Genomic DNA, 57,671 nt, shown 5'->3' on the forward strand with positions numbered 1-57,671 from the left:
GCCTGCGTGGACATCTTCGCGCCTGGCTCGGACATCACCTCGGCGTGGGCCACGGGCGACAACGCCTCGCGCAGCGCGAACGGGACGTCGATGGCCAGCCCGCACGTCGCGGGCGCCGTGGCGCTCTACCTGTCCGCCAACACCGCGGCGACGCCGGAGCAGGTGGCCGGGGCGCTCGGCACGAACGCGACTCCCGGCGTGGTGACGAACCCGGGCACGGGCTCCCCGGACAAGCTCCTCTACGTCGGCGCCTGACCACAGGCCGTACCGGAGCAGGGTGTCCCACCGCGCGCGGCGGTGGGACACCCCACTCGGTCACACGGTCAGGACTTACCGTCGCCCTCCACAGAGCGGCGCGTCAGCAGGGGCTGGACGAACCAGGCCCAGGCGCACAGCACCCCGACCACGATCGCGGTGGCGAGGGCCGGCTCGACCCCGCCCAGCGTCTTGACGATCAAGGTGGTGGAGGCGGCGATGGAGAACGCGAGCGCCAGCGCGCCGAGGATCCCGAACCGGTTGGCCCGCCTGATCAGCAGCGGTTTCTGGTTCTGCTGGAACAGGATGCGGTGCTGGATGGTCGGGGCGATGAAGCAGATGGACGCCAGCGCCGCCCCGAAGAGGGCCACGTAGAACAACGCCCGTCCGGAGTCGTTCACCCGGCTGAACCCGGGGGCGAACGGAACGGTCAGCAGGAACGCGAACAGCACCTGCACGCCCGTGACCGCGACCCGGAATCCTTGAAGCATTTCCATGAGCTGACGGTCGAGCCGCTCGTGCTCGGTCTCGTTGCGGGGATTCGTGGCGGCGGACGGCGATGCGGTTCCCATGGGGAGCAGATACCCCTCAAACGGCCGATTTCACGTAGGCCCCAGTTACCTGGGCCTCAGTTACCCAGGCCTCAGTTGAGCGGGGCCGGGAGCCTGCGCAGGGCGAGCATCGACACGTCGTCCCGCAGGTCCCCGTCACAGAAGTCGATCAATCGGCGTTCGACCGCGTTGAGCATGTCCTGGAGGGGCGCGGAGGCGTGGGCCGCCAGCACCTCCAGCAGCCGCTCCTGCCCGAACTGCCGCCGCGCCAGGTCGCACGCGTCCAGGACGCCGTCGGAATGGAGGAACAGGGTGTCGCCCACGGCGAGCTCGATCACCTCGGTGCTGACCTCGAAGTCGTCGAACAGACCGAGCGGCACGCCCCCGCTGGAGGCGTACCGGACCATCCCGTCCGGGCCGATCACGATCGCCGGGGGATGGCCCGCCGAGGCGAGGGTCGCCGTCACGCTCTCCTCGTCGATGGCGAGCCCGGCCATCACCGCGGTCACGAAGCGCTCCTCGTCCAGCAGGCCCTGGTTGACCATGGCCAGCACCTCGGCCGGATCGGGCTTCCAGCGAGACAGGGTCCGCACCCCGTGCCGGGCCGCGGCGGTCACCGCGGCCGCCTCCTGGCCCTTGCCGCAGACGTCGCCGAGGACCATGCCCCAGCCGTCCCCCGCCATCGGGAAGACGTCGTAGAAGTCACCGCCGACCTCGATGCCGTGCGTGGCGGCGCGGTAGAGCCCCGCCACCTCGACGCCCGCGATCTGGGGCAGGCGCTGCGGCAGCAGGCTCGCCTGCAGGGACACCGCGACCTCGTCCCGGCGCTGATAGAGCCGGGCGGCACGGATGACCAGCGCGAGGTAGCGTCCGAGCCGCTGCGCCACGCCGAGGTCGAGCAGGTCGAGCGGGCCGTGCTCGCCGCTGCTCGCGAGCGTGATAGTCCCGATGCAACGGTCGCCGTCCTCGACCGGCACGCACAGGACCGAGGTCGCGCCCATCTTGACGCAGGCCGGCTGGCCGTCGGCGCAGACGCCGAGGAGGTCGAGATCCTCCACATGCGGCCGCAGCGCGCTCTGCCGGGTGGTGAAGACCGTGTACGGCAGGGTGCCGGGCGCGGGGGCGAGCTGCTCCAGGCTGTGGACGGTGTCCTCGCCTGGCTCGTCGGCCTGCCCCATGACCACCACGCGCCGCAGATCACCGTTCGTCTCACCGCCGGACCCGGCGAGCACGCCCGGCCCGCTCGCCGGACCGGGCCGGGGCGGCATGAGGTCGATGACGACCCACTCGGTCATCTCGGCGGTCAGCAGCCGCGCGCAGCGGCGGACCGCCACGTTCTCGTTGAACACGGGCTCGTCGAGGAGCAGCTCGGACGCGGTCGCGAGCACGTCCATCCGGTGCACCAGCGCGCCCATGACCTCGTCGTCGCGGTCGCCGGCCGTGACCGCGGCGTCGCGAGCCGCGCCGGTGGCGTTCCCCCCGGCGGGCACGGCGGCCGGGGTGGGTCTGCCGGGCGCCGGGGCGCGGCCGGGCGCCGGGACCGGGCCGGCCGCCGGGGCCTGGCCGGCGGCGGGCGCCGGGCCGTCGGCCGGGGTGGTGGTGGCCCCCGCCGCGACGATGATCATCGGATCGGGCTCTCCCCGGATCCACACCCTGGCCATGGTGACGACCGCGTCGACCGGGTGTTCCCGGCCCAGGAAGCGGACCTCGGTGCGGCGCCGCCGGCCGGTCCGCACGACGGCGGCCAGCTGCGACCGGAGCGCCGCGCGGGTGGGGAGGTCGCAGAACGCGATGAACTGCTTGCCGGAGACGTAGCCGGGGGAGGTGCCCAGCAGCGCCGCGGCCTGCTTGTTGACCCGGCGCACGCCCGCGTCGCGGTCGAGCAGGAACAGGGGCACCGGGGCGTCCTGGAAGACGGTGCGCAGCACGCGGCGCTCGGACTCGGCGGTCGCCGAACGACCCGCCGCGTTCGCCTGGTCGGCCCCCACGGTCCGCAGCGCCGTCAGCGCGAGCTCAAGCTCGATCAGCGCGGCGTCGAGAGTGGCCCGCAGGTCGGGCGCGGGCATGTTGGCAGCCTGCCGCAGCTCTTCGATCCGGCCTTCGAGATCGCTGATCTCGCGCAGGATCGTCTCTGGTTCGAGCTGTTCGGCCATATAGGGTGCTCCAGGTGTCGGTCGGCGAGGCAGGCGGGGTCAGGGCCGTACTCGGATCAAACGTCCCCCGCGGCCTGTGTCGCCGTGCGCAGCCTATTCCTGTTGCGCGCGCCCGGCCTAGTGGCGGTAGATCCTGCTTGCGATAGGGCTCACATTGGCGCGAGCGCGGGATGGTACGCAGCCTATGCGGTGCTGTGGACGATGGCCCACGGTTCGGCTCAGACCTCGATCACCGCAGGTCAGAGCCCGGTTACCTTAAGTCAGGCCCTGGTCTCCGACGATGCGCTGGGCCAGCGCGGTCAGCTTGACGCGCCGCGACTGTGAGATCCGGCGCAACTCCGAGAACGCCTCGTCGGCGTCGCAGCCGAGGGCGTGCATGAGGATGCCCTTCGCCTGGTCCACGACGGCGCGTGACTCGACCGCCTCCTGCAGCTGGATCGCGGTGCGGTGGACCTGGTCGTACTGCAGCGTGTTGGACACGGCCGCGCTGCCCTGCGCCGCCAGCAGGGCCGCGAGGGACTGCTGGTCCGGATTCAGGGAACGCGGGGTCACCCCGTACAGCGACAGGGTCACCAGCACGGGCGCGTTGTAGTGCGGGGTGGTGCTGAAACAGCGCACCCCGCGGCGCAGCATGTCCGAGGTGGAGGCGGGCCACCGGGTCTCGGCCAGGACGTCGTCGGAGGTCATCGCCCGCCGGGTGCGCACGACGTCGAAGATGGGGCCGTTGCCGCGCCTGAGCTGGAGGTCGGTCACCTCGGCCAGGTCGGGATGGCTGGCGGCCGACGCCAGCGGCTCGGGACGTTCCGTCTCGTCGGACGGGAGCGCCCAGCGAACGCTCGCGGCGCCCGCGCAGCCCGGTACGGCCCGGGACGCCAGCTCGGTGACACGGTGCAGGGTCCCCAGGTCGGACGACTCGCCGACGATGCCCAGGCGGGCGATCTCCACGGCGAGCTGGTCGGTGAGGACGGTATCGGCTGACGGCACATCAGCGACGTTATCCCGGGAACGGCTCGTTCCGTACTCCCGGCTCGGTTTCAGGCCGCTGCAACGGTCTATCGTTCGCCCCGACATGTCCGCCTCACAGTCGTCCAGCACGTGCGGAACCCCTACACGTGCGGTGGTGCCTTGCTGATCGCGGCGAGGACCGAAGGAACGCCGCTGTCGGCCAGCGCCAGATCACCGATGGACACGATGCCCACCGGGCGCTGCTCCGCGTCCACCACCGGCAGCCGCCGCACGGCCTGCTCGCGCATCAGCCGCGCCGCCGTCTCGGTGTCGTCGTCCGGGCCGATGGTGGTGAGCTCGGCCGTGCACACGTCACTGAGCGGGGTCAGGGAGGGATCACGGCTCTCGGCGACCCCGCGGACGACGATGTCGCGGTCGGTGACCATGCCGCACAGCCGCCCGGCGAGCGTCACGAGGACGTCGCCGATCCCCTGGTCGCGCATGATGCGGGCGGCCTCGTAGAGGGTCGCCTCCAGGGGCAGGGTCTGCGGGGTGGCGGTCATGAGGTCACTGACCCTCCGAGACATGACGCCCGCACTCCTTCCGCCCGACCCAGGTGCGTGTGGCTTGCTGTTCCCGCGCCGTACCCGCAATGCAACGGCCTATGCGAGAACCGTGGACCTGAAGGCGAAGAGTTTGGGAGGTGCCCCGGAGGGCCCGTGAGACCGCTCCCGGGCGGGGTCAGAACGCGAAGACCTGCCCGGTGTGGGCACGCATCACGCAGTCGTTGGGGTACTCCTGCTCGAACCGCACCGGCCGGCCCTGCCAGTGGCCCTCGGCCGCCGCGACGACCGGCGCGTAGATCAGGACGCACGCGGTGTCGGCCGGGTCGCGCTCGATCTCGCCGCCGCGCGCGGCGAGCTCGCGGCAGGCCTTGGCGGCTTCGGGGTGGCTCCCGACGTCGGGGCCGCACAGGAGGGTGGCCGTGCGGGTACCCGACGCGTTCGCCTCGGGCGAGGTCAGGGTGAGCCGCAGGTGGCCGGTCGGCCAGGTCGCGGGAGCGGCCGCCGCGTGGGCGGACGGAGCGGCCATGGCGGGCAGCAGGGCGAGGGCGGCGCCGGTGAGGGCGGTGGCGATGAGGTGCGGCAAGGGGGCCTCCCGAGTTCGTTACCGGATCATCGCTAAATGTATCTGTACGACTACAGAAAGTGTTGCGTTTTGGTTCGCGTGATCTGGGTGGCCCGGAAGGAAGACAGTGAGAAATGGGTGATCCCGCGGTCACGGGGGAACCGCGGGATCACGTCCAGGGGGCCTGGGAGCCTGGGAGTCGGGGGGCGGAGCGGGGGAGCAGAGCGGGGGGAGCCGAGCCGAACGGGCGTCAGGCGGCGAGAGTGTGGTGCTCGCTCAGCGCGTCGCGCAGTTGCTTGCGGCCGCGGTGGAGGCGCGACATCACCGTGCCGATGGGGGTGCCCATCATCTCGGCGATCTCCTTGTAGGGGTAACCCTCGACGTCGGCGAGGTAGACCGCGTCCCGGAAGTCCTTGGGCAGGCGGCGCAGCGCGGTCACGACCTCGGAGTCGGGCATGCGGTCGAGCGCCTCGGACTCCGCCGACCGGAAGCCGGCCGAATTCGCCTCGGCGTGCGCGATCTGCCACTCCTCCAGCTCCTCGGAACCGGCGCGCATCGGCTCGCGCTGACGCTTGCGGTAGGTGTTGATGAAGTTGTTGGTGAGGATGCGGTGCAGCCAGGCCTTGAGGTTCGTGCCTTCCTGGAACTGGTGGAAGTTGACGTAGGCCTTGGCGAGGGTCTCCTGAAGAAGGTCCTCGGCGTCGGCGCTGTTGCGCGTCATGCGGACGGCACTGGCGTACAGCGGGGCGACGTAAGGAAGGACGTCGCGCTCGTAGCGCTCGGGGTCCGTGCAGGTCTGGGTGGTCGAGCGGGCGTTTCGGACAGGCATGGTGACTGCGGTCATCATCGCTTCCCGTAGGTCATGACCCGGCGGGCCGGTTGACTCCGCGCGCGGTGGCGCGCGGCCGGGCGGATCAGGCCGCCCCCCGTTGTGAGATACGTTCCACCGCTCCCGACGAGTTCGAAACCGGCTTATGGCGCGGGTGCCGCGCAGCCGGCGCGGGGGTCGGGGGCCCGGCCGTTCGTGGAGGGTTCGGCCGAGGGGAGTGCGGACCGCCGGAGCCAGGGCGACCCCGGTGTCCGGGACGTCGCGGGCATGACATGGTCGGGCGCATCCCACTCATCGGTGGTGTTCCCTAGGAGTTAAGACGCTTGGGACGGCCCGAAAGGTTGCGTGGCGTCGGTCACATTAAGCCCGTGCGCCGACAGACCGGCGGTTACCCGCTGGTATAGCGCATGGTCGGCCGGTCCTATTCCGCTCGGACGGCCGAAAGCCCCGACCGGTGGAGGCGGTCGGGGCCTTCGGGGTCCGGGGAGGATCACGTACGCGGGCGGCGTGATCCTCTGCCCAGGAGAATCGGCTGTCAATGTGCCGGTCGCACTCTTTGCCGCATCTGGTCAATGCCCGGCCTTTCGTGCGCCGGTGCGCTAGGGGGCCGCCGCCCGCCGGGGGACCGGCCAGTTCGTCAGAGTGCCAGCGCTGGGCTCTCACGCGAGGTAACGTTTTCTTTACCACGGGTTGTCGGGACATGAGACCGAAGACCGCCCAGAGAGAGGTCCGTGAGCCGCGCGCCTGCGGGACAAACCTGCGGGACAAAGCCGTGCGCCACCGTGCGGGCCGCGCCCAGACCCGACCCTGCGGGGCAAGCTCGACCGCGCTCAATCACCACGAACTGGAGACGATGGCTGTGCGGGAGCGGTTCATGTTTCTCGGCGAGGCCGGTCAGCGGATCGGCCGTTCACTCGATCATCTGCAGGCCTCACGGGCGCTCGCGGAGGTTCTGGTACCCCGGCTGGCCGACTTCGCGGCCGTGGAACTGCTGGAACGGGTCGCGACCGCCGACTGCGGGCCGGCGCCGCACGTGGTCGACGACACCACCCTGATGCGCCGGGTCGCGGTCGTGCACGACGGCGAGCCCGGCCGCTGGGACGACGCCATGCCCGAGGGGGAGGCCTCGTTCCTGCCTGACGACTCCCCGTTCGCCGAGGCGATGCGCACCGGGCGGTCCGTGCACGTGGCGCGGGCCGGTCGCGAGCCGGCGCGGACGACCGCCGCGCCGTTCCCCCTCCGGGAGTCGCGGCCACTGGTCGCCGGAAGCACGATGCTCGTCGTGCCGCTGGTCGCGCGCGGCCGGGTGCTCGGCACGTTCGAGCTGCTGCGCAAGGCCGACCGCTCGGGGTTCGACGATCTCGATCTCGCCCTCGTCGAGGAGCTGGCCCGCCGCGCGGCCCTGTGCATCGACAACGGGCGGCTCTACCGGCGCGAGGCGCAGATGGTGCAAGAGCTGCAGCGCAGCATGCTGCCCACCGAGGCACCGCGGATCGCGGGCGCGCGCGCGTGCTTCCGCTACCGGCCGGCCGGGCAGGCCGCGCAGGTCGGCGGCGACTGGTTCGACGCGATCCCGCTGCCCGGCTGCCGGCTGGGCATCGTGATCGGTGACGTGATGGGCTACGGCGTCACATCCGCGGCGATCATGGGGCAGCTGCGGACGGCCGTGCGCACGCTCGCGGCCCAGGATCCGCGCCCCGACCAGCTGCTCCGGCAGCTGGACGACGTGGCGCAGCGGCTCGGTGACGACTATGTCGCCACCTGCATGTACGCGGTGTACGACCCGGTCGACCGGCGGTGCTGGATCGCCAACGCCGGGCATCCGCCGCCCGTCCTGGTCTCGCCCTGCGGGGAGACCACGATCCTCCGGCTGCCCTCCGGTGTGCCGATCGGCGTCGGTGGCCAGCCGTTCGAGACGGTCGAGCTCTCCGTCGAGGACGGCGCCCGGCTGATCTTCTGTACCGACGGCCTGCTCGAACGCCGTGACCGCGACGTCGCGGAGGGCCTGGAGACGCTGTGCGACCACCTCGCGGGCACGAGCCGTTCGCTCGACCGCACCTGCGACGACGTCGTCGACACGCTCGCCTCCCGGTCGCCGGCCGACGACGTCGCGCTCGTCGCGGTCGCCCTCGACGGCATCCCCGAGGACCACGTCGTGGCCTGGGCTCTGGAGGCCGAGCCCAGCATGGTCCCCCGGGCCCGCGCCCAGGCCACGGCCAAGCTGCTCGACTGGGGGCTGCCCGAGCTGGTCGAGACCGTCGAGCTGCTGGTCAGCGAGCTGGTCACCAACGCGCTCGTCCACGGCGCCGGCGCCATCGGCATGCGGCTGATCAAGGGCAGCACGCTGCTGTGCGAGGTCAGCGACGACGGGCACGAACTCCCCTACCTCTGCGACGCCGACTTCACCGACGAGTCGGGACGGGGCATCCAGCTGGTCAGCCATCTCGCCGACCGCTGGGGCACCCAGCGCACCGACCTCGGCAAGGTGGTCTGGTTCGAGCACCGCCTGCCCTGACCCGCCGCCCCTCGCGGGCACCGGTCGGATCGCCGGTCAGATCCACGTGTCGAACCAGATGCGAAAACGCCAGGCGTCGTACGTGATGACCTTGGCGGTGAGGATCGGATGCAGCAGATAGAAGTTCGCCAAGACCGTCAGCACGTAGGCGCCGCTCAGAGTGGCCCCCAGCAGGCGGCGGCGCGACTCCTCGGCGGGCCCCAGCAGGAGGCCGAGGGCCAGGACGATCGCCAGCACCATGAACGGGATCATCGGCGTCGCGTAAAAGGCGAACATCGTCCGGTCGTCGGCCGCGTAGTAGAACCAGGGCAGCAGGCCCGTCCCGTATCCGAGCAGCGTGGCCCCGGCACGCCAGTCGCGGTGCACGAGCCACCAGCCCAGCAGGACGGCGAGGGCGGCGATCGCCGCCCACCAGACCGCGGGAGTGCCCACGCCGAGGATCTCGCGTGAACACTTGGCCGCGCCGCAGCCGGACGGCTCGGAGTAGTAGAACGCGACGGGCCGCCGCAGGAGCGGCCAGTCCCACGGCCACGACTGATAGCGGTGCGCGTCGTCCAACCTCGTGTGGAAGCCCATGACCTCCGCGTGGTAGTGCCAGAGGGAGCGCAGCGGTGCCGGCACGAACGAGAACGTGCCGCCCCGTCCGTCCGCCCAGTGCCGTCCCCAGCCGATGTCGGAGGCGAACCAGCCCGCCCACGACGCCACGTACGTCACCGCTGAGACGACCGCTACCGACACGAAGGCGGGAAGTGCGTCGTGGCGCAGCGCGCCCGCGACGGGGCGGTGGATTCCGGCGGCCCGGCGGGCGCCCGAGTCCCACAGGAACGTCATGACTCCGAACGCCACGACGAAGAAGACGCCGCTCCACTTCGTCCCGCACGCGAGCCCGAGGCAGACCCCGGCGCCCAGCCGCCACCACCGCATGCCGAGGCCGGGGCCATACCTCAGGTCGCCGACGCGGTCGGCCAGCCGGGCTCGCGCGATGTCGCGGTCCACGACGAGACAGCCGAACGCCGCGAGCACCCAGAACATCACGAAGATGTCGAGGATCGCGGTACGGCTCGCCACCAGGTGCAGGCCGTCCAGGGCCAGCAGCAGACCCGCGGCGGTGCCCAGCAGCGTCGAACCCGTCATGCGGCGCGCCACCCGCGCCAGGATCAGGACCGAGAGGGTCCCGACCAGCGCGGCCGCGAAGCGCCAGCCGAACGGCGTCATGCCGAACAGCCACTCGCCGCCGGCGATCATCCATTTGCCCACCGGCGGATGGGCGACGAAGCTGCCGCCGTCGGTCCAGATGCCGTCGGTGTCGCCCTTGAGGATCAGCGGGTCGGCGAGATCCTTGCCCTTGGCGTCCTTGATGGTGGAGTGCTCGACGCCGAACTTCAGGAGGGCCAGCCCGTCCTTGGCGTAGTACGTCTCGTCGAAGACGACGGCGTGCGGCTCCCCGAGCCGGTCGAAGCGGAAGAACGCGGCGAACGCGGTGACCAGGAGCGGGCCGAGCCAGCCGAGCAGCCGATGTCCCGGCCGCGGAAGGGACAGCCACGCCGCGCGTTCACCCCGGGTCATCACCGACATCCGGCCATCTTAGGGATCTTGCATGCGTGTCAGGCGTAACGGGCGTTGCGCCGTTGGTAGGAAATTGTCGCCTTAACGGCAGAATTTTGTCGGGTCCGGTCGCCGGTCAGATCGCTAGTGTCGATGGCGACGGAGGGTCCGCGCTTGGACTCTGTATCGGGGGACGAGTTGGGTGAGATTCTGACGCTGCCGGTCCCGGAGACGCTGCACGCCACGTACGCCGTCGCCCTGTCGGCCGACCCGGCCGACCCGCGCGAGCTGGCCCGCACGCAGGTCACCCTGCGCGTCGCGCCGCCGCTGCGCGATCTGGTGCTCGGCATGCTCGACAGTCCGATGCTGACGCTCGACCTGCGGCCCGCCGGCGAGTTCCCGCCGCTGCCGGCCGACCTCCTCTCCCTGTACGGCGCGAGCCCGGAGCGACTGGCCGACGTCGGTTCCGCGTCGTACGTCCTCGCCGTCCGCGCCGCCTACCGGCCGGGCCGTCCACCGGCCCACGAATGGGCGACCAGGGCCGTCGCGGGGTCGATCGGCGCGGCTCTCTCGGCGCCGGTCATCGATGTCTTCACTCCGCAGGTGCTGGCACAGGAGCACCTGTGGCGCTCGCTGCCGGGCGCCGACGGTGACACCCGCCTGACCGACTGGATGCTCCTGCCGCACACGGCGGGCACGCACGGTTTCTGGTTCACGACCAAGGGCCTGGCCAGGTTCGGCCTCCCCGAGCTGCAGACCGACCACGTGCCACCCGGTCTGGTCGAGCCGTGGGGCCGCCTGCTGAACGGGCTGGCCCGGCGTCTCCTCGATCTGTGGCTCGACGAGCTCCACGCCGGTCAGCAGCCCCTCCACGTGGAGCTCCCCGAGCTGATCTCGGTCGGCCTGCAGGACGTCGCCGCCGCGCACGGCGTCGAGGAGCCGATGCGCCGGGAGGTGACGGTCCGCCTGCGCCTGGACGAGGAGGGCCTGGACGAGGGGGCCGAGCCACTGCTGACCGTCCTCGCCGCGGACGACGGCCCCGACCGGCTGGAGTCCCTCTGCGCCGCGCTTTTCGGCACCGGCGTCTTCTGATCTCCATTCGCCTTGCGGCCTTCGCCCGCGCGACACAGGATCGGTGTTGTGAGAATCGGCCCCCGAGACAGCCCGCAGCCCGACGAGCCCGACGAGCCCGCGTCGCCCCAACACGCGTCGCCCGAACAGGCGATGCCCCATCCCGGCGACGTTCACGTGGCCGGTTACCTGGGCGAGTCCCCTGACTGGGAGCCCGTCCAGCCACGACCGGAGACCAACCCCGAGGCCCCGCCGCCTTCCCCGCCGCCGGACAACCACGAGCCGCCGCAGGCCCCCGAGCCGCCACAGGCATCTGAACCGCCGCGGCCCTACGAGCTGCCGGTGCCCGAGCCTCGGGTAGGCGAGGCCCCTGTCGCCGAGCCTCCGTTGCCAGAGCCGCCGACAGCCGGGCCGCCGCCCGCGCCGCCCGTGCCGCCCTCCGAGGAGACGTGGGCGGCGTACGAGCCGCAGCACGCGTCGGAGACACCCGCGCCGCCCGAAGGGCGGGGCGGCCCCCTGGCCAAGGACCCGCCGCCGTCGACCACCGTGCCCGATCTGCCGAGCATGCCGGCCGCACCCGCGGCACCGCGGCCGGTCGAGCGCACGTGGGTGCCGCCCACACGTCCGGCACCCGAGGTGTCGATGACCGACCCGGCCGACCGCAAGTCGGTGGTCGACACGTTCGTCGGCGGATTCTCCGGCAGCGCGATCTGGCAGGCGACACTGGCGGTGCTGGAGGGAGCGTTCCCCGGGCTCGGGCTGGCCGCGACGCTCTCGCGCCGGGCCGACGAGATGTGGCGCGCGATGGACAGCCTGCAGGACGGCGGCGCCGTCAAGCTCGGTCTCCCCGCGTGGGTCGACGAGGCGGGCATGGTGTTCGACCTCAGCGCCCACCTCAACGTCCCGGACGAACCGGCGAGCAAGCCGCGGGCCTCCTGGCCGTACGCCGGGGCGTTCGTCATCGACACGCTCGATCCGCTGCGTTACCACCGGGCGGTCGGCGGGCCGCTCGCGCCGCGCGACCAGGCACAGGCGCGGCCGCCGGCGGGGGAGGGCGACGACACGGGAGTGGTGATCGTCGCGGACCTGGCGAAGGCGCGCGTGCGGGTGCTCGACTCGGCCGCGTTGTGGCGGTACGCGGGCCAGATCGTGGTGACGACGCTCTACGACCCGCTGGTGCCGGAGACCCGGGTGCGCACCCGGCGGGCGCTGCGGGCGTTGCAGCGGGTGGTCCTCGTCGACCCGCGCCTCGGCGTCGGGCTGTGCCTACAGGTCGATATCGTGCGGACGCCCCGGTGCCTTCTCGCGTTCCGCGTGGATTCGGGCACGCCGAAGTTCGTCCGGCCCTAGGGGCTGTCTCGAAGTGGCCTTGACCACCGCGCGAGCGCGTTACCTGGCCGGTGGAGCGATGCCGAAGGCGAGCTTCACCGGGCAGATCGCGAAGCGATGTCGCGCTCGCCAATCCCGGTTAGGGGCGAGCCGCCAGGCGAGCGCCGTGGGCCGGGATTTTGAAACACAGCCTAGTCCTCCGTGCGCAGCCAGGTCAGGTCGCACTGCTGTTCGTCGGGGAGTTCGCGGAGCCGGGCCGCGAGCTCCCACGGCTCCGCGCGTTCGTCCTCGGGGAGCAGGCCGCAGAGCAGCGCGTGCGGGGTGCGCACGGCCGTGAACGCGCCGATCCGTGCCACGCCGCCGCCGCGCAGATGGGCGAGCTCGGTGAGCAGAGCGGTCAGCGCCGAGGGGTCCTGCGGGTCGTAGAGGGCCCGCACGTAGGTGAACAGCTCGTCCGACAACGCGTCGGGCTGGCGTCCGGAAAGCCGGTAGGCGGTGCCCCGGTAGCCGCCGTTGGCGGCGGGACGCGGGTCACGGACGCGGACCTGCAGGCCGTACTCGACGGCGCACCGCTCGTACGTCGCCGACAGGAGCGGCTCGGCCTCGCCCTGCTCGCTCACCAGGAGGCCGGGCACGACCCCTTCCTCGCGGGCGAGCCGGCCGAGCATCTCGCGGTGGAGCTCACCGACGACATGCTCCACCGAGTCGAGGGAGCGGGCGAGCGCGTGCTGGGCGTCGCGGTCGAGCTCGACGCCCTCCAGCTGCGCGGCGAACCTGTCGAGCTCGTGCTCGATGCGTCCGACCCGCTCACCGAGCGACGCCACCTGCTCGACCACCTCGTCGGGCGGGCCGTCGGCCGGCGGCTGCGGGATCGGGATGCCCGCGGGCTCGTTCACCCTGGCCTGCAGGACGCCGAGCTGCTTGCCCAGCTCGGTCACGTGGCCGCGCAGCTCGCGCAGCTCGGCCTGGGCACGCGGCAGCCTCTTGTCGGAGGCCAGATAGAGCTCCCGCCCGGCGATCGCCAGGCACAGCAGGACCAGGATCACAGTCGTCATGTGACTCCTCGGGGGGCGGACGTGCGCCCTTCGACCCTAACCAGCCGCGGCCGTTTTGGTGGACAAAGCGGGTCAGCCGAAAAGTCCGCCCAGCAGTCCGCCCAGAACGTCACCGATGATGCCGGCGGCCTCACCCGCGACCTCCCCGGCGACGCCGTTGGCGGCGTCCGCGACGGCCTGGCCGGCGTACTGGCCCGCCTGGTCCATCGCGAAGTTCGCGGCGGAGCCCGCGGCGTGCGCGGCGGCCTGGTCGACCCACTGGCCGACGGGCGGCCCGGCGGCCGCGTAGCCCGCGACGCCCGCCGCAGCGACACCGGCCGCCGCGACTCCACCCGCCGCGACTCCACCCGCCGCGGCCGCGGCGCCCCAGCCGGGGTGGTGGCCGGGGTGGTGGCCGTGGTAGCCGGGAGGCGGCGGTGCCGGATGCCCGTGCGCGGCGGGCGGATAGCGAACGGGCTGCGGAGGAACGGGGTGGGCCGGAGGCACGGGCGGAGCGGCGTGCGCGGCGGGCGCGTACGGGGCCGGAGCTGGAGCCGGAATGGGAGGAGGCGCGTGGCCGGGAGCCGGAGCGGGCGGCGGGAACTGACCGGGAGCGGCGGGCTGACCGTGCTGCGCGGGCGGTACGCCATACGACGGCGCCGGCGCCGGGCCCGGCGCCGGATACGGGGCAGGGCCGCCGGGAGGCGGCGGCAGGGGCGCACCGTGCGGAGGCGTGCCGGAGAAGCCGGGACTCCGCGCGGCACCGCGCGAGCGGGCCGCGGCCTTGTCGAGCCACTTGGAGATCTCGGCGGGCCAGTCGGTCTCGGCCGCCTCCTTGTGCTCGCACTTGAACCGGCCGAACGTCTCGTCGGGCGAGCCGCTGCCGCCCCGGCGGTCGGCCTCCAGCACGAAGGCGACGCTGCCGGGCGAGGCGACGAAGCTCAGCCCGACCTCGCCGATGCGGTCGCGGTACTGCTGCGGCGGCGCGAGCTGGATCTCCTGGTAGAAGGGCAGCTGCTGGGCGACCCCGCGCAGCTTGCTCTGCTCGAACGCGACTTTCCTGATCTTGAAGCCGAGCTGGGCGATGGCGGCCAGCACCCACTGCTGCGACTCCAGCGGCTCGACCGAGATCGGGTCGATGTCGCCGGGGTCGGGCACGCCGACGGTGTCGACCTCGGTGCACAGCCCGATGGTGAAGCCGGGCAGCTCGCGGCCGAGCACGGTCGTGAACGGCAGCTCGTACGGGAGCGGGATCGAGAACGCGAGGTCGCGCTGGGCACCCGCCTCCAGCCGGAACGCTCGGGTGAGCGCGCCGCGGTAGACCTCCGGGCCGGCGTTCTGGCCGCCGTAACCGTTGTCCATGCGCGGCATCAGCGCGATCGTCACGTGCCGTACGTCCACGGCGGTGCTGCCGCCGCGGAGGTGGACCTTCCCGGCCACCGCGCCGCCGGGGCGGGCGTGCGGCGCCGACAGGATCGTGTCGACCGTGGGCGCTCCGGCGGGACCGCCAGGACCACCGAATCCGCCCGGCATCTGCTGCCCGTAGGACACTGGCCGTTCCCCTCTCACGCGCACGCGCGGGGTCGCTCCCCGCGAAACGTCAGACGCACACCACCATGCCAGCGGTTGCCCCTATCCCGCAGCCCCCACCCACCACCCATTAAGGGACAAACTGCGTTTGGCCGTCTTGCCTGCAGCCCCACCACGACCATTACGCCCGAAGCATCACTCTTTGGCGGTGACGGAGACGGGCGCGTAGCCGATGGCCTCCAGGGGCTCGCGGATCTGCTCGGCGTCGCCGACTACGATGACGGTCAGCTTCTCCGGGTCGACGTGCGTGGCGTAGGCCTCGGCGACGCTTTCCGGCGTCGTGGCCCGTACCGCCTCCAGGTAGCGGCGCGGGTAGTCGGGCCCGAGGCCGCTCGCGTACGCGTCGGCGAACTCGGCGGCGACCGAGCGGGCCGTCTCGTACTCGGCGGGTGCCCGGTCGGCCAGCGCTCGCACGGACGAGCCGCACTCGTCCGCGCTGACACCTCGGGAGATCACGCCGCGCAGTTCGGTGAGCGCGTCGGACACCGCGTCCGCGGTCACCTCGGTGTGCACCGAGCCCTGCGTGATGAACAGCCCGCAGTGGCGCATGCGCAGCAGCCCGGCGCGCACGCCGTAGGTGTAGCCCTTCTCCTCGCGCAGCACCGCGTTGAGGCGCGAGGTGAGCCCGCCGCCCAGGACGTGCGAGACCACGGTGAGGTCGGCCCAGTCGGGGTGGGAACGGTTGGGCACGCCGTGGGCGATGCTCATGTAGGACTGGACCGAGCCGGGACGGTCGACGACGACGATGCGCGGACCGGCCGTGGGCTCGATGGCGTCGGGTGCTTGCAGGCCGTCGCCCGCCGAGGTCCAGCCGTCGAGCGCGCTCGCGAGCGCGGCGTCCGCGTCGATGCCCGACAGGTCGCCCGCGACGACGGCGGTCGCCTCGGCGGGGACCGCCGAGCCGAAGAACGCGCGCACGTCCGCGCCGGTGAGCGCGGCGATCGACTCCTTCGTGCCGCCGGTCGGCCGGGAGCTGCGCGCCGCCGCCGGGAACATCACCGCGCGCAGCTCGCGCGCGGCGCGGCTGCTGGGCTCGGCGTCATCCTGCGCGATCTCTTCGAGCCGCTCGTTGACCAGCCGGGCCACGTCCGCGTCGGCCAGCGCCGGCTGGCGGATGACCGCCGAGAAGAGCTCCAGTGCCTCGCCGAGGCGGGTCACCGGGGCGTCCAGCGCGATCCGCAGCGCGGTCAGGTCGGCCGAGGCGTAGAGGCTGGCGCCGAGGCGTTCGAACGCGGCGGTCAGCGTGGTCCCGCCGCCCGGCTCGGTGCCTTCGAGCAGCGCCCGGGCGGCGAGCGTCGCGACACCGTCCTTGCCGGTGGGCTCGCGGCTCGCGCCCGCGTCCAGCACGAGCCGCACGGCCGCGAGCCGGCGGCCCGGCAGATCGCAGCGCAGCGTGCCAGGCCCGCCGGGGACGCGGCCCTCGGCGCCGGCCGGGAACGACCAGGCCGGGACCGGCCCGGGCACCGGACGGGGCTGCAGGGTCAGGCCGCTCACTTGGTACCTCCGTAGGTGAGGGCGGTGCGGGCGCCCGGCGCCAGCCAGCGGCCCGCCATCTCGGTGATCTCGTCGGCGGTGACCGCGGCGGCGCGCTTGGGCGCGGTGAAGACGCGCGCCGGGTCGCCGAACTGCGTCGCGTTGGCCGACAGCGCGTTGGCCAGGCCGGTCACCGTCTCGGTCTGCTCCAGGAAGCCGCGTTCGGCCTGCGCGGTCGCGCGCGCCGTCTCGTCGGCGTCGGGGCCGTCGGCGGCGAAGCGCGCCAGCTCCTCGTCCAGGACCGCGGCGATCTTCTCGACGTCCGGGCCGATCGCGTCGACGATGGCCAGCGACGGGCCGTGCGCGAGCCGGGTGACGCCGGCCCAGACCTCGGTGGCGATCTGCTCGCGCCGCACCATCCGGTCGTACAGCCGGGAGCCGGAGCCGCCGCCCAGGATCTCCACGGCCAGCTCCGCCGCCTCGATGTCGTTGCCGCCGTCGGACGGCAGCGGGAACATCGCGAAGTAGGCGGGAGAGGGGACCTCCTCGTCGACCGGCTCGATCCGGACGCCGTCGAGGGGGCCGAGGTCGCCGGGGCGCGCGGCGGGCACCCGCGGACCTGCCGGCAGACCGCCGAAGTAGCGCTCGATCGCGGCGAGGGTCTCCTCGGCGTCGACGTCGCCCACGACCGACAACACCGCGTTGCCCGGCGCGTACCAGGTGGCGAAGAAGTCGGTGCAGTCTTCGAGCGTGGTCGCGTCGAGGTCTTCCATCGACCCGATCGGCGTGTGGGCGTAGGGGTGGCCCGACGGGAACGTCAGCGCGCACAGCTGCTCGAACGCGGTGCCGTAGGGCTGGTTGTCGTAGCGCTGGCGGCGCTCGTTCTTCACGACGTCGCGCTGGTTGTCGAGATTGGCCTGGGTGAGCGCGGCGGGCAGCGTGCCCATCCGGTCGGCCTCCAGCCAGAGCGCCAGCTCCAGATGGCTGACCGGCACCGTCTCGTAGTAGTTGGTGCGCTCGAACGACGTGCTGGCGTTGAACGTGGCGCCCGCGCTCTCCAGCAACCCGGCGTGCTCGCCCTCGGCGACGTTGGCCGAGCCCTGGAACATCAGGTGCTCGAAGAGGTGGGCGAGCCCGGTCCGGCCGGCCCGCTCGTGCCGCGAGCCGACGCCGTACCAGATGTTCACGGCGGCCAGTGGTACGACATGGTCCTCGCAGACCACCACGCGCAGGCCATTGCCGAGCGTGTGCTCATGCAGCGGCTGTTCTGCCACGGAGCGCTCCCGTCCGTTCGGTGTTAGCACCGCACGCGACCTCGGTGACGGGGGCCTGACGGCGGGCTTGATCTCTGTTCACCGTACCGGGTGCGGGACCCTCCGAGCGCGGGTCCGCTCAGGTGGCGGGACGCGAGTTGGGTCCGGGGGTGTCACCGGCCCGCTGCGCGGCCTCGTGAGCGGCGACGGCGTCGTCCAGCGAACGGTGCAGCACGAAGATCTTCGTGAGCTGGGTGACGTGGAAGACGCGGCGGACTCGGTCGTTCACGCCCATGAACGACATCGAGCCGTCGCGGGCGCGCAGGCGGTGGTAGATGCCGACCAGGACACCGAGGCCCGTGGAGTCGAGGAACGTGACGTCGCCGAGGTCGACCACCAGATGCAGGCCGCCGGTCTCGATGATGTCGAGCAGCATCTCCCGCAGCCGGGGGCTGGTGAACACGTCGATCTCGCCGCTGATCTTGACGACGGTGAGGTCTCTCTCGGCCCGATGCTCGACGGCGAATTCCACCGGTTCTCCTGGCTCCTGTCGTAGCTTCTGGGTCTCCGCCTCTTACCCTCGGGACCGCGTGTTATCCGTAATTGCCCGGGTCATCTGTGCGCGCGTGACGGAAGGCCGGTCAGGGGGTACGGAAGAGCGCCCAGACGACCTTGCCGCCGGGCAGTCCGCGCCAGCCCCAGCGCGCGCAAAAGGAATCGACGAGGTGCAGGCCCCGTCCGGTCTCGGCGATGTAGTCGGGTTGTTTGCGGCGTGGTGCGGCGGTGCTCGCGTCCAGGATTCCGCACAGCAGCCAGGGCGCCTCATAAAGGAGCCGCAGCCGGATCGCGGTCGGGGCGGAGCGCATCGGGTCGGAGAGACGGCCGTAGGTGTCACTGCTACGGCCACTGTGTCGTAGCGCGTTGGTGACGAGTTCCGAGACCACCAGCCCGACGTCGTCGCTGAGCGCGGCCATGTTCCACGCCCTCAGCCTGGAGAGCGTGAAGTGGCGGGCCTCGGTGACCGATTCGGGTTCGGGGAGGACGGTGAACGAGACGGTGCAGCCGGCGGGTCCGACGAGCGCGCGGAGCGCCGCTTCCAGGCGTTCGGGCAGGTCGAAGGACTCGGGTATGGGTGTCGAGTGCACGGCATGGTCCTGTGCTCCGGCCGGCCCCACGACGGGGCCCAGCCCCCACCGCGTGTCGTCGTGCGCCTGGCGTGACGTCATTTCCCGGGACCCCGCAAAGTGATCTCGTTGTGCAGCCGTGGCTCGGAAGTCTCGTGCGTTATCCTGCGCATCGTAGCGTGCGAATGCAAGGCCCAATGCACGTGCATCCGCGCGGGAATCTGCTCAGGACTCCAGCGGGGGCGGGGTCCTGTGGCACGACTCCTATGCATGAACGGAGGTAGCGGCAGGACAAGTAGGCCAGTGGCACACTGTGTTAGATTTCCCGGCTCCGCCGGGGAAGTTCGCTGTCCGCCATTTAGCCGGGAGGTTGGGCGTGACTCCAGAGACGCCGGGAACCGGGTCGACGGTCCGTCGGATCCTGCTCGGCTCACAGCTTCGTCGCCTGCGTGAGGCGAAGGGTGTGAGCCGTCAGGAGGCCGGCTACGTCATCCGGGCGTCGGAGTCCAAGATCAGCCGCCTGGAGCTGGGGCGGGTCAGCTTCAAAGAACGTGACGTGGACGACCTGCTCACGTTGTACGGAGTCGCCGACAGGGAAGAACGTGAGGCGCTGCTCCAGCTCGCCCGCGACGCCAACACCCCGGGCTGGTGGCACCGTTACAACGACGTGCTCCCCCACTGGTTCCAGACCTATGTCGGACTGGAGGAGGCGGCCACGCTGATCCGTACCTACGAGCTGCAGTTCGTTCCGGGACTGCTGCAGTCGGAGGGGTACGCCCGCGCGGTGATCCGGCTGGGCAACGCCGGCGCCACCGAGCACGAGATCGACCAGCGCGTCGAGCTGCGCCTGCAGCGGCAGGAGCGGCTCACCGGCCCGAACGCACCGCGGCTTTGGGCCGTGCTGGACGAAGGGGCCCTCAAACGACCCATCGGGGGTCCCGAGGTGATGCGGGGCCAGTTCGAGCACCTCATCACCATGAGCAAGCTCCCCAACGTCACCATCCAGGTCATGCCGTTCCGGTTCGGCGGCCATGCCGCCGAGGGCGGGGCCTTCACGATCCTGCGCTTTCCCGAGCAGGACCTGCCCGACGTGGTCTACGTCGAGAACCTCACCGGTGCGATGTACCTGGACAAGCGCGATGACGTCGACACCTATCTGCAGGCGATGGAACGCCTGTGCGTCGACAGCGCGACCCCGGAGCGCACCGTCGAGATTCTTGGTGATCTTCTCAGAGAGACATGATGCTCAAGACCGAAAACGGCCATGACAGGGCCGGACGGGACAACTACTACGACAACGGGACACCGGCGACCAAGCTCCGTGGAGCACGCTGGCTGAAGTCCCGGCGAAGCAACTCCCAGGGAAATTGCGTCGAGATCGCCGAACTGCCCGGCGGGCAGGTGGCGATGCGCAACTCCCGGCATCCCGAGGGCCCGGCCCTCATCTACACCCGTCCGGAGATCGAGGCGCTCATCCTCGGTGCGAAGGACGGCGACTTCGACGACCTGATCGCTCCTAGCAACAACTGACGGACAACAAGTCGTACGACACCCAGACGAGCTCGCCCGGCCGTCCCCGTTCTGATCGGGCCTGACCGTCGACCGATGGCGAGCCGGCTCCCCAGGCCGGCTCGCCGCGTCAGCCGCAGTTGCCGTAGCTGGAGCTCACCCCGTTGCCGCCGAAGCGGACGCAGGTCTTCTTGGCCGCGACGTAGACCGGGCCGCCGTACCAGGAGAACGAACCGCTGTCCACGTCCTTCTGGCCGTCGCTCTGCCGCTGGATCCAGACCGAGACCGGCGACGACTTGCCTACGTTCTTGGTCTTCATCGTGACGGCGCAGTTGTAGCCGGAGGCGTTGTAGAGCAGATACGCCGTTCCGCCCGGGACGGCCATGCTGCGCTGCACGTAGTAGCCGCCGCCGTGGCCGCCGCTGTCACAGGCCGCCTGGGGCGTGAACTTGTTGGCCGGCTCGTTGGTCGAGCCGCCGCCCCCTCCGCCTCCGCCTCCTGCGGGCGGCTTGGACGGCTTGCCGCCGCCGTTGGGACGGTTGGGGTCGTTCTCGCCTTGCCCGTCCTTCTTCTTGGGTGCCTTGGAGTTCTTCGGGTCCTTGGAGGGTTTGTCGCGGCCCGCGCCCGCCGGGTTGCCCGCCTGACCGGGGTCGGTGGTCGGCGGCGACTGGTCGGCGGCGGAGGTGCTGCGGTCGTCCTTCTTGCCGTCGTCGCCGGAACGGGTCGCCGCCCAGACCGAACCGCCCGCGAGGACCACGACGATCGCGGCGGCCGAGGCGATCGGCACGAGCTTGCGGTTGCGCTTGGGAGGCTGCGGCGCCGGCGACTCGGCCTGGTGCGGAGGCAGAGGCGGTGGCGGTGGCGGTGGCGTCTGGCCGCCCGGAAGAGGCGCGACAAGGGGTTCGTACGGCGGCGGCTGCGGAGCGGTGTGCCCCCGTTCGACCGGCTGACCCGCGCGGGGGTCGGTGGCCGACATCGGCAGTGGCAGGCCGCCGCTCGCCGCGCCGACGAGCCCCTCCTGCGCCTCGCGCGCGGTGGGACGTTGCGCCGGGTCCTTGGCCAGGCAGGCGAGGACGACGTCGCGCAGGGGACTCGGCAGGTCGCCCAGCTCGGGCTCGCCGGTCAGGATGCGGTGCATCACCGCGGCCATCTCGTCGTTGCCGAACGCCGGGCGGCCGGTGGCGGCGTACGCCATCGTGATGCCCCAGGCGAACATGTCCGCGGCCGGGCCGACCGTGCCGCCGGTGAAGTGCTCGGGGGCCATGTAGGCGGGCGTGCCGACGTTCTGGGTCTCGCCCGCCGCGCCGAGCGCCCGGGCCACCCCGAAGTCGATCACGCGCGGGCCGTCGGTGCCCAGCATGACGTTGTGCGGCTTGAAGTCGCGGTGCACGATCCCGGCCTGGTGGATCGCGGTGAGCGCGGTCAGCGTGCTGATCGCGAGCCGTTCCAGCGCACCGCCGGTGCGCGGGCCCTCGGCCTCCACGAGCCGGTGCAGGGAGAGCCCGGCGACGTACTCGCTGACGATGTAGGGCCGGTCGCCGGCCACATCGGCGTCGATCACCTGGGCCGTGCAGAACCGGGCCACCCGCTTGGCGACCTCCAGCTCGCGCACGAAACGCGCCCGCGCCGCCTCGTCGGCCGTGAGGCCGGCGTGCAGGAGTTTGATCGCGACGTAGTCCGCGGACTCCACGTCTCGGCGGCCGAGGAAGACCGCCCCCTGGCCGCCCTCGCCGAGGCGGCCGAGGATCACGTACGACCCCAGCCGCTCCGGATCGCCGGACCGCAGAGGGTGGGCGTCCGGCATGGTCCTGTCGGTCACACCGCTCTCTCTCCGTCGCTTGCGTCGCCTACGTTGCCAGAGTATTGGCCACTAGATGGTATTTGCTCCGGAACGCGAGGATCGCGTTGGGGCGGTCCGGGCCGCGGCGCGCCGCCGCCGGAGCGGCCACTGGGACGGCGACGCGCCGCAGGTCAAACCCCCCTCGGAACGCGAAGGCCTCGGTGTGTGAGGCGAAGAGAACGGACTTGACGGCCGCCCTTGCCCGCAGGTGGCGATGGGTGTGTACGGCCAGCCGCTCCCAGGGGAGGAGCCAGGCGAGGGCGACCAGGCCGGCGACCAGCTCGGCCTGGACCAGAGCCGTGAGCAGGTCCTGAACGGAGACCGTGTTGAGACCCACGTTGAAGAGGCGGACGCCGATGCGCAGGGGAGTGAGCCGCCAGAGCGCCAGGAGGATCTCCCGCATCGTCATCACCACCGGCCACCGTTAAAGCGAATGCTCGTTTTATAAGATGCTGACACGGGTCGGTCGGTGAATCAAGAACGGATATCCGTTTTAGTGTGTGACGGTGGCCACCCGGCCCCGGACAGCGGAAAGCCCCCGCGAGATCGCGACCGGGTGATCGGCACCCGTCACGGTCTCGCGGAGGCTGTTCCCTTGGCTGCTCAGGCCGGGTCGGGCGTGCGCCGCTGGGGCTGTGCCGCCCGGCCGTTCTCTTGGCCTGGTGGTCCCTCCGGGGCGTGATGCCGTTCCAGCCGTGCGGCGATCGCGAGGGCACGGAGCGAGGTCGACCGCACCTGGGCACGGCCGTCGGCCCTGCGGGGCCGGGGAATGCTGCTTCTCAAAGCGTCCTCCATCAGGGCATGAGGGACCGACGCCGGGCTACCGGATCGGTCGGATGATCGTTGTAACCGCAAGATCCGGCCGTTCTATTCCCTCGTGACGCGCGGGTATGCGGCTTCTGGGCCGTTCTAATGCCAAAGATCGCTTGCATTCGTTAGGTGCGCGTGCCATGATTCCTAATGCTTGAAGCGGGCAGTAAACATTAGGAGCGGACATGACCACCCTCACCACCGGCCACGTCGGGCTCAATGTCACCGACCTCGGCCGTTCCGGCGACTTCTACCGGCGCGTCCTCGGGCTGGAGACGCTCGGCGAATCCGCCGAGGGCGACCGCCGGTACGCCTTCCTGGGTCTCGACGGCAAGCTGCTGATCACGTTGTGGCAGCAGAGCGACGGCCGGTTCGCCACGGCGCTGCCCGGCCTGCACCATCTGGCGTTCCAGGTGCCGGACATCGAGGACGTGCGCCGGGCCGAGGCCACGCTGCGCGAGCTGGGCGCCACGCTGTTCCACGACGGCGTCGTCGCGCACCGCGAGGGTGCGCAGTCCGGCGGCGTCTTCTTCGAGGATCCCGACGGCATTCGGCTGGAGATCTACGCGCCGACGGGTGCCGGTGACCGTCCCGCTCCCGCCAAGTCGGCTCCCACCTGCGGATTCTTCTAGGCCACACAACGACGAGCGGGAGGAGGACCGGTGGGCGGGCATCCAGGTGAGGCGGCGCTGCAGCGCCGGATGGGCGTCACCCGTGACGGCTGGGGATCGGCCGGTGTGGACGCCGAGATCCCGCCGATCGCGGCGGAGTTCCTGCGTCAGCAACGCCTGCTCGTGCTGGGCGCCGCCGACGACGACGGGGCGATGTGGGCGGACGCGGTCGTCGGCCCGCCCGGTTTCGCCGTGCCGGTCGACGCGCGTTCCATCGCCGTCGACCGGCGGCCGGCCCTGCTGGCGCCGCTGTTCGCGGACGCGGCCAGGGAGATCGGCATGCTCGCGATCGAGCCGCCGACCCGGCGCCGGATGCGCGTGAACGGCACGGCCTCCGGCGACGGGGACGGGCTGCTGATCCGGACCGAGCAGGTCTACGCCAACTGTCCCAAGTACATCCAGACGCGCGAGATCGTCGGCGACGTGGCCGGGCACGAGCGCGGCGCGGCGCGGACGGGCCGGAGCCTCACCGCCGCCCAGCGCGAGTGGATCGACCGGGCCGATACCTTCTTCATGGCCACCCACGCGCCCGGCCAAGGCACGGACGTGTCGCACCGGGGCGGCAACCCGGGGTTCGTGCGCGCCGCCGGCGCGGACCGGCTCGTGTGGCCGGAGTACGTGGGCAACTCGATGTACATGACGCTCGGCAACCTCGAACTCGAACCCGCCTGCGGCCTGCTGTTCGTCGACTGGGAGAACGGGCACACGCTGCACCTGAGCGGACGGGCGCGCGTCGACTGGGACGCCGAGCGGGCCGCGGCGTTGCCGGGGGCCCGCCAGGTCGTCGACTTCGACGTCGAGCGGGTCGTCGAGCTGCCCGGCGCGTTGCCCGGGAGCTGGGCGTTCGGCGAGTACCACCGGTTCAACCCGAAGATCCCCGCCGTTCGGGAGGGGTGACACCATACCCACGTGAAGCCCGAGGAGATCGAGGAGAACGCCGCTCCGGCGCTGGGGGAACCGCTCGGCGTCGAGTTCGGCAACACCCGGTACGCGGTGCGCGGCGACGTACGGGAAGGGCTGTCCGGGGCCGGGCCGCTCGCCGGCTGGTTGCGCGCGCACGCCGCCGCGTTCGGCGACGGGCTCGCCGAGGCGGCCGTGCGCGAGCTCGCGGAGACCGAGCTCGGCCGGTTCGTGGCGCTGCGCGACGCGATCCGCGATCTCGCGCGCCGGGCCGTCCACGGCGACGAGCCGTCGCCGGACTCGCTGGCCGTGCTGAACGCCGCCGCCGCGGCCGCGCCGCGCTGGCCCCGCCTCGACCTCGCGCCGCCGGGCATCGCCGAGGAGACCGCGGCGCCTCCGGTGGATGCCGTGCTGGCCGCCATCGCCCGGTCGGCCATCGAGATCTTGGGCGGTCCGCTGCGCGCCGACCTGCGAGCCTGCGGCGGCCCCGGCTGCGTCCTCTTCTTCGTGAAGCAGCACCCGCGCCGCGAGTGGTGCTCGCCCGGCTGCGGCAACCGGGCCCGCGTCAGCCGCCACTACGAGCGCCATCGCGGCGCCCGGTAGTCCCATACCTATATAGATCGCACTGCTACCATGGTGGCCATGGCTGCCGACCGCCGCGCGAGCTGGCTCAAGGGCGTGCTCGACCTTCTGGTGCTCGCCACCCTCACCGAGGGCGAGAACTACGGGTACGAGATCGCCAAGTCCCTCGCCGCGTCGGGGCTCGGCCAGATCAAGGGCGGCACGCTCTATCCCGTGCTCAACCGGCTGGAGGAGGCGGGGCTGGTCGCCGCCGAGTTCCGCGTCGCGGACCGGGGGCCGGGCCGCCGCTACTACAGGCTGACCGAGCAGGGCCGCGCCACCCTGACCGAGCAGGGCCGGTTGTGGCGCGCGTTCGACGAGTCGGTGCGTTCGGTGCTCGACCGGGACGGGGCGGCATGAGCTACTTCGACGAACTGGCCGCGTGCCTGCGCGAACGCGGCGTGCCGGACGCCGAGATCCGCGGCACGGTCGACGACCTCGCCGCCTACACCGCCGAGTCGGGCGCCGACCCGGTCGAGGAGTTCGGCCCGGCGGCGGACTTCGCCGGCGAGCTCACCGCGGGCGGCGCCCCCGCGGACGCGCCCGCGCCCGACGCCGAGATCTGGCGTTTCCACGCCGACGCGTTCAACGAGATGAGGTGGCTGAACGAGTTCGGCGACCAGGGCTGGGAGCTCGAAGGCTACGACCTGAAGCACGGCTTCACCTGCCGCCGCGACCGCGAACGGCCGCAGCGCTGGGAGTACCACCGGGAGATGGTTCCCACCCTGCGCCGCAATGCCGTCGCCGAGCGCCTCGCGCCCGACGGCTGGGAACCGGCCGTCGCGTGGACGGTCTGGATGTACTTCAAGCGCCCGAAGTCCGCCAGCGTCGGACCCGCCGGCGAGCTGGACGCCACCCCCGACGCGCCCGCCCGTCGCGTCTTCTGGAGCAAACGCTTCTACGTCCTTCTCGCCGTCTACGCACTGTTCGCCGCCGTCGTCCTCCCCTGGATCGCGCTCTCGGGTGACCCTTCCACGGCCATCGGCTTCGTGACGGGCGCGGTCCTCGGCCCCTTGCTCATCGCCGTCCCGATGGCCTGGACCCGGTGGCGAGCCCGTTCCCGCCGCTAGGGAAACCCGTTCCCGCTGCTAGAGATAGAGGCCGTACCGCTGGGCCTCGGCACCCGTCGTGGGCGGGAGGTCCTCGGGCCGCAGGGTCAGGATCTCGGTGGTGGCGGCGGGGCCGTCGGCGGAGGTGATGCGCTCGGCCTGGTTGGCGATCGCGGCGTCCAGCAGGTTGCGCATGAGCCGTCCGTTGCCGAACGTGGGGCCACGGTCGGCGCGTGCCAGCAGCGTGCGGAGCGCGTCCGTCGTCTCGGGAGCGAGGGTGAGGCCCTCCGCGGCCGTGAGGTGCTCGAAGATGGCGACCAGCTCGGAGTCGGAGTAGTCGGGGAAACGCAGCCGCTTGGGGAAGCGTGACTCCAGGCCGGAGTTGGCGGCGAGGAAGGCCGCCATCTCGCGTTCGTAGCCGGCCGCGATGACCAGCAGGTCACCGCGGTAGTCCTCCATGAGCTTCACCAGGGTGGCGACGGCCTCGCGGCCGTAGGAGTCGCCCTCGGCGGTGAGCGCGTACGCCTCGTCGATGAACAGCACGCCGCCGAGGGCCTGTTCGACGGCGGCCTGCACCTTGGGCGCGGTCTGCCCGAGGTAGGAACCGACGAGGTCGTTCCGGCCGACCTCGACCAGATGGCCGGACGACAGCAGGCCCAGCTGCGCGTAGACGCGGGCGATGAGCCGCGCCACGGTGGTCTTGGCGGTGCCCGGGTTGCCGGTGAAGACCATGTGGCGGGTCGGCACCGTCACTGGCTGTCCCGCGGAACGGCGCAGCTCGGCACTGCGGGCCTCGGCGACGAGCTTGCGGACCTCGGTCTTGATCTCGGTGAGGCCGATGAGCGTGTCCAGCTCGGCGACCGGGTCGGTGGCGGGCACGCTGCGCGTGGTCCCGGACAGGGAGGGCGGGAAGTCCTCGGGACGGAGCTCGGCGAGCTGCTCGGGGCTCGCCTTCGGCAGCGCGACGACCCGCCGAGCCTGCAGTGCCGTGGCGCGTTCGCACAGGTTGCGCATCAGGCGGGCGTTGCCGAACGAGCGGCCGCGCGGGGTGCGGCGCAGCAGATCGATGATCTTGTCGCGGGCCTCGTCCGTCGGTTCGAGACCGGCCTCGGCGGCGAACCCGGCGAAGATGGTGACAAGCTCGTCGTCGGTGAAGTCCGGGAACCGGATCGTGGTCGGGAACCGCGAGGCCAGCCCCGGGTCGGAGGCGATGAAGCGCCGCATCTCACGTTCGTAGCCCGCGACGATCACGACGAGGTCCTCGCGATGGTCCTCCATCATCTTCACCAGCTCGGCGATCGCCTCGGCGCCGTAGTCGCCCTCGTAGTCGGCCTGGGTGAGGGAGTACGCCTCGTCGATGAAGAGCACGCCGCCGACCGCGCGCTGGACCACGGCACGGGTCTTGATCGCGGTCTCGCCCAGGTACTCGCCGATGAGCTCCGCCCGGGACGCTTCGACCAGGTGCCCGGACGACAGCACGCCGAGGTCCTTGTAGATGCGCGCGATGAGCCGGGCGACGACGGTCTTGCCGGTGCCGGGATTGCCGGTGAAGACCATGTGCCGGGCGGGCATCGTCACCGGCAGCCCGGAGTCGCGGCGCAGTTGCGCGGCCCCGGCCCCGGCCACCAGCAGCTCGATCTCGTGCTTGACCGGGGCGAGCCCGGTCAGGGCGGCCAGCTCGGCCCGCGGGTCGCTCGGCGATCCGGCGGCGTCGAACGTGGCCGGGACGTCGGCGCGCTTGACGACGAGCTCGGCGCCCGGCTCGGTGCGCGCCCGCACGGCGTCCACCACGATGTCGGCGAGCAGGTGCGCCAGCCGCGCGTTGCGCAGATTGCGCACGGGCGGGGTCCTGACGAGCAGCTCCCCGGCGGCGGTGAGGGCGCGCTTGTGGGCGCGGGCGCCGCGCTGGTGCACGGCGCGGTTGAAGAGCTCGGCGTAGCCCTCGGCGGTGAACGCGTGCGTGCGGGCCTTCTTGAAACGCAGCGACAGGCCCGGGTTGACCTCGCGGATCCGCTGGTCGCCGCCCGTCTCGCACAGCGCCACGACGTGCAGGCCGTCGAAGACGTCCAGCACCCGGTGCAGCTCCTCCAGGATGGCCTCGCCGCTGCGCGGGTCACGGGACATGTCGTCGAGCCCGTCGATGACGAGCAGGTTGCCGCCGTCGCAGTCGCGGGCGTCGATGTAGAGGCTGTTGGTCGCGCTCGCCACGGTCTTGCCGGCGAAGAAGTCGTCGGCGAGCCAGACCGGCGGACCGGTGATCCCGCGGTCGTGCAGCAGCCGCGCGATCTCCTGCGCGGCGTCGCGCTTGCCCGTGCCGTCCGGACCGGCGAGCAGCAGCCGCACCGGCTCGGTGCCTCCCTCGGCGATCTCCTCCAGCGCCGCCACGACCTCGGGCTGGCCGACGAGCCCGGCGCCGACCTCGGCCCGGCGCCTGGCCCTGGCCGTCCGCGCCGGGGCGTCGTCGAGCGAGGTGGCGAGCGGGTTGAGGACGCTGCGGCGCGGCGCGTACAGCCGCCGCAGGTCCATCTGGAACTGGTTGACGGGCACCCACACCGGGCTCGGCACGTCCGCCACCTCGGGAAGGCCCTGGACCACGCCCGTGAACCGCACCGACATGTCCATCCAGGCCCGGCACGCGTCCGCGGCGCCCGCGCCCAGGCCGCGGCCGAGCCACGCCCTGGTCCGCCGGAACCATTCGCTCGGCTGGAAGTCGTCACGGATCGCGGCGAACCGTTCGAGCAGTTCGCCGTAGCGGTCCTCGCCCAGCACGACCGACAGCTCCGCCGGGATCTGGTCGACCTCCGCCTGCAACACCAGATGCGCGAGCAGATCGAGGTCCGGCTCGTCGTGCGGGGCCACCTCGCGCAGGTGTTCGTGGACGGGCAGCAGCCCGCCGCACACCCATTCCAGGTAGCCGATCGGCCCGGTGAGCTCGGGGAGCACGGCGAGGATCTCGTCGCCGGCGTGCGCCTGCCATGCCGCGTGCTGCGCGTCGATGCCGTCGTCCAGATCGAGGGCCGGCGGCGGGTCGTCGTACAGCTTGATCAGTGCCTGCCGCCGCCGTTCCAGCGGCTCCAGGCCCTCCAGAACGTCCAGCGACTCGCGGGAGAGGGCGAGCGCGAGCTCCTGGTCGGGTGCTTCCCGCAGCCAGTCCACCGGCCGGAACGAACCGGCGCCGGCCCCCCACTGGGTCGGCTGGCGCTGCGGCTCGGCGGGCGGGTCGTGGTACGGGCCGAGCAGTTCGCGGTCCAGCATCGAGCGCGAGCCGCCCACGATCGCGCCCGCGCCGCTCAGGAAGCCGAGCGTGAGCAGCAGGTCGGCGACGACGAGCGGGGTGGGACCGGCGAGCATGCCGTGCCGGTCGGTCGTCAGCCCGGCGCAGCGCGCGTCCTTGACGAGCGCGTCGACGCGTGCCCGGATCTCCTCGAAGAGCCCGTCCGGCACGCGCCACGGCCCGTACGCGTAGACGTCGAGCACCGGCTCGTCGCTCACCAGCAGTTCGAGGTGCTCAGGCAGTGCCACACGTTCCTCCCCGCGGTCCACGTCACCGGAACGGGTCCGTCTGTCAGCCGGTGTCGTACCAATCGGGGCAAAAGCCTATGGGTTACGCGCAGTCAAGGTGCCGGTTCGGTGAAGCGTGAGGAACCAGAGATAACGTGTGTTCTTCCGGCTTGAGGGATCTTGTGATTTGTTCGCGTTTCGGTGCCGTCCGATTCGAGGGCGGCACCGGTCAACTGGGTAGGTGGTAGTCGGAGGTTCGCCGGCCGTCTGGAAGAGGGTGCCGTGATCACGAAGTTGCTCGTCGCCAACCGGGGTGAGATCGCCGTCCGGGCGTTCCGTGCCGCCTACGAGCTCGGCATCGCCGGCGTGGCGGTGTACGCGTACGAAGACCGGTTCTCGCTGCACCGGCAGAAGGCGGACGAGGCGTACGAGATCGGCGAGCACGGGCATCCGGTGCGCGCCTACCTCGACGTGGACGGCATCGTCGAGACCGCGCTGCGCGTCGGCGCCGACGCGGTCTACCCGGGCTACGGGTTCCTGTCGGAGAGCCCGGAGCTGGCCGAGAAGTGCGAGCGCAACGGGCTGACGTTCGTGGGCCCGCCGAGCGCGGTGCTGCGGCTGGCGGGCAACAAGATCGAGGCGGTCGCCGCCGCGCGGCGGGCCGGGCTGCCGGTGCTGCGCTCGATGACCCCGGCGGAGGGCGACGAACTGGCGGCGGCCGGCGAGATCGGCTTTCCCCTGTTCGTGAAGGCCGCTGCCGGAGGCGGCGGGCGCGGGCTGCGGCGCGTGGACCGGCGCGAGGACCTGGAGGCGGCCGTCGAGACCGCGCGGCGCGAGGCGGAGAGCGCGTTCGGCGATCCGACCGTGTTCCTGGAGCAGGCCGTCGACCGCCCGCGCCACATCGAGGTACAGGTGCTGGCAGACGGCGCCGGGCACATCGTGCACCTGCGCGAGCGTGACTGTTCCGTGCAGCGCCGCCACCAGAAGGTCGTCGAGATCGCCCCCGCGCCGCGGCTGGACGAGGCCGTGACCGAGCGGCTGTGCGCCGACGCGGTCGCGTTCGCCCGGGAGATCGGCTACGTGAACGCGGGCACGGTCGAGTTCCTCGTCGACGACACCGGCCGCCATGTCTTCATCGAGATGAACCCGCGCATCCAGGTCGAGCACACCGTGACCGAAGAGGTCACCGGCGTCGACCTCGTGCAGAGCCAGCTGCGCATCGCGGGTGGCGAGTCCCTGGACGACCTCGGCATCGCCCAGGACGACATCGCCGTCTCCGGATACGCGGTGCAGTGCCGCATCACCACCGAGGACCCGGCCAACGGCTTCCGCCCGGACACCGGCAAGATCTCGGCGTACCGTTCGCCCGGCGGCGCCGGGGTACGGCTGGACACGGGCACCACGCACGCGGGCGCCGTCGTCACGCCGCACTTCGACTCGCTGCTGGTCAAGCTGACCTGCCGCGGCCGCACGTTCGAGGAGGCGGTCCGGCGCGCCCGCCGTGCCGTGGCCGAGTTCCGCATCCGCGGCGTCGCCACCAACATCCCGTTCCTCCAGGCGCTGCTGGACGAGCCGGACTTCCGCGCGGGCGGCGTCAGCACCTCCTACATCGCCGAGCACCCCCAGCTGCTGACCGCACGGTCGAGCGGCGACCGCGCCACCCGGCTCGTCCGCTACCTCGCCGATGTCACCGTCAACAAGCCGCACGGTGAGGCGCCCACCGGCCTCGACCCGGCGACCAAGCTGCCCGGGCTCGACCTGTCCATCCCGGTGATCGAGGGTTCGCGCGACCGCCTGCTCGCCCTCGGGCCGCAGGGGTTCGCCACGGCGCTGCGCGCGCAGAAGAGCCTCGCGGTGACCGACACGACGTTCCGCGACGCGCACCAGTCGCTGCTCGCCACGCGCGTACGGACGTTCGACCTGCTCAAGGCGGCGCCCTACCTCGCGCGCATGACGCCGCAGCTGCTCTCTCTCGAAGCGTGGGGCGGCGCCACGTACGACGTCGCGCTGCGCTTCCTCGGAGAATCGCCCTGGGAGCGGCTCGCCCAGATTCGCGAAGCCGCTCCCAACCTGTGCATCCAGATGTTGCTGCGCGGTGCCAACACCGTCGGCTACACGCCCTACCCCGACTCGGTGGCCCGCGCGTTCGTCACCGAGGCGGCCCGGACGGGCGTCGACATCTTCAGGGTGTTCGACGCGCTGAACGACGTGGACCGGATGCGCCCGGCCATCGACGCCGTCCTGCAGACGCACGCCCTCGTCGAAGGCACGCTCTGCTACACCGGTGACCTGTCGGACCCGGGCGAGAAGCTCTTCACGCTCGACTACTACCTGCGCCTGGCCGAGCAGCTCGTCGAGGCGGGCGTCCACGTGCTGTGCATCAAGGACATGGCGGGCCTGCTGCGCGCACCTGCCGCCCGGACGCTGGTGACCGCGTTGCGCGAACGCTTCGACCTGCCCGTCCACCTGCACACCCACGACACCGCCGGCGGTCAGCTCGCCACCTACCTCGCGGCCGTCGAGGCCGGGGTGGACGCGATCGACGGGGCCGCGGCGCCGCTGTCGGGGACGACCAGCCAGCCGCCGTTGCAAGCCATCGTCGCCCACACCGACTTCACCGAACGGGCCACCGGGCTCGATCTTGGCTCCCTCACCGCGCTGGAGCCCTACTGGGAGGCCGTCCGCAAGCTCTACGCGCCGTTCGAGATGGGCCTGCCCGCGCCGACCGGCCGCGTCTACCGGCACGAGATCCCGGGAGGGCAGCTGTCCAACCTGCGGCAGCAGGCCGTCGCGCTCGGCCTCGGCGACCGGTTCGAGGAGATCGAACGGCTGTACGCGGCGGCCGACCGCATCCTCGGCCGGCTGGTGAAGGTCACGCCGTCGAGCAAGGTTGTCGGGGACCTGGCGCTGCACCTGGTCGCGGCGGGCGCCGACGCCGGCGACTTCGCGGCGCATCCCGACCGCTACGACATCCCCGACAGCGTGATCGGATTCCTGAACGGCGAGCTGGGCGACCCGCCGGGCGGCTGGCCCGAGCCGTTCCGGAGCGCCGCGCTCGCGGGGCGCCAGTTCACGCCCGCGCGCGCCGAGCTCACGGGCGCCGAGGAGAAGGCGCTCGCGGGTCCCGAGGTCCGTGACACGCTCGACCGGCTCCTCTTCCCGGGACCGGCGAAGGAGTACCGCGAGGCGCGCGCGGCGTACGGCGACCTGTCGCTGCTGCCGACGGCGGCGTTCCTCTACGGGCTGCGCCCCGGGCAGGAGGTCTCGTTCGACCTCGAACCCGGCGTCCGCGTGCTGGCCATGCTGGAGGCCGTCGGCGAGATCGACGAGGCGGGCTTCCGGCAGGTCATCTGCACGGTGAACGGCCAGCTGCGCACGTTGTCGGTCCGTGACAGGGCCGTCGCCTCCGACACCCCGCCGGTCGAGCGCGCCGACCCGAACGAGCCGGGCCACGTCGCCGCACCGTTCGACGGCTCGGTGACCCTGCGGGTGGCCAAGGGCGACGAGGTCGCGGCGGGGGACGTCGTCGCCACCATCGAGGCCATGAAGATGGAGGCCGCCATCACGGCCCCCGTCGCGGGCACCGTCGGGCGTCTCGCCGTCCCGGAGGTCACGCCGGTCCAGGCCGGCGACCTCCTGGTCGTCATCTCGTGACGCGGCCCCGGACGGCGTAGCCGCCGAGAGAGGGTTCGATGGCGTCGAAGGCGGTGGCGACGTGCCGGGTCAGGGCGGCCGCGATCTCGTCGTTGTCCTGCCCGTCGATCGTGCGGCGCAGCGTCTCGTCGAAGAGCACCCGGTGGACGCCGCCGAGCTGGGCGGCGGCCACCCGGGGCAGGATGTCGTCCGGCCCGGCGCCGGTCTCGTCGGCGAGCGCGGCGGCGAGGGCGGCCTCGCGCTCCTCGTGGAACTCGCGCAACCGCGCCACCAGGGCGGGGCTCTCAGTGATCATGCGGGCGAACGCGGCGCCGGAGAAGCCGACGACCGGGTCGTGCGCGGCGATCGCCGCGACGTAGGCGCGGCGCAGCGAGGCAAGAGCCGACTCGCCCGGCGCGCGCTCGCGAACGGTCGCGGCGAGCAGCCCGACGAACACCTCGTGCAGGTCGAGGGCCAGGTCCTCCTTGCGCGGGAAGTAGTTGGTGACGGTCATCTTGGCGACCTGGGCGGCCGCCGCGACGTCGGCGATCGTCACCTTGTCGAAGCCGTGCTCCAGGAACAGCCGGGTGGCCTGGTGGGAGATGTTCTCCCTGGTCTGCCGCTTCTTGAGCTCCCGGAGGCCCATCGTCTGCTCGCTCATGCCGCCAGGATACATAAGACCGACCCAAATTTCTTCTTGACATACTTCTAGGCCTGACCTAAGTTTAGGTCATCACCACGATGAAGGAGGTCCGATGAACCTGCGTGTCACCCGCTGACGAAAACCCGGCCCGGCGCGGGAATGTACGGCCCGCGCCGGGCGTTCGACACACCGTCGCCCAGTGGAAGGAAACCGCCCTTGCGCGCCACCGCCTCAATCTCGGCCACCGTCTCCTCGGGTGACCCGGTGAAGGACTACCTCAAGCAGATCGGGCGGACGCCGCTGCTCACCGCCCAGCAGGAAGTCGAGCTGGGCGGGCGCATCGAGGCGGGGCGGCTGGCCCAGGAACGTCTCGACGCCGAGGGCGGATCGCTCGACCTCGCCGACCGGATCGCGCTGGAGCTCGCGGTCGCCGACGGGCTCCGCGCCAAGGACCACATGGTCGAGGCCAACCTGCGGCTCGTCGTGTCGATCGCCAAGCGCTACGCGGGCGGCGGCCTGCCGCTCCTGGACCTGATCCAGGAGGGCACCATCGGCATGATGCGCGCCGTGGAGAAGTTCGACCACCACCGCGGCCTGAAGTTCTCCACGTACGCCACGTGGTGGATCAAGCAGGCGGTCGGCCGCGCGCTGGCCGACCAGAGCCGGACCATCCGCATCCCCGCGCACGTCGTCGAGATCCTCAACCGCGTGACGCGCACCCGGCGGCAGATGACGCAGGACCTCGGCCGCGAGGCCACCTACGAGGAGCTCGCGGCCGCGCTCGACCTCACCGCTGAGAAGGTCGAGCAGGTGCTCAAGCACGGCCGCGAGCCGATCTCACTGCACACCCCGTTCGGTGACGACGGCGACGGCGAGCTCGGCGACCTCATCGAGGACGACGGGCCCGACCCGGCCGACGCCGTCGCCACGTCCCTGCTGCGCGACCAGCTCGACGCGGTGCTGGACACGCTGACCGAACGGGAGGCGGGCGTCATCTCGCTACGGTTCGGGCTGAACGACGGCGAGCCCAAGACCCTCGACGAGGTCGGCAAGGTCTACGGGGTGACGCGCGAGCGCATCCGCCAGATCGAGTCCAAGGGGATGCACAAGCTCCGTCACCCCTCCCGTACCCGGACCCTCGCCGACCTCCTCACCTAGGGCGGTGATCGGCGGACGCCGCCATTATCCGGAGCTATTGGAATTAGCGTCAACAGAGCGCTTTTCAATTGAATTTCAGCCGCTCCCGATAACCCTCTGACTAGCGGCTCAACGTCACCAGATCGCCCGGGTCAGTGTTGGCGCCGCACAGGACGATCGCTACGCGTTCTCCTCGGGCGGGCTCGTAGGCGCCGGTGAACAGGGCCGCGAACGCGGCGGCGGTGCCGTGCTCGACGACCAGCCTGTGGTCGTCCCACAGGCGCCGGCGCGCCGCGACGACGGCGGCGTCCGGCACGAGGACCGAACGGACGCCCGTGCGGATCGCCACGTCGAAGGCGATCTCGCCGAGGCGGGAGGCGCCGAGCGAGTCCGCGGCGACGCCGGAGACCTCGACGTCCACCGGGAATCCGGCCAGCAGCGCGCGGCTCAGCGTCGGGACGGTCTCGGGCTCGACGCCGACGACCTCCGCCTGCCCCGCCACCGCCGCCGCGACCCCCGCCATCAGGCCGCCGCCGCCGACCGAGAGGAGGATCGTGTCGACCTCGCGGCCCGTCTGCTCCAGGAGTTCGAGGCCGAGGGTGCCCTGCCCCGCGCAGATCTCGGGCTGGTCGTAGGCGTGGCAGGTCAGCGCGCCGGTGTCGGCGGCCCGTTTGCTCGCGGCCTCGTAGGCCTCGGCGTACCGGTCGCCGATCTGCACGACGTCCGCGCCGAGGTCGCGCAGCCGGTCGACCTTGACCATCGGTGCGGTCATCGGCACGTACACCTCGGCGGGCACGTCCAGCGCGCGCGCCGCGTACGCCACCGCCAGGCCGGCGTTGCCGCCGGAGGCGGCGATCACCCCGCTGCCGGGCAGCCGGCCCTCCTCGGCGGCGGCGAGGATGCGGTTGAACGCGCCGCGCGCCTTGAAGGAGCCGGTGTGCTGGGTCTGTTCGAGCTTCAACCACACGCCGTCGCGTCGCATGACGGGCGTGCGCCGGACGCGGTCTCCGATCCGGGCCGCCGCCGCCTCGACTTCCGAACGCGTGATCATGCCGGTCGTACCTCCTGGCAGTGGGGGGTTCGCGACCTCAACCGTATGCGTCAGAGCGGCTCGTCGGCGAGGTAGGGCGGGGCGGGCTCGTACTGGATGTAGCGGCGCACGGCCCGTGCGTGGTCCCGGCCGTGGAGCTTGCCGACGAGCCACAACGCCATGTCGATCCCCGCGGACACCCCCTGGCTGCTCACCACGTCGCCGTCCACCACGTACCGCGCGTCCCGGACGACGGTGACCTCGCCCTTCTCCTCAAGCGCGTCCTCGTACTGCCAGTGCGTGGCGATCCGGCGCCCGCGGGCAGGGCCGGCCGCATGGAGCAGGAGGGCGCCCGTGCAGACGCTCAGCGTCCACTGGGCCTGCTCGGAGGTCTTGGCGATCCAGCCGGTCACGACCGGGTTGGACGGCTGGACCAGGCGCGCACCGCGCCCGCCGGGGATCAGCAGCACGTCCAGCGGCGGATGGTCGTCCAGGGTGTGGTCGGGCAGCACCCGCATGCCCTTGGCGCACCTGACCGGGTCGGTGCCCTCGGCGATGAGGACGGCGGTGTCGGCGTCCCCGCGCACCATCGAGGAGGCGGTGAACACCTCCCACGGACCGACGAAGTCGAGCTCCTCGGCCTCGTCGAAGATCAGTAGACCGTAGGTCGTCATGCGTACTCCTTCATTGCTCGGAAACGGTCGCGATAGTCGGACGGTGAGACGCCGAGCCTGCGCTGGAACACCCGCCGCAGGGTCTCGCCGGTGCCGAAGCCCAGCCGCCGCGCCATCGCCTCGACCGGCTCGTCCCCTTCGGCGAGGGCGCGCCGGGCGGCCTCGACACGGACGCGCTCGACGTACGCGGCGGGCGGTACGCCGACCTCGGCGGCGAAGCGGCGCTGCAGGTGCCGCGGGCTCAGCCCGGCGGTGCCGGCCAGGTCCCCGATGGTGTGCCGGGCGCCGGGATCGGCGTTGATCGCGGCGACCGCCGACCGGATCGGGTCACTGGCCGGCTGCCCGGACCAGAGCGGGACGCTGAACTGCGACTGGCTGCCCGGACGGCGCAGGAACATCACCATCTCCTGGGCCACCGCGTGCGCGACGCCGCGGCCGTGGTCCTCCTCCACGAGGGCCAGGGCCAGGTCCATCGCGGCCGTCACCCCGGCCGAGGTCCACACCCGGCCGTCCCGGATGAAGATCGGGTCGCAGTCGACGACGAGCTCGGGGTGCTCGGCCACGAGCTGGCGTTCGCGCGCCCAGTGGGTCGTGACCCGGCAGCCGTCGATGAGCCCGGTGGCCGCGAGCAGGAGCGTCCCGCTGCACACCGCGGTGAGGCGCCGCGTGCGCCGTCCGGCGGCGGTGACCCAGTCGACGAGCGCCCGGTCGTGCCGTGCCTCGTCCACCCCGTGGCCGCCGGCGACGAGCAGGGTGTCGATGCCGTCCGGATCGAGATCACCGATGCCGTACGAGGCGTGCACCGGCAGTCCGCTGTGGGCCCGCACCAGGCCGGCCACGGGCGCCACGACCCGGCAGTCGTAGCCGCCCGTGAGCCGGTGGGCGTACTGGAAGACCTCATACGGCCCCACCAGGTCGATCGGGTGGAAGGCCGGATAGATCACGAAGGCGATGCGGCGCATGCCTCCAGGCTCGGCCAGGACCGTTCATGGCGTCAACGACGCGTACCCCACAGTTCGCGCCATGCGCTATCCGCGCTGGGTGTCCTCGTCCTTGAACGAGCAGTCCGCCGGGGAGTCCGGGGGCAGGAAGTCACCCTTGGGGACGGGCAGCGGCGCGTCCTTGACCGTGTAGCCGGTGATCCGTTCGTTGAACGGGCCGCGGCTGACCGGGCTGAACGGGGCGGGGCCGGAGCCCATCGTCTGGCACCTCGGGTCGACGACGCCCCACGAGAAGCCCATCCGGTCGAACCTGTGCCCGTCCGGCGACTGGTAGAAGGTCAGCGTCGCGCGCCTCTGGTTCGCCGGGACGTTGTCCTGGCGGATGCCCGAGACCACCGCCACCGGACCGGTCGCCATCACGTAGTCCACCTTGATGCTGCCCCAGTGGTGCTTGGAGGGGCCGCCGGGCTCGTCGGGCGAGTAGTGGTCGAACTTGACGGTCCCGCGTGCCGCCCCGAACACGATCTTGTTGTTCTCGATCTTCCAGGGCGCTCCGTGCGCGTCCACGATGAAGCGGCGGTGCGGGTATTCGGTGTCCCCCGGGAAGTTGACCCAGGCGTCGCCGGTGACGTGCATTTCCCTGGGCTTGGCGGCGGCGGCCCGGTCCTTGGCCGCGACGGGCCGGTCGTTGTCGGCGGCCATCGCGCCGCCCGCGCCGAGTGCGGTCACCGTGACCGCCGCGGCCGTCCCCACCACCATGGCCCGCTGCTTCGTGCTGAGCGTCATCGCCCTCGTCTCCTTCGGTCGCGCGGGCGGTGCCGCCCGCGTTTCCCAGGCTTCCGTCGAGGTGACGCCCGCCACTTCCCCCGTGTGGCCGAGGCGGTTCGCTCGCTGGTCTCGTTCGGCCTCGCCCGCGCGGGGCAGCCCCGGTCCAGCCGACCCGGCCGGGTGCAGGCGTTCAGGCCACCGGCGCCCGGTCGTTCGCGCGGAAGGTGAGCCGGTACGCGCTCGGCGAGACGCCGATCGTGGCGGCCAGATGCTGGCGCATGGAGGCGGCCGTGCCGAAGCCCGCCTCGGCCGCGACGCGATCCACCGGCAGGTCGGTCGTCTCCAGCAGGCGCCGCGCGTGCTCGATGCGCTGCTGCGCCAGCCACTGGCCGGGCGTCATCCCCACCTCGTCGCGGAACCGGCGGGAGAACGTGCGGACGCTCATCCGCGCGTGCGCGGCCAGCTCGGACAGGGTGAGCGGGCGGTGGAGCCGCTCCAGCGCCCACTCCCGGGTCGCCGCCGTGGTGGCCGCCGACGCCTCCGGCACCGGCCGTTCGATGAACTGGGCCTGCCCGCCCTCGCGCCACGGCGGCACCACGCAGCGGCGGGCCACCCGGTTGGCGATCTCGCTGCCGTGGTCGTGGCGCACGATGTGCATGCACAGGTCGATCCCGGCGGCCACCCCGGCCGCCGTCAGCACGTCGCCGCCGTCCACGAACAGCACGTCCGGGTCGACCTCCACCTTGGGAAACAGCCGCTGGAACTCCTCGGCCTCGTTCCAGTGCGTGGTCGCCCGGCGCCCGTCGAGGAGCCCGGCGGCGGCCAGGATGTACGACGCGGTGCACAGCGACACCAGGCGCGTTCCGGGGCGAAGCCGGCCGAGCGCCGCCGCCAGCGGCTCCGGCAGCCACTCGCGCCCGTCGTCCGGGGCGCGGTCGAACGGCGGGATCACGAGGGTGTCCGCCGTCTCGATCGCCTCGGCGCCGTGCTCGACCGCGATGGCGAAGTCGGCGCCCGTCCGCACCGGCCCGCCGTCCAGCCCGCACGTGATCACCTCGTACAGCGGTTCGCCGTCCCGGCCGGTGGCCGTACCGAAGATCCGGACGGGGATGCCCAGCTCGAACGGGTAGACGCCGTCGAGGGCGAGGACGACGACCCGGTGTGCGGCCTGCATGGCCGGATTCTTTCACAGCGACGATTCCGGCCACCGGGAGCGGCGGCGGCCGTGTCCACCGATCGGTGGACACCAGGTTCAACCGGACGAGGCTGTCGCGGGGAACCCCTCGTTCACCAGCATTGATGCCATGACGAACCTCCCTGTACGCATGGCGCGCTGGAGCGCGTACCACCCCTGGCGAGCGATCGCCGCCTGGTTTCTCTTCGTGTTCGTGTGCCTCGGGCTCGGCATCGCGGTCGGCGGCAACATGGCCCAGTCCGCCGACTACCGGGTCGGCGAGGCGGGTCGTGCCGAGGCGCTGCAGGAACAGGGCGGGCTGGAGCGCAAGCCGCTCGAACGGGTGCTCATCACGGCGAAGGGATCGGGGCCGCTGGACGCGGCCAAGGCCGACGCGGCGGTGCTCGACATCACGGAACGGATGAGACGGCTGCCCGAGGTCGCGTCGGTCGGCGGGCCCGTCCGTTCGGCCGACGGCACCGCGGTGCGGGTCGACGTGACCATGAAGGGGCCGGAGCAGGAGGGCAAGAAGCACATCGACCCGCTGCTCGCGCAGACGGCCGAGGTCGGGAAGGCCCACCCGGACCTGCGCGTCGAGGAGGCGGGCGGCCCGTCCATCAGCAAGGACGTGCAGGGTCAGCGCAGCGAGGACTTCTCCCGCACCGAAATGATCGCGCTGCCGGTCACGCTGATCGTCCTGCTGCTGGTCTTCCGGTCGCTGGCGATGGCGACCGTGCCGCTGCTGCTGGCGATCACTTCGATCATGTCGGCGATCGGCCTGTCGATGCTCGCCTCACACGTCTTCCCGGACGCGGGCGTCGGCACGAACGTCATCCTGCTGATCGGCATGGCCGTGGGCGTCGACTACACGCTCTTCTACCTCAAGCGCGAACGCGAGGAACGGGCCCGTTCGGGCGGCCGGCTCAGCTCGGAGGCCGTGGTGGAGCTCGCCGCGGCCACCTCGGGACGGGCCGTCGTGATGTCGGGGCTCGCGGTCGCCGCGTCCAGCGCCACGCTCTACCTCGCCGACGACGTCATCTTCTCCTCGCTGGCCACCGGCGCCATCGTGGTGACCTTCGCCGCCGTGATCAGCTCGCTGACCGTGCTGCCCGCACTGCTGACCAAGCTGGGGCGGCGGGCGGAACGCCGCGCCGAGCGCAGGGCGGCGAAGGGCAAGGCCGTACGGCCCGTGCGGCAGCGGCGGACCGGCCGGATGACCGCGGCCATGTTGCGGCCCACCAGCAGGCATCCCGCGCTCACGCTGGCCGTCGCGGTCTTCGCGATGCTCCTCATGTCCGCTCCGCTGCTGAACCTCAAGCTGACCGACGTGGGCCGGGAGACCTACGACCGCAATCTGCCCGCGATGCAGGTCTACCACCGGGTGAACGCCGCGTTCCCCGAGCTCAAGGCCATGAACCAGATCGTCGTGCGGGCCGAGCCGGACCGCGCCCCGCAGGTGGCCGCCGCGCTGCGCGACCTCGCCGGACGCGCCAAGGGAGATCCGCTGTTCGGCGGCACGCCGCAGCTGCGCACCTCGCCCGACAAGCGGATCACCATGCTGGAGCTGGGCGTCCCGCACGACATGAGCACGCAGGCGGCGCGCGACTCCCTCACGAAGATCCGCGAGACGTACATGCCGGCCACCATCGACCGGCTGCCCGGCGTCGAGGCCGAGGTGAGCGGCGAGGTCGCCCGCTACGTCGACTACCCCGAGCACCAGAAGCGGAAGATGCCGCTGATCTTCGGTGCGCTGCTGCTGGTCACGTTCGCGCTCACCGTGCTGGCCTTCCGGTCGGTCGTGCTCGGCCTGGTCGGCGCGCTGCTCAACCTGCTCTCGGCCGGGGCCTCGCTCGGCCTGCTGACGCTGGTGTTCCAGGGCCGCTGGGCGGAGGGGCTGCTGGGCTTCACGTCGATGGGCTCGATCGGCTCCCGGGTGCCGCTGTTCCTGTTCGTGATCCTGTTCGGCCTGTCGATGGACTACCAGGTGTTCGTGATCAGCCGGATCAGGGAGGCGGTCCAGAACGGGGTGCCGACGCGCACGGCGGTGCTCGACGGCATCCGGAGCTCGGCGGGCGTCGTGACCAGCGCCGCCCTGGTGATGGTGACGGTGTTCGCCAGCTTCATCCCGCTGCACCTGATCGAGATGAAGCAGTTCGGGTTCAGCCTCGCGGTCGCGGTGCTGCTGGACGCGTTCGTCATCCGGCTCATGATCTTGCCGGCGGCGATGCTGCTCCTCGGCGAGCGGACGTGGTGGCCGTCCCGCCCGACGGGACAGGCCGAGGTCACCGCCCCGATCATGCGCTCGCCGCAGAACGTAGGCTGATCGGCATGCAGCGGCCCGACGACCAGTACTGGATCCACCGCTGGAACGACATCTCCTGGATGCTCCTGGGCCTGACGCCCATGTTCATCGCGGGGCTGGGCGACCAGGGTGCGATCAGGTACTGGTCGCTGGGGCTGCCGCTCGCGCTCGCCGCCGCCTACGCGCTCGCCGTCCGGTTCCCGAGCCGGCGGACCGCGTTCCTGTACGTGCTGATCGCCGGCCTCGGGGCGCTGTCCTATCTGCGTACGGGCGGCGCGGCGCTGTTCATCGTGTCGATCCCGCACTTCTGGATCTTCGCCGGAGGGCCGCGCCGGTCGATCCTGTTCAGCGGTGCCGCCGCCCTGGCCACCGCCGCCGGCGGCATCCTGCGCAACGGCGACCCCGCCACGGGCAACGTGATCGTCACGCTGCTCGCCTTCGTGGCCAGCGTCGTGCTCGGACTGTCGATGCTCAAGATCATCGAACGGAGCGAGGAGCGGGCCGGGCGGCTGAGCGCGGAGCTGGAGACCACCCAGCGCGAACTCCTGGAGGCGCACCGCCGCCAAGGCGCCGTCCTCGAACGCGAACGGCTCGCCCGCGAGATCCACGACACCCTCGCGCAGGGCTTCGCGTCCATCGTCGTGCTCGCCGAAGCGGCCCGTTCCGGCATCGCCACCGATCCCGACCGCAGTGCCCAGCAACTGCTGTCGATCGAGCAGACCGCCCGCGAGAACCTCGCCGAGGCGCGCGTCCTGGTCGGCTCCGCGCCCCAGAGCGGCATCGCCCCGGGCTCGGTCGCCCGTACGCTGCGCCGCACGCTCGACCGGTTCGCCGAGGACACCGGGCTCACCGTCACCGCCGACCTGCCCGACATCGACTGCGACCAGCAGACCCGCATCGCCCTGCTGCGCTGCACCCAGGAGTCGCTGGCCAACGTCCGCAAGCACGCCGCCGCGACCACGGTCGGCGCCGTCCTCACCCGCCATCCCCACGCCGTCGAGCTGGAGATCACCGACGACGGCCGCGGCTTCGCCGTCGCGGAGTCGCGCGGTTTCGGACTCGACGGCATGCGCCGGCGCCTGGCCGAGCTCGGCGGCGAGCTCACCGTCACCAGTTCCCCCGGCGACGGCACCCGCGTCCTCGCCATGATCCCCACGAACGGTGCCCCATGACCCGCATCATCCTGGCCGACGACCACACCGTGATGCGCGCCGGTGTCGCCGCGCTGCTGGCCGCCGAGCCGTCCATCGAGATCGTCGGTGAGGCGGGCAACGGCCGCGAGGCCGTCGACCTGGTCGAGCGCCTAGCCCCCGACGTGGCGCTCCTCGACCTGCGGATGCCCGTCCTCGACGGCGTCGCCGCCACCGCCGAGATCGTCAAGACCGCCACCCGCGTGCTCATCCTCACCACCTACGACACCGACACCGAGATCGAGCGCGCGGTCGAGGCCGGTGCCATCGGCTACCTGCTCAAGGACACCACCCGCGAGCAGCTCGTCGCCGCCGTCCACGCCGCCGCCCGCGGCGAGACCGTCCTGGCGCCGCGCGTCGCCGAGAAGCTCGTGGCCCGCATGCGCCAGCCGCCCCCGGTGGCCCTCACCGCGCGGGAGCTCGACGTCCTGAACGCGGTCGCCGACGGCCTGTCCAACGCCGACATCGGCAGGCGCCTGGTGATCGCCGAAGCGACCGTCAAGACGCATCTGCTCCGCGTCTTCGCCAAGCTGGACGTCAGCGACCGCACCCACGCCGTCGTGGTGGCCATCGAAAGGGGACTGCTGACCCGGTGACACCGCCGCGTCCGCGTCACCTGACCCGCTCCTCCGTCCTGAACGTGCGGAAGCCACGCCGGTGGTAGTTGGGCAGGGCGTTCGGATGGTCCAGTGACGAGGTGTGCAGCCACACCCTGCGCACGCCGGGCTTGACCTGCCAGGCCTGCCGCACTCCCAAGGTCAGCGCGTGGCCGCCCAGCCCCTTGCCGACGAAGTCGGGCAGCAGCCCGAAGGACACGATCTCCACCTCGTCACCGGGATGGGGGTCGTAGGTGACGATCCCGGCCGCCTCGCCCTCGTACGCCAGCAGCCGGAACACGCGGCCGGGGTGGCCGGCGAACCAGGCCCTCCACTCCTCCTCGGTCCGCCGCGCGCTCTTCCATCCGTACGGCGCACCGATCCGGGCCAGCACGTCCGGGATCAGCGGCGAACCATGGTCGAGCGGCTCCAGGGTGAGCCCGGGCACGGGCGCCGCCGGAACAAGCTGGTCTTCGCCGGTCATCTCGACGTAGGTCACGGTCTCCTGCACATGACCGAGCCTAAGGGCCGCCTAGTAGGACAGCCTGACCACCACCTTGCGCGCCTTATGGTCCCGCAGCCAGCGGAGGCTGAAGCAGGTGCCACGCGGGGGAACGTAGTTGGTGAGGACCGCGGTGCGTCCGGCCTGGACGGGCTTCCACGCGCCGAGCGGCACCCCGTTGCACCTGATCGCCCGCACCCTCAGCGACCAGTACCCCAGCGGACGTGCCTTGACCGCGATGCGCTGCCGGCCGCTGGCCATCACGCGCTTCGGCGCGACCACCTGCTTCGCCCGTGACAGCTTGACGACGAAGGTGGCCTCCGGCTTCGGCTTCGGCTTGCCGACGGCCTCGGCGGCCGACACCGGCGCGGTCACCGAGCCCACGAGGCCCAGGCTCAACGTCCCGGCCACCGCCACTCCGACGAGCCGTTTGGTGTTCATCAGAACTCCTCCTTCCGCGCCGGGTCGCGCGCCCGGCGCACCGGACGAGTACATCTGCGCGGCGTCTCGGCGGTATCTCCGGACTATCTCCGGTCATCCGCCGGTGAGGGTGGCAGCGCGGCGTAGAAGTGCTCGGCGGCCTGCGTGATGCCCCGTCCCGGTGATCCCGGCGGCACCTCGGCCGCGAGCCCGGGATCGATCAGCGAGTCGGCGGGGGAGTCGAGGGCGAGCTCCAGCCGGGTGCCGAACCGGTCCCGCACGTCCGGGTCGAACTGCGACCAGCCGGTGGCCGAGGCGACCACGTGAACGCCCGATCGCCAGCCGTGCTCGACGATGTGGTGCAGGGCCTGGACGGCCTCCGGGGCCAGCGACCGGACCAGCTCGGCCCACTCGTCGACGACGAGGACGATTCTCGATGCGCCGTCGGTGTCGTTCTGGGCGAGGTGCCGGTCGATCTCCCTGATCCACAAGATCGAACGGCCGGGATCGTCCGGGCCTATCGAACGCACCTGCGGGAGCGGTGCCAGGCCGGCGAGCTGATCGAAGAGGATGAACCGCACGGAATGCTCGGTGTTGGTCAAGGTGAGCGACCGGACGAAAGTCACGAGCAAGGTCGACTTACCGCTGCCCGTGGAGCCGACTATCGCGACGTTGCCCCTCGGGCCCTGGAGATCGAAAGTGAGGGGATCCTGCCGGTGATGAAGCGGCCGATCCACGACACCGATGACGGCATGAGGCGTACCCTGCGACGGGAACGATCGGGGAAGCAGGTCGTCCAGGATCGGGGGCTCTCTCAACGGTGAGAGCAGGATCTGGCGAACGGGAACGCTGCGCTGGGGGACGGGCTTCCCTTCGGCGAGCACGAAGGGCACCGGTGGTTCGTCGGCGACCTGCAGCAGCCCCCGTCCGCCGGATGAGATCGGGATTTCGACACGGTACGAGAGCCGACCTTCGAGGAGACGCAGGGCCCTGGCGGACGCGTGGTGCGAGGTCAGCAGCACGTGGATGCGGAGATCGCGATCGGCTCGCAGGAGCTCCAGGATGAGGTCGGTGAACTCGGGCTTGCGGTTCGTCAGCTCAGTGAAGTTCTCCAGGACGATCAGCAGGTGCGACCGCGGCACGGTGTCTTCCTGACGCTGGACCAGCTCGCCGAGCAACGCGTCGTGGAGACGGCTGATGCTCCGGTCGGCCTCGCTGGGGAGCGGTGTCACTGGAGCGGCCGCGACGTGCGGCAGCCCGTCCAGTCCGGGGAACGAGGTGCCGCCGTGTCCGTCGGCCGTCAGTACGGCGAAGTCGTTGGCGTTGTAGAGCGCCGCGAGCCCCCGGACGAGGGTGCGCACCAGCTCGCCGCGTTCGCCGCCGACGGCCAGGCCGTGCTGGGACACGTCCAGCCACACGGGTTCACCCCGTGCGTCGACGCCGATCGGGCTTTCCAGGCGCTCTGAGCGTGGTCGCCGTCTGGTGATGAGCTCGGTCAGCTGTGGTCTGGCATGTCCGGCGTCCGGTTCCGGGCGTCCGGGAGCGGCCTGTGACAGCGCTTCGCTGATCTCGGGGTCCTGCACCGCGCGGTCGAGGACGGAGAGCATGTGCATGCGTGCGACCGGGTCGTTCGCCGACTGCTCGGCGTTCCACTTGAGGAACTCCGGGTCCGCCTGGACGATGTCGGCGAGCAGCGCGTTCACGATCCGCTGAGGGAGCTCGCCGCCTGGCGGATACGCGCAGCTCAACCAGTGAGCGATCGCCTGGTGCGAACGCGTCAGCCCGGGAAGCCGGCGTAGCATCGCGACCATGTGATCATCGTGGGCCGACCTCCACAGCACGCCGAGGGCGACGACCTTGTCGAGCAGCCGCGGAGCGATCGGCTCAGGGCAGCCGAAGCGCCAGAAGTCGCGTTCGCGATCGAGTTCGGACCGGGTGGGGCCGGTCGCGAGGGCCGCCTTGAGCGCGGCGAGATGAACGGTGAGCACCCGGCCATAGGCGCGCGAGCTCAGATCCGGTCGAACGATCTCGCGTGGCCGGGGCAAGCCGAGTGCGATGCAGAAAGCCGTCATCGCGCCGTCGAACGCAGCCTCGCGGACTTCGGGCGTCCGCTTCAGGTCGGACAGGTGTATCACCCGATCGTGAGCGTTGACATCGGCTCTGCCCGGCTGTGCCGACTCGCTGACGAGCAGAAGCCTGGCGCGCTCGGGGTCTTCGGGTCCGAAGCGGTCCAGATCACTGACATCGGCCGGCAGCCCGTCCAGCTCGACGATCGTCAGGAGCGGCCCGTTGGTGTCGCCCGTGACGGTGTTCGTGCCGTCCGTCACGTGGCGCACGTTCCAGCCCTCGGCTCGCATTCGGGCCGCGAGCTCGACGGCGAGCCTGGTCTTGCCCGTCCCGCGCCGACCGGTGATCTTGGCTGACGACCGCTCGGCGGGGCTCTGGCACCAGCCGATCAGCTCGGCCAGCTCGTGTTCGCGGCCGCGGAACGGGACCACTCGGCGTTCCGGCCGCAGCAGGCTCGTCGATGGTCCAGGCACGGCGGTACGGTCGCCGATGGTCATGCTGGGCAGGACGGCCAGGGCGCGCAGCCCGCGGCTCTCCAGCACGGGGCCTGCCGGGGTGCCCGTGATCGGATCCCAGATCCTGAGGCTGAAACCGTCCATCGAGGCGATGAGCGGACGCCCGTCGGGGCCGGTGAAGGCGACGATGGCCAGGACCATGTCCCGATGGCCGGTGAGCGGCGGCCCGAGGGGGCGGCGTTCGAGGGGATCCCAGAGCTGGACGCCACTGCCGCGGGCGGACGCGAGCAGGGGGCGGCCATGGGCCGTGAGCGCGGCGATGGCCGTCACCGCGCCCTTGCCTCGGGTGAGCGGTGCGCGGGCCTGCGAGCCGCCGAAGTCGTACCAGAGCCGGATCGCCCCGTCGCGGTGCCCCGCCGCCAGGATCGTGCGCTGGCCCGGTCCGGTGAACGTCGCCAGGGCCAGCACCGCGTTGCCGGGCGGGCCCTGGTTGGGCAGGAGGGTCCCGGCACTGGCGTCGGAGTCGGGGTCCCAGACCTGCACGATGCCGTCGTCGCCGCCCGTGGCCAGGCGGGGACGCCCGTCCGGACCCGGGAAGGCGGTCATCGCGCGGATCGCCTGGGTGTGCGCGTGGAATCCGGTGCGCACCTGGGCGCCCGTCGACGCGCTCCAGAACCGTACGACTCCGTCGGACCCACCGCTGGCGATCACGTCGTGGCCGGCGATGTCGCGGAACGTCGTCAGGGCCGACACCCGGTCGGTGTCCTGGAGCGCGAAGCGGAGGGTACGGCGTTCGGCGGTGAGCTCGGTAACGCACAGGGCCAGGTCGGCGTGGCCGCTGATCAGTAGCGGTTTCTCGGGGAGCGTCGTGAGCGCGTGGACCGGCCCGGCGGACTTCCACCTCGCCACGGTCTCGTTGGTGGACGGGTCCCAGATCCGCAGGTCGTCGGCGCCGATAGCGAAGAGGGGCCACGCGGAGGCGGTTCGCGTGGTCTTCCGCGTTACCTCGGAGGCCGGAGCGGTGGCGGGCTCGGCCGGGCTTGTGCGGACGGGGATGGCGGTGTGGTTGAGGAAGCGCAGTGCCTCGGGGCTGACGAGGGCGAACGGGCGGTCGGCGAGGGCACGGGTGCCGTCGGCGGCGGGCATGACGGCGCGGAAGACCTCGGCGGTGGAGCCCATGCGCGACGAGATCTCGGCGGAGACCTCGGCCAGGACTTCGGCCGTGGCGAGGGACTCGGGACGGGGGAGGGTCGCGAGGAGGGCCTCGCGGGCGCCCGGAACGAAGTCGTACACGCCCCGCTCGGCGTCCACCGGCTGGAGCAGGCCGCTGAGCATGACCTCGGCCAGGTCGCCGGGCCGGGAGGCGGGTACGAGGCGTTGCTGGATCAGCCGCATCACGGGCAGCGCGGGAACGGAGACCGCGACGTGCGCGGCGAGTTCGGCGGCGGTGGGAGAGGCCGCCGCGTAGAAGCGGGCGACCCGCTCCTCGATCGGCAGTTCCCGTTCGCGCCGGGGCGGCGCGGCGGCGGGCCGGGGTTCCCTGGTCACATACGTGATCGCGGTCGGCCGGCCCGCGCTTCCCGAGGCGGTGACCAGCTGGGCCCAGTCGGCCAGCCACTCGGGCCTGATCTCCAGGACGGGGATCGGGACGGCGTGCTTCGGGGGCCTGCCGCCCCCGTACGGGACGAAGCTCAGAGCGGTGTTGGGAGCGCCGGGATGCGGCGACGTGGCGAGGCCGGGGACCACCGGCGCGGCGCTGCGGCGCCAGAGGCGTTCGACCAGCGGCTGGAGGATGGCGGTCGGGCCGTGCGCGGCCCAGAGGTGGAGCGCGGGGCCGACGTGGCCGTTCCACCAGTTCGGGCCCGAGCAGTCGCTGACGACGAGTACGGCCCGCCGGCCCGTGGGGTCGACGAGGGCCGCGGGCGGGCTCAGCGGGCCGCCGGGGTACGGGCGGACGCCGGTCCGGCCGAGATGCCAGACGCGGACGTCGCGGAACGCGCCGAGGCGGATCAGCAGGTCGCGGAGCTCCCGGATCAGGGGACGCCAGATCCGCATGGACGGAGCGGAGTCGACGACCAGCGCGAGGCTCAGCCACCGTTCGCGGGCGGGGTCCATGACCGGGACCCAGTTCGAGGGATGGTCGGCGATGCGCGCGGCCGTGGCGTCCTCGTTGATGACCCGGTGGCGAGGCGACGGGACGCGGCGTTTGAGCGGGCGCAGCGCGCGTTGCAGGGCCAGAGGGTGGCGGAGCATGGGCGCGGTCGGGACGAAGACGTCCTTTCCGTCGCCCCCGGGCTCTTCTTGCGGGGCGGGCAGGGGAGTGTGCAGCGCGTGCTGCTCGGCGGCGGGGGCCGGAGCGGTGGGAGGCTCGGATGGTTCGGTCTGCGGCGGCCGGAGGGGTGGTGGCTGCTCGGGCGGAGCCTCGTTGGGCGTGGCGGGCAGGGGCGGGACGGCCGGAGGCTCCGGCGCTGGGAGGTGACACGCCAGCCAGAGCATCTCGGACAGGTCGCGCGGGGTGAGTCGCGTGTCGTCTCCGGCGACGGCGTCGAGCACTTCTCTGAGGCGGTCGACGGACACGCTCAGGTCTCCCTCATGGCGAGCGGGGGATCGGGGTTGCGGGCGGGGTCGTCCCAGAAGAGGGCGAGGCCGTTGCCGCAGTGGTCGGCGTTCCCCGGCGGGACCCGGGCCTGCTTGCGCAGCTTCATCACCAGCGTCGGGAGCTCGTCGGGATGGGCCTTGTCGATGATGGTGGTGAGCTCGGTCAGAAAACGCTCGCCGGCGCACTCGCCCGAGTCGCACGCGCACGGGTGCCGGCGCCACAACATCACCGGGATGCCGACGCTGAGGGCGGCCGACAGCCAGTCGGCGTTGGGACTGGAGGCGTAGACGAGCGCGCACGATTCCTCGCTCGCGTCTAGCCAGTCGTAGAACTCGTCATAGCCGTAGCCGAGCCGGCAGGCCACGGGATCGGGACGGGTGGAGCCGCGCTCGCGCAGGACGCGCCAGCGGCGCCGGGTCAGGTCGGTCGCGAGCAGCGGGCGCAGGCGCTCCACGTGCCGGACGACGAGCGGGACCGAACGCATCGGGCGTGGACGCGCGGCACCCGCCTCCTTGATGGACCACTCCTCGAAGGGCTCGTTCAGCAGCTGCTCGGGCACCACGAACTCGATCATCCAGTCGCGGTCGCGGCCCAGGACCGACCGCATCAGCGCCGGCAGGGCCTTCTCCACGTGCGGGCGGATCTGGTTCCTGCGGACGTTCACGCGTTCGGTGGGGCGTCCCGGCACCCCCTCGACGAGCGTGGACAGCGTCAGCTCGTACGGTCCGCGCGTCATCGTCTCCAGCCGCACGATGATCGAGGTCTGGGGTGCCGTCGCGGGCGGCGCCGTGGCGGGGCCAGGGAAACGCTCGCGAATCCAGGCGTTGAGCTTGGTCAGAACGTGCTCGCCGGTGAGGTGTTCGGCCACGACGACCAGGAAGCGCGACAGCCGGTCCTCACCCGGCACGCACTCGCCCACATACCGCACGGCGTCCCACAGCGAGCGGAACGTGGCGGGCGGACGCAGGAACGCCGGGAACGCGAGCCTGAAGAGCGCGGCAGGCGGCTCGGAGGTCTCGGCGTCCGCCAGGAGAGTTCGCAGTTCGGTCCGGGGTCCGGCGGGCAGCCAGTCGTGCGGCAGCAGGTCGTCGAGCGGCTCCCAGTGGCGGCGCACGGTCTCCAGAGGCAGCATCCGGCCGATCGCACCTTCGTGATGGCCGTGCAGCTCGGCGTCGGTGACCATGCCCACGACCTGGCCGGTGCGCGGGTCGTACACCCCGGCGCCGCTGAACCCCTGGCCCAACCGCCGCGGATGGCCGCTGCCGACGTCGACCTCCAGCCACTCGCGCCGCAGCGTGCGGTCGGGGCTGGTGCGCAGCGTCACGTGCGTCCCGTCGCGTTCGTGACCGCGCGGGAAACCCTGGGCGCGCAGCTCGGGCAGGTCGCGGAGCGCGTCCAGGGGCGCGGGCAGGCACGGCGCGACCGGCGCGGGCTCGGGCAGCCGGAGCACCGCGACGTCACCGGTGTCGCCCTCGGCCTTCCACGCGCCGCGGAACTCGACGACGGCGCGTTGCGGGTGCTCGTGCGAATCGGGAAAGGCCACCCAGAGCTCGTCGCGGCCGGCCACGACATGGGCGCAGGTCAGAACGTGGCGAGGGCTGATGAGCGTGCCCGCGCCGAGCACCGCGCCCCGTTCGCCCGCCGCGTCGATCCGGGCCCTCCACCGCATGCCGTTCATGCCCACCCCTTGCGCCGGATGTGAGCAAATCTAACAAGACCGGTGCCTGCCGCCCACGCTCGCGAGCCTTCTTGACCGGCGCCGCGAACCGGCCCGGCGATTGTCATCAGACCAGCGGTTTCGGCGCGACTTGTGAATTGAGTGCTAATGGACGGTGCCGAAGTGTGCGATGACTTCATTACCGGCGGAACGTCCATGGGAGACAGTCGTCAGCGTTCACTTTCCGGAACGCTGCCGAGTCCGCCTGGCTGAGGACGCCCAGCCGATGAAGAGCCCAGGTGGGCGGGCAGCTCGTCCCCACCCCTGGAGTGGTGATGAAACTCAGAGCCTCGCTCACCGCGATGGCGGCCGGTACCGCCATGGTGGGCGCGTCGCTGGCCGCCGTGCCGCAGGCGTTCGCCGCGCCGACCGGCTGCACCGCGTCCGAAGCCGACATCTACAAGCCCCCCGCCACGGTGACCGGCAACCCGGGCGACATCATCGCCTGCCGTCCCACCACGCTGACCTACATCCCCAACCTGCCCAAGCTGCACGCGTGGAAGGTGCAGTACGTCACCACCGACGCGAAGGGCGCCAAGGTCGCCGCGTCCGGACTGGTCGCGGTCCCCGACGCCGCCTGGACGGGCGGCGGCTCCCGTCCCGTCATCAACTACGCGCCCTTCACCCACGGTTCGGGTCCGCAATGCTCGCTGTCCAAGCAGGTGACCACCGGATTCAACGACGCGTACGAGGCGCCCAACCTTTCGGCGTTCATCAACAAGGGCTGGGCGCTGGCCGCCGCCGACGGCGTCGGCTACCTCGACGGGCAGACGCACTACTACGTCAACGGGCTGGCCAACGGCCGCGCCACCCTCGACGTGGTGCGCGCCGCCCGGCAGCTCCCGGCAGAGGTCCCCGGCGGCAAGGTCTCCGCGGACGCCAAGGTGGGCGTCCACGGGTACTCCGAGGGCGGCAACACCTCGCTGTGGGCGGCCCAGCTGGCCGCCTCGTACGCGCCCGACGTGAAGGTGGTCGGCTCCGCCTCCGGCGGTGTGCCGGGCGACCTGAAGATCACCGCGAAGTTCCTCAACGGCGGGCCGTTCGCCGGGTTCATGGCCGACGCGCTGGTGGGCTTCAAGTTCCAGTACCCGGAGATGCCGTTCGACGAGCTGATGAACGACGCCGGGCGCAAGGCCATCAAGGACGTCCAGACCAACTGCCTGATCGGCACGCTGGCGGCCTTCGCCTTCCAGAAGGTCGAGAACTTCTCCACGCAGAAGCTCACCCTTGACCAGATCTACCAGCTCAAGGGGCCGGGCGGCGTGACCTGGGGACAGGTCGTCGACAGCCTCAAGCTCGGCGTCGACATCGGCCCCGCCGGCTCCGGCGCCAAGTGGAAGATCGGCTTCCCGGTGTTCCAGTACCGCGGCTGGTTCGAAGAGATCATTCCGCACGAGACCACGGACACGACACGCGCCGCCTACTGCAAGGCGGGCATCCCCACCCAGTGGAACAACACCTACGCGGCCGATCACGCCCTCGGCATCTGGGCCGCCACGGGTGACGTCGTGAACTTCATGAACGACCGGTTCACCGGCAAGCCGTTCAAGGGCAACTGCTGACGGACCAAAGGCGACAGGTGATGGCCTCCCCGGGCGCGCGGGAGGCCATCACCTTCGCGCCTCCTGACAACGCGGCCCGCCGGGAAGTTGCTTTGTTGACAAAAACGAGCCCCGGCGCAGGAGCCGGTCCCGGCCGTTGTCAATCGACTGCGAATTTCTTTCACCAAATGGCGATCCCAGCATAAAGAGCCGGAGCGGGATCGTCCGTACGGTCTTGGCCACGTGGCGGAACCGATCACCCCTGCACCTCTGCACCTCTGCTCATCTGTCAAAAGGAGCCCCACATGACTGCCGGCGTCGCCGAGCTCGGCAACAAGGCCCCTCTGCCGGACATCTCCCCCAAGACCGTTCCCTTGGTGGAGCGCGTCAGCGTGGTCTTCTTCGTGGTCGGACCGGTCGTCGCCCTGCTGGCCGCGGTGCCGTTCTTCTGGGGCTGGGGGATCGGCTGGACCGACGTGGCGATCTTCGCGGCCCTCTACCCGTTCAACGCGCTCGGGATCACCGTCGGGTACCACCGGCTGTTCACGCACAAGTCGTTCAAGGCCAAGCGCTGGCTGCGCATCGTGCTGGCGATCCTGGGCGGCCAGGCGTGGCAGGGCTCGGTGATCTTCTGGGTCGCCGACCACCGCCGGCACCACAAGTACGCCGACCAGGAGGGCGACCCGCACTCGCCCTGGGCCTTCGGCCCCGGCGTGTGGGGGCTGACCAAGGGACTCTTCCACGCCCACATGGGCTGGCTGTTCCGCAAGCACCGGACCTCCCGGAGCAAGTACGCGCCCGACCTGCTCGCGGACAAGGACCTGGTCCTGCTCGGCCGCAACGACGTGTACGTGCTGATCGCGGCCAGCACCATCCTGATCCCGATGGGGCTCGGCGCGCTGCTCACGTGGTCGTGGCACGGCGCGGTCACCGCGTTCTTCTGGGCGGGCCTGCTGCGCGTCTTCGCCGGCGACCACATCACGTTCTCGATCAACTCCATCTGCCATGTCTTCGGCAAGGAGCACTTCCAGACCCGGGACCGCTCCCGCAACGTCTGGTGGCTGGCCATCCCCTCGTTCGGCGAGTCCTGGCACAACCTCCACCACGCCGACCCCACGTCGGCGCGGCACGGCGTCCTGAAGGGCCAGATCGACATCAGCGCCCGGGTGATCTGGCTGTTCGAGAAGTTCGGCTGGGCCTGGGACGTCCGCTGGCCGGACGAGGAGCGCCTGGCCGTGAAGAGGATTTCTTGAGGAGGAAAGTGTGAAGGACCTCGACCGCACCCCCCTGATCGAACGGCTCGGCCGCTGGGCCGAGAAGTACCCCGACGACCGGGCCTACACGTTCGTCGACTACGCCGTGGACGTCGACGGCGTCGAGACCGAGATGACGTGGGGAGAGCTGGACCGCAGGGCCCGCGCGGTGGCCGCGACGATCCGCGCGGCGGCGATCGAGCCCGGCGAGCGGGTGGCGATCCTCGCCCCGCAGAACCTCAACTACGTCATCGCCCTGCTGGGCGCGATGTACGCGAGGGTCATCGGGGTGCCGCTGTTCTCACCCGACCTGCCCGGCCACGCCGAACGGCTGCTGGCGGTCGCCCGCGACGCCGAGCCGACCGGCGTGCTGACGACCAACGAGGCGCTGCCGCACGTCACCGCGTTCTTCGGCCAGTACCCCGAGCTGAAGCCCCGCGAGACCGTCCTGGTCGACGAGGTCGAGGACTCCCTGGAGTGGACGCCCGAGCCGATCGACCCCGACGACATCGCGTACCTGCAGTACACCTCCGGCTCGACCCGGACGCCCGCCGGCGTCATCGTCACGCACGGCAACCTGGCCGTGAACGCCGAGCAGTGCTGGGGCACCTTCGACGGCGTCCCGCGCCGCTCGTCGGGCGCGACGTGGCTGCCGCTGTTCCACGACATGGGCCTGGTGACGGCGGTCGGCCTGCCGCTGGCGTACGCGAGCCCGGCCCACCTCATGGACCCGGTCGCGTTCATCATGCGGCCCGCGCGCTGGCTGGAGCTGCTCTCGCGGTTGGAGGAGGGCTTCACCTGCTCGCCGAACTTCGCCTACGAGTACCTCACCGCGCAGGTCACCCCGGAGGAGAAGGCCAAGCTCGACCTCAGCGGCGTGCAGGTCTTCATGAACGGCGCCGAGCCGATCCGGCCGCACACGCTGGAGGGCTTCCTGGAGGCGTTCCGTGAGTGCGGGCTGCGTCCCGAGGTGCAGGTGCCGGCGTACGGCCTGGCCGAGGCGACGGTGTACGTCGCGTCGTCCTCGCGGTACGAGCTGCCGGTGATGACGAGCTTCGACCGCGACAAGCTGTCGGCGGGCGAGGCCGTGGTGGTACCGGGCGACGCCGAGCGCGCCGCCGTGCACGTCGGCTGCGGCCAGCCGTACGGGCAGGAGGTGCTGATCGTCGACCCGAAGACGTCCATCGCCCACCGCGACGGGCTGGTCGGCGAGATCTGGATCCACGGGCCGAACGTGACCGCCGGATACTGGGGACGGCCCGAGGCCACCGCCGAGACGTTCGGCGCCCGGCTCGCCCGGCCCGTCGAAGGGCTCCCGGAGGGGCCGTGGCTGCGCACCGGCGACCTCGGTGTCATGCACGGGGGCCAGCTGTACGTCACCGGCCGGATCAAGGATCTGGTCATCGTCGACGGCCGCAACCACTACCCGCAGGACATCGAGTACACGACGTACAGCGCCGACGAGGCCATCCGCAACGAGTACGTGGCGGCCTTCTCGGTCGACACCGGCGAGGGCGAGGGCCTGGTCATCGTGGCCGAGCGCAACCGGCGCGTGCCGATCCGGCGGCTGGACGTCGAGGCGGTGGAACGCGCCGTACGGGCCGCCGTCAAGAACGGCCACGACGTGCGGGTGCACGACTTCGTGCTGATCGAGACGGGTGCCCTGCCCCGGACCACCAGCGCCAAGATCGCTCGTGCGGCCTGCCGCAAGGCCTACCTCGACGGGACCCTCCAGGTGACCGTCGTTCCCACGGAGTGATTCCCGCGCGGTGACCGCGACTACCGCGGTGACCGCGCGGCACGGTTTCCCGCTGCCGCCGGTGCCCACCCCCGGCGGCGGCGGGTGTCCACGTCCGGGCGGCGGTCGGGCGGCGGTGGTCAGGCCGCCGTCAGGGCCTCCAGGCGCGCGAGTTCGCCGCGCGATGAGACGCCGAGCTTCGGGTAGGCGTTGTAGAGGTGATAGCCGACCGTCCGCGGGCTGAGGAAGAGCTGTGCCCCGATGTCGCGGTTGGTGAGGCCCGTGGCGGCGAGGCGTACGACCTGGAGCTCCTGCGGGGTCAGCAGGCTCAGCCTGTCGGCGATGCCCGGCGTGCCGCGCGCCGGCCGGGTCTCGCCCGTCGCGCGCAGCTCGCCGCGTGCGCGCTCCGCCCAGGGCGCCGCGCCGAGCCGTTCGAAGGCGTCCAACGCCGAACGCAGCGGCATGCGGGCGTCGCCGCGCCGGCCTGAGCGGCGCAGCCATTCGCCGTAGAGCAGCTCGGTCCGGGCGCGCTCGAACGCGCGGCCGCAGTTCTGGTGGAGCTCCACGGCGCGGGCGTAGAGGGCACCGGCCTCGTCCTCGGGGGCGAGGAGCGCACGGGAACGGAGCGCGACCGCCTCGGCCCAGGCGGTTCCCGTCGCGTGCGCCCACGCCTCGAACAGCTCCAGGGCGGCGGCGCCGCGTTCGGGCCTGCCCGCCCGTGCGGCGGCCTCGACATGGTCGGGCAGCGTGTAGAGCCCGGCGATGTCGTGCAGCGCGACGCCCGCGCCCAGCTCCTCGCGGTGCCGGAGCGCGTCGTCGTGGCGGCCGAGCCCGAGGTCGAGCAGGGCGAGCGCGCTCGCCGACCACACCTCGTCGGCGGCCAGGTCCCGGGCCGCCGCTTCGTCGCCCTCGACCGCTCCCAGCACGGCGAGGATGCCGCGCACATCGTCGGCGTAGTAGCTCTGACCGGTGTCCTGGGCGATCCGCAGCGCCTCGGTGGCCGACGCCCGCGCGTCCTGGTGGGCGCCGCGGAACAGCCGTACACGGGCGAGGGTGCGGAGGGTCTCCGGCAGGACCCCGACGGCGCCCTGCTCGCGGCAGTCGGCGACCAGCGCGGTGGACAGGTCGTCGGCCAGCCGGAGGTCGCCGGTCAGCACGGCCCACTCGATCGCGCACGCCCGTTCCATCAGGTCGAGCCCGGCGAGCGCCGCGCCGCCGTCCGCCAGCAGGCGGCGCAGCGGGGGAACGCCGGACGCCGGGTCGCCCGCCGCCAGGTCGGCCATCGCGATCGCGGCGTCGAGGAACGGGCCGACCTCCGAGCGCGGCTCCAGGCGCAGCCCGCGGATGCGCGCCGCCGTCTCCTGCGTGGCGGCGGCGTCGCCGGTCGCGTAGATCACGCCCATCGCGTCGAACAACATGAACGCGGCCTTGCGCGGCGCCTGCCCGGCCGCGCCCAGCGCTCCCTCGACGAGCAGCGCGTGCGCGGTCTTGGGCAGGCCGCGCACGTAGGTGTCCAGCGCCCGCACCTGGGCCAGCTCCGCCCGCATCAGCGGCTCGGTCACATGCGAACCGGCCAGGCCCGCGAACTCGGCGGC

Annotated in this window: 47 protein-coding genes (2 of these 47 running past the window's edge); 19 read left to right on the forward strand and 28 right to left on the reverse strand. The window is 71.9% G+C overall.

Annotated features, from left to right (window positions below; genetic code table 11):
* Positions 1-255 carry the end of a S8 family peptidase gene (locus ABD333_RS39465; RefSeq protein ID WP_344547735.1) on the forward strand. It extends 957 nt beyond the left edge of the window, so the window shows 255 of its 1,212 coding nt (coding positions 958-1,212); its start codon lies beyond the left edge, outside the window; it ends in the stop codon at positions 253-255.
* Positions 256-323: 68 nt separating this feature from the next.
* Here the strand turns inward: ABD333_RS39465 and ABD333_RS39470 are convergent, their stop codons facing one another.
* From ABD333_RS39470 to ABD333_RS39495, 6 genes are all read right to left on the reverse strand, one after another.
* Positions 324-827 carry a DUF6328 family protein gene (locus ABD333_RS39470; protein WP_344547736.1) on the reverse strand — a complete coding sequence of 168 codons (504 nt, stop codon included), beginning with the start codon at positions 825-827 and terminating at the stop codon, positions 324-326.
* 71 nt (positions 828-898) lie between these two features.
* Positions 899-2,959, reverse strand: a complete 2,061-nt coding sequence (locus ABD333_RS39475; protein WP_344547737.1) for a SpoIIE family protein phosphatase — start codon at positions 2,957-2,959, stop codon at positions 899-901.
* Positions 2,960-3,214: 255 nt separating this feature from the next.
* Positions 3,215-3,943 (reverse strand): ANTAR domain-containing protein, encoded by a 729-nt coding sequence (locus ABD333_RS39480; protein ID WP_344547738.1) that lies wholly within the window; start codon positions 3,941-3,943, stop codon positions 3,215-3,217.
* Positions 3,944-4,065: 122 nt separating this feature from the next.
* Complete coding sequence (locus tag ABD333_RS39485; RefSeq protein WP_344547739.1) at positions 4,066-4,491, reverse strand: CBS domain-containing protein; 426 nt, start codon at positions 4,489-4,491, stop codon at positions 4,066-4,068.
* A 154-nt stretch (positions 4,492-4,645) separates the two neighbouring features.
* Positions 4,646-5,053: an SSI family serine proteinase inhibitor gene (locus ABD333_RS39490; protein WP_344547740.1), complete on the reverse strand. Its 408-nt coding sequence runs from the start codon at positions 5,051-5,053 to the stop codon at positions 4,646-4,648.
* A 229-nt stretch (positions 5,054-5,282) separates the two neighbouring features.
* Positions 5,283-5,861 carry a sigma-70 family RNA polymerase sigma factor gene (locus ABD333_RS39495; RefSeq protein WP_344547741.1) on the reverse strand — a complete coding sequence of 193 codons (579 nt, stop codon included), beginning with the start codon at positions 5,859-5,861 and terminating at the stop codon, positions 5,283-5,285.
* An 874-nt stretch (positions 5,862-6,735) separates the two neighbouring features.
* On the opposite strand from ABD333_RS39495, the gene ABD333_RS39500 reads away from it, so the two are divergent.
* Positions 6,736-8,376 (forward strand): ATP-binding SpoIIE family protein phosphatase, encoded by a 1,641-nt coding sequence (locus tag ABD333_RS39500; protein ID WP_344547742.1) that lies wholly within the window; start codon positions 6,736-6,738, stop codon positions 8,374-8,376.
* A 36-nt stretch (positions 8,377-8,412) separates the two neighbouring features.
* On the opposite strand, the gene ABD333_RS39505 is transcribed toward ABD333_RS39500, so the two are convergent.
* Positions 8,413-9,951, reverse strand: a complete 1,539-nt coding sequence (locus ABD333_RS39505; RefSeq protein ID WP_344547743.1) for a dolichyl-phosphate-mannose--protein mannosyltransferase — start codon at positions 9,949-9,951, stop codon at positions 8,413-8,415.
* Positions 9,952-10,119: 168 nt separating this feature from the next.
* On the opposite strand from ABD333_RS39505, the gene ABD333_RS39510 reads away from it, so the two are divergent.
* Positions 10,120-11,013: a hypothetical protein gene (locus tag ABD333_RS39510; RefSeq protein ID WP_344547744.1), complete on the forward strand. Its 894-nt coding sequence runs from the start codon at positions 10,120-10,122 to the stop codon at positions 11,011-11,013.
* Positions 11,014-11,061: 48 nt separating this feature from the next.
* On the forward strand, positions 11,062-12,342 hold the full coding sequence (locus ABD333_RS39515; RefSeq protein ID WP_344547745.1) for a hypothetical protein: 1,281 nt from the start codon (positions 11,062-11,064) through the stop codon (positions 12,340-12,342).
* Positions 12,343-12,512: 170 nt separating this feature from the next.
* Here the strand turns inward: ABD333_RS39515 and ABD333_RS39520 are convergent, their stop codons facing one another.
* The 6 genes from ABD333_RS39520 to ABD333_RS39545 all read right to left on the reverse strand — a co-directional run bounded on the left by ABD333_RS39520 (position 12,513) and on the right by ABD333_RS39545 (position 18,897).
* Positions 12,513-13,376 carry a hypothetical protein gene (locus ABD333_RS39520; RefSeq protein WP_344547746.1) on the reverse strand — a complete coding sequence of 288 codons (864 nt, stop codon included), beginning with the start codon at positions 13,374-13,376 and terminating at the stop codon, positions 12,513-12,515.
* A 72-nt stretch (positions 13,377-13,448) separates the two neighbouring features.
* Positions 13,449-14,906, reverse strand: coding sequence for a sporulation protein (locus ABD333_RS39525; RefSeq protein WP_344547747.1), 1,458 nt, complete (start codon positions 14,904-14,906; stop codon positions 13,449-13,451).
* A gap of 174 nt (positions 14,907-15,080) precedes the next feature.
* A complete protein-coding gene (locus tag ABD333_RS39530; protein ID WP_344547748.1) occupies positions 15,081-16,439 on the reverse strand; it encodes a M16 family metallopeptidase in 1,359 nt (452 codons plus the stop codon).
* Positions 16,436-17,692, reverse strand: a complete 1,257-nt coding sequence (locus ABD333_RS39535) for a M16 family metallopeptidase (protein ID WP_344547749.1) — start codon at positions 17,690-17,692, stop codon at positions 16,436-16,438. The genes ABD333_RS39530 and ABD333_RS39535 overlap by 4 nt, the downstream gene beginning before the upstream one ends.
* A 118-nt stretch (positions 17,693-17,810) precedes the next feature.
* Positions 17,811-18,203, reverse strand: coding sequence for an STAS domain-containing protein (locus ABD333_RS39540; RefSeq protein ID WP_344547750.1), 393 nt, complete (start codon positions 18,201-18,203; stop codon positions 17,811-17,813).
* Between the two features lie 109 nt (positions 18,204-18,312).
* Positions 18,313-18,897: an ATP-binding protein gene (locus tag ABD333_RS39545; RefSeq protein ID WP_344547751.1), complete on the reverse strand. Its 585-nt coding sequence runs from the start codon at positions 18,895-18,897 to the stop codon at positions 18,313-18,315.
* 319 nt (positions 18,898-19,216) lie between these two features.
* On the opposite strand from ABD333_RS39545, the gene ABD333_RS39550 reads away from it, so the two are divergent.
* Together ABD333_RS39550 and ABD333_RS39555 are read left to right on the forward strand one after the other, a co-directional pair.
* On the forward strand, positions 19,217-20,038 hold the full coding sequence (locus tag ABD333_RS39550; protein ID WP_344547855.1) for a helix-turn-helix domain-containing protein: 822 nt from the start codon (positions 19,217-19,219) through the stop codon (positions 20,036-20,038).
* The gene (locus ABD333_RS39555; protein WP_344547752.1) at positions 20,035-20,325 is read left to right on the forward strand and encodes a DUF397 domain-containing protein; all 291 of its coding nucleotides are present in this window, start codon (positions 20,035-20,037) and stop codon (positions 20,323-20,325) included. The genes ABD333_RS39550 and ABD333_RS39555 overlap by 4 nt, the downstream gene beginning before the upstream one ends.
* 109 nt (positions 20,326-20,434) lie before the next feature.
* On the opposite strand, the gene ABD333_RS39560 is transcribed toward ABD333_RS39555, so the two are convergent.
* From ABD333_RS39560 to ABD333_RS39570, 3 genes are all read right to left on the reverse strand, one after another.
* Positions 20,435-22,123: a serine/threonine protein kinase gene (locus ABD333_RS39560; protein WP_344547753.1), complete on the reverse strand. Its 1,689-nt coding sequence runs from the start codon at positions 22,121-22,123 to the stop codon at positions 20,435-20,437.
* 28 nt (positions 22,124-22,151) lie between these two features.
* Positions 22,152-22,547 carry a hypothetical protein gene (locus tag ABD333_RS39565; RefSeq protein WP_344547754.1) on the reverse strand — a complete coding sequence of 132 codons (396 nt, stop codon included), beginning with the start codon at positions 22,545-22,547 and terminating at the stop codon, positions 22,152-22,154.
* Positions 22,548-22,747: 200 nt separating this feature from the next.
* On the reverse strand, positions 22,748-22,927 hold the full coding sequence (locus tag ABD333_RS39570; protein WP_344547755.1) for a hypothetical protein: 180 nt from the start codon (positions 22,925-22,927) through the stop codon (positions 22,748-22,750).
* Between the two features lie 212 nt (positions 22,928-23,139).
* Here ABD333_RS39570 and ABD333_RS39575 point away from each other — a divergent pair, with 212 nt between their 5' ends.
* Genes ABD333_RS39575 through ABD333_RS39595 form a run of 5 tightly spaced genes read left to right on the forward strand, consistent with a single transcriptional unit; the run spans position 23,140 to position 26,216 of the window.
* The gene (locus tag ABD333_RS39575; RefSeq protein ID WP_344547756.1) at positions 23,140-23,586 is read left to right on the forward strand and encodes a VOC family protein; all 447 of its coding nucleotides are present in this window, start codon (positions 23,140-23,142) and stop codon (positions 23,584-23,586) included.
* Between the two features lie 30 nt (positions 23,587-23,616).
* Positions 23,617-24,522 (forward strand): pyridoxamine 5'-phosphate oxidase family protein, encoded by a 906-nt coding sequence (locus ABD333_RS39580; protein ID WP_344547757.1) that lies wholly within the window; start codon positions 23,617-23,619, stop codon positions 24,520-24,522.
* A gap of 12 nt (positions 24,523-24,534) precedes the next feature.
* Positions 24,535-25,128, forward strand: a complete 594-nt coding sequence (locus ABD333_RS39585; RefSeq protein WP_344547758.1) for a CGNR zinc finger domain-containing protein — start codon at positions 24,535-24,537, stop codon at positions 25,126-25,128.
* Between the two features lie 39 nt (positions 25,129-25,167).
* Positions 25,168-25,506, forward strand: coding sequence for a PadR family transcriptional regulator (locus ABD333_RS39590; protein WP_344547759.1), 339 nt, complete (start codon positions 25,168-25,170; stop codon positions 25,504-25,506).
* The gene (locus ABD333_RS39595) at positions 25,503-26,216 is read left to right on the forward strand and encodes a hypothetical protein (protein ID WP_344547760.1); all 714 of its coding nucleotides are present in this window, start codon (positions 25,503-25,505) and stop codon (positions 26,214-26,216) included. Before ABD333_RS39590 ends, ABD333_RS39595 begins: the two co-directional genes overlap by 4 nt.
* Before the next feature lie 18 nt (positions 26,217-26,234).
* On the opposite strand, the gene ABD333_RS39600 is transcribed toward ABD333_RS39595, so the two are convergent.
* Positions 26,235-29,717, reverse strand: coding sequence for an AAA family ATPase (locus ABD333_RS39600; protein WP_344547761.1), 3,483 nt, complete (start codon positions 29,715-29,717; stop codon positions 26,235-26,237).
* 261 nt (positions 29,718-29,978) lie between these two features.
* Between ABD333_RS39600 and ABD333_RS39605 the strand changes: the two genes are divergently transcribed.
* On the forward strand, positions 29,979-33,350 hold the full coding sequence (locus ABD333_RS39605; RefSeq protein ID WP_344547762.1) for a pyruvate carboxylase: 3,372 nt from the start codon (positions 29,979-29,981) through the stop codon (positions 33,348-33,350).
* On the opposite strand, the gene ABD333_RS39610 is transcribed toward ABD333_RS39605, so the two are convergent.
* Entirely contained in the window at positions 33,340-33,990 is a 651-nt protein-coding gene (locus ABD333_RS39610) for a TetR/AcrR family transcriptional regulator (protein WP_344547763.1), read from the reverse strand. The two genes, ABD333_RS39605 and ABD333_RS39610, sit on opposite strands and share 11 nt — an antisense overlap.
* A gap of 198 nt (positions 33,991-34,188) precedes the next feature.
* Between ABD333_RS39610 and ABD333_RS39615 the strand changes: the two genes are divergently transcribed.
* On the forward strand, positions 34,189-35,130 hold the full coding sequence (locus ABD333_RS39615; protein ID WP_410557433.1) for an RNA polymerase sigma factor: 942 nt from the start codon (positions 34,189-34,191) through the stop codon (positions 35,128-35,130).
* A 100-nt stretch (positions 35,131-35,230) separates the two neighbouring features.
* Here the strand turns inward: ABD333_RS39615 and ABD333_RS39620 are convergent, their stop codons facing one another.
* The 5 genes from ABD333_RS39620 to ABD333_RS39640 form a co-directional block, all read right to left on the reverse strand.
* The gene (locus ABD333_RS39620) at positions 35,231-36,160 is read right to left on the reverse strand and encodes a threonine/serine dehydratase (protein WP_344547764.1); all 930 of its coding nucleotides are present in this window, start codon (positions 36,158-36,160) and stop codon (positions 35,231-35,233) included.
* A gap of 50 nt (positions 36,161-36,210) precedes the next feature.
* Positions 36,211-36,813 carry a DJ-1/PfpI family protein gene (locus tag ABD333_RS39625; RefSeq protein WP_344547765.1) on the reverse strand — a complete coding sequence of 201 codons (603 nt, stop codon included), beginning with the start codon at positions 36,811-36,813 and terminating at the stop codon, positions 36,211-36,213.
* Positions 36,810-37,775 carry a GlxA family transcriptional regulator gene (locus tag ABD333_RS39630; RefSeq protein WP_344547766.1) on the reverse strand — a complete coding sequence of 322 codons (966 nt, stop codon included), beginning with the start codon at positions 37,773-37,775 and terminating at the stop codon, positions 36,810-36,812. The genes ABD333_RS39625 and ABD333_RS39630 overlap by 4 nt, the downstream gene beginning before the upstream one ends.
* Positions 37,776-37,841: 66 nt before the next feature.
* Positions 37,842-38,540, reverse strand: a complete 699-nt coding sequence (locus ABD333_RS39635; protein ID WP_344547767.1) for a hypothetical protein — start codon at positions 38,538-38,540, stop codon at positions 37,842-37,844.
* A 172-nt stretch (positions 38,541-38,712) separates the two neighbouring features.
* Positions 38,713-39,696, reverse strand: coding sequence for a GlxA family transcriptional regulator (locus ABD333_RS39640; RefSeq protein WP_344547768.1), 984 nt, complete (start codon positions 39,694-39,696; stop codon positions 38,713-38,715).
* A 130-nt stretch (positions 39,697-39,826) separates the two neighbouring features.
* Here ABD333_RS39640 and ABD333_RS39645 point away from each other — a divergent pair, with 130 nt between their 5' ends.
* From ABD333_RS39645 to ABD333_RS39655, 3 genes are read left to right on the forward strand one after another with little or no spacing between them, the layout of a single operon-like run.
* Positions 39,827-42,019, forward strand: a complete 2,193-nt coding sequence (locus tag ABD333_RS39645) for an MMPL family transporter (protein WP_344547769.1) — start codon at positions 39,827-39,829, stop codon at positions 42,017-42,019.
* Positions 42,020-42,024: 5 nt separating this feature from the next.
* Positions 42,025-43,170, forward strand: coding sequence for a sensor histidine kinase (locus ABD333_RS39650; RefSeq protein ID WP_344547770.1), 1,146 nt, complete (start codon positions 42,025-42,027; stop codon positions 43,168-43,170).
* Positions 43,167-43,784: a response regulator gene (locus ABD333_RS39655; RefSeq protein ID WP_344547771.1), complete on the forward strand. Its 618-nt coding sequence runs from the start codon at positions 43,167-43,169 to the stop codon at positions 43,782-43,784. The genes ABD333_RS39650 and ABD333_RS39655 overlap by 4 nt, the downstream gene beginning before the upstream one ends.
* Before the next feature lie 16 nt (positions 43,785-43,800).
* Here ABD333_RS39655 and ABD333_RS39660 read toward each other — a convergent pair whose 3' ends face one another.
* The 4 genes from ABD333_RS39660 to ABD333_RS39675 form a co-directional block, all read right to left on the reverse strand.
* The gene (locus ABD333_RS39660) at positions 43,801-44,295 is read right to left on the reverse strand and encodes a GNAT family N-acetyltransferase (RefSeq protein WP_344547772.1); all 495 of its coding nucleotides are present in this window, start codon (positions 44,293-44,295) and stop codon (positions 43,801-43,803) included.
* Between the two features lie 21 nt (positions 44,296-44,316).
* Positions 44,317-44,727, reverse strand: a complete 411-nt coding sequence (locus ABD333_RS39665) for a hypothetical protein (protein ID WP_344547773.1) — start codon at positions 44,725-44,727, stop codon at positions 44,317-44,319.
* 83 nt (positions 44,728-44,810) lie between these two features.
* Complete coding sequence (locus ABD333_RS39670) at positions 44,811-49,805, reverse strand: SAV_2336 N-terminal domain-related protein (RefSeq protein ID WP_344547774.1); 4,995 nt, start codon at positions 49,803-49,805, stop codon at positions 44,811-44,813.
* 2 nt (positions 49,806-49,807) lie between these two features.
* On the reverse strand, positions 49,808-51,505 hold the full coding sequence (locus ABD333_RS39675) for a VMAP-C domain-containing protein (RefSeq protein WP_344547775.1): 1,698 nt from the start codon (positions 51,503-51,505) through the stop codon (positions 49,808-49,810).
* A gap of 314 nt (positions 51,506-51,819) precedes the next feature.
* On the opposite strand from ABD333_RS39675, the gene ABD333_RS39680 reads away from it, so the two are divergent.
* From ABD333_RS39680 to ABD333_RS39690, 3 genes are all read left to right on the forward strand, one after another.
* Positions 51,820-53,106 (forward strand): lipase family protein, encoded by a 1,287-nt coding sequence (locus tag ABD333_RS39680; protein WP_344547776.1) that lies wholly within the window; start codon positions 51,820-51,822, stop codon positions 53,104-53,106.
* 284 nt (positions 53,107-53,390) lie between these two features.
* On the forward strand, positions 53,391-54,338 hold the full coding sequence (locus ABD333_RS39685; protein ID WP_344547777.1) for an acyl-CoA desaturase: 948 nt from the start codon (positions 53,391-53,393) through the stop codon (positions 54,336-54,338).
* A gap of 10 nt (positions 54,339-54,348) precedes the next feature.
* Positions 54,349-56,097, forward strand: a complete 1,749-nt coding sequence (locus tag ABD333_RS39690) for a fatty acyl-AMP ligase (protein WP_344547778.1) — start codon at positions 54,349-54,351, stop codon at positions 56,095-56,097.
* A 119-nt stretch (positions 56,098-56,216) separates the two neighbouring features.
* Here the strand turns inward: ABD333_RS39690 and ABD333_RS39695 are convergent, their stop codons facing one another.
* A protein-coding gene (locus tag ABD333_RS39695) for an ATP-binding protein (RefSeq protein ID WP_344547779.1) crosses the window boundary here: on the reverse strand, positions 56,217-57,671 show its 3' portion. The gene runs 1,248 nt beyond the window's last position; the window shows 1,455 of its 2,703 coding nt (coding positions 1,249-2,703); its start codon lies beyond the right edge, outside the window; it ends in the stop codon at positions 56,217-56,219.

The organism is Actinomadura fulvescens, from assembly GCF_039533225.1.
Taxonomy (GTDB): Bacteria; Actinomycetota; Actinomycetes; order Streptosporangiales; family Streptosporangiaceae; genus Spirillospora; species Spirillospora fulvescens.

Bases quoted from the DNA above. Each gene is read 5' to 3' on its own strand.
- ABD333_RS39675 (WP_344547775.1), bottom strand. From the start codon at position 51,505: ATGAACGGCATGCGGTGGAGGGCCCGGATCGACGCGGCGGGCGAACGG.
- ABD333_RS39495 (WP_344547741.1), bottom strand. From the start codon at position 5,861: ATGCCTGTCCGAAACGCCCGCTCGACCACCCAGACCTGCACGGACCCC.
- ABD333_RS39485 (WP_344547739.1), bottom strand. From the start codon at position 4,491: ATGTCTCGGAGGGTCAGTGACCTCATGACCGCCACCCCGCAGACCCTG.
- ABD333_RS39555 (WP_344547752.1), top strand. From the start codon at position 20,035: ATGATGCTCAAGACCGAAAACGGCCATGACAGGGCCGGACGGGACAAC.
- ABD333_RS39565 (WP_344547754.1), bottom strand. From the start codon at position 22,547: ATGCGGGAGATCCTCCTGGCGCTCTGGCGGCTCACTCCCCTGCGCATC.
- ABD333_RS39505 (WP_344547743.1), bottom strand. From the start codon at position 9,951: ATGTCGGTGATGACCCGGGGTGAACGCGCGGCGTGGCTGTCCCTTCCG.
- ABD333_RS39500 (WP_344547742.1), top strand. From the start codon at position 6,736: ATGTTTCTCGGCGAGGCCGGTCAGCGGATCGGCCGTTCACTCGATCAT.
- ABD333_RS39475 (WP_344547737.1), bottom strand. From the start codon at position 2,959: ATGGCCGAACAGCTCGAACCAGAGACGATCCTGCGCGAGATCAGCGAT.
- ABD333_RS39655 (WP_344547771.1), top strand. From the start codon at position 43,167: ATGACCCGCATCATCCTGGCCGACGACCACACCGTGATGCGCGCCGGT.
- ABD333_RS39635 (WP_344547767.1), bottom strand. From the start codon at position 38,540: ATGACGCTCAGCACGAAGCAGCGGGCCATGGTGGTGGGGACGGCCGCG.
- ABD333_RS39650 (WP_344547770.1), top strand. From the start codon at position 42,025: ATGCAGCGGCCCGACGACCAGTACTGGATCCACCGCTGGAACGACATC.
- ABD333_RS39665 (WP_344547773.1), bottom strand. From the start codon at position 44,727: ATGAACACCAAACGGCTCGTCGGAGTGGCGGTGGCCGGGACGTTGAGC.
- ABD333_RS39620 (WP_344547764.1), bottom strand. From the start codon at position 36,160: ATGATCACGCGTTCGGAAGTCGAGGCGGCGGCGGCCCGGATCGGAGAC.
- ABD333_RS39630 (WP_344547766.1), bottom strand. From the start codon at position 37,775: ATGCGCCGCATCGCCTTCGTGATCTATCCGGCCTTCCACCCGATCGAC.
- ABD333_RS39590 (WP_344547759.1), top strand. From the start codon at position 25,168: ATGGCTGCCGACCGCCGCGCGAGCTGGCTCAAGGGCGTGCTCGACCTT.
- ABD333_RS39470 (WP_344547736.1), bottom strand. From the start codon at position 827: ATGGGAACCGCATCGCCGTCCGCCGCCACGAATCCCCGCAACGAGACC.
- ABD333_RS39685 (WP_344547777.1), top strand. From the start codon at position 53,391: ATGACTGCCGGCGTCGCCGAGCTCGGCAACAAGGCCCCTCTGCCGGAC.
- ABD333_RS39680 (WP_344547776.1), top strand. From the start codon at position 51,820: ATGAAACTCAGAGCCTCGCTCACCGCGATGGCGGCCGGTACCGCCATG.
- ABD333_RS39640 (WP_344547768.1), bottom strand. From the start codon at position 39,696: ATGCAGGCCGCACACCGGGTCGTCGTCCTCGCCCTCGACGGCGTCTAC.
- ABD333_RS39520 (WP_344547746.1), bottom strand. From the start codon at position 13,376: ATGACGACTGTGATCCTGGTCCTGCTGTGCCTGGCGATCGCCGGGCGG.
- ABD333_RS39645 (WP_344547769.1), top strand. From the start codon at position 39,827: ATGACGAACCTCCCTGTACGCATGGCGCGCTGGAGCGCGTACCACCCC.
- ABD333_RS39625 (WP_344547765.1), bottom strand. From the start codon at position 36,813: ATGACGACCTACGGTCTACTGATCTTCGACGAGGCCGAGGAGCTCGAC.
- ABD333_RS39575 (WP_344547756.1), top strand. From the start codon at position 23,140: ATGACCACCCTCACCACCGGCCACGTCGGGCTCAATGTCACCGACCTC.
- ABD333_RS39545 (WP_344547751.1), bottom strand. From the start codon at position 18,897: ATGACGTCACGCCAGGCGCACGACGACACGCGGTGGGGGCTGGGCCCC.
- ABD333_RS39610 (WP_344547763.1), bottom strand. From the start codon at position 33,990: ATGAGCGAGCAGACGATGGGCCTCCGGGAGCTCAAGAAGCGGCAGACC.
- ABD333_RS39595 (WP_344547760.1), top strand. From the start codon at position 25,503: ATGAGCTACTTCGACGAACTGGCCGCGTGCCTGCGCGAACGCGGCGTG.